This is a genomic window from Collinsella aerofaciens, from assembly GCF_964243765.1.
GTDB lineage: Bacteria > Actinomycetota > Coriobacteriia > Coriobacteriales > Coriobacteriaceae > Collinsella > Collinsella aerofaciens_BU.
The window spans coordinates 1-56,986 of record NZ_CAXTGI010000001.1 but is presented as its reverse complement, the minus strand read 5'-3'; the positions used below and the strand labels follow the sequence as shown (position 1 = coordinate 56,986).

Here is a 56,986-nt window from a genome sequence, read left to right as displayed (position 1 = left end):
CCACCGATGCGACAACGGCGTCCTTTCCAATCTCGAGTGTATCGAGCTTCACGCGCTCATCCTTTCGTTAGACGCGGTTAACCGTTTACCGGGGCTAACCAACTCGTAACGACAAATGATAGCGCTCTGAACTATTATATAAAGTCAAATACTGATGTTTACCTGTGCAAACTTTATGCGGTGCGCCCCGAAAGCTCTTTGCGCATACCGCTCAGCGAGATCGAAATGGAACCCGACCGCGCGGTAGCAGTGAGTCGATCACCCTCAACCGACCCCGTGCATGTAAAGGGCGCCTTGCCCATCAAGACGTGGGAGATAGTACCCGAGAGCTCAAAGAAATCGCACTCAGCGCGGGCACCCGAGAGAGCGATATTGAGACCCCTGACGTTTAGTACTGCCCTGAGCGCGCCGTTCACCCCATGTGAAAACGTCACCTCGCCGCGCTTGCTCCCCACCGGCGTCTGGGCCAAAACCACATACGTACCCTCAAGCATGGCTCCTCCTCTAAGCAGACTTTTTGAAACGGGCAAGTAGTCTACTTTTACATATGGCGCTCCAGGAAACGGAAGGCCAGGCGGATCCAAGGACGGACTGCCACCTGCTTGTCCTCGTTGTCGACCGCGGTGTTGGCGTTGCCGAGCGAAAGGCCGTGACCGCCCTGGTCAAAGACGTGCATCTCGCAAGCGACGCCCTCCTCGGCCATGCGCTGCGCAAACGGATAGACCTGTGCGATCGGCGCTGTCTTGTCGTCGGACACGCCCCACACAAAGGTCGGCGGCATCTGGCGCGAAACATGCGTGGTAGGGCAAATGTCGGTCAGGTGCTCATCGGTCGCCTCGCCGCCCGTCACCATCGACAGATAGTCGTTGAGCAAATCGCGCCCTGTCTTGCCACCCGTCTTGGGCACGCGCAGGTCGATGCGCGGGTCACGCGTCTGCATATCGCGCACATAGGCAAGGTCGAGCAACGGATAGCCCAGCACCACGGCGTCGGGACGAATGTCGTCCGGACGCGCCCCGGCAAGTGCCGCGAAGGGGCCGGTCTTCCACTGCGTTGCCAGCGAGGCGCAGATCATGCCGCCTGCCGAGAAGCCCACGACGCACACGCGCTTGGGATCGACATGCCACTCGTCGGCGTTGGCGCGAACCGTGGCGACCATCTTGGCAAGGTCTGCCTGCGGGTGAGGAAAGCTCACGTCGCCCATGCCACTTGTCACATAGTTGAGCACAAAGGCCTGGTAGCCGCGGTCCAAAAACGCAAACGCCACGGGATCCTGCTCATGCGGAGCGATATGCGTAAACGCACCTCCGCCGCAGATAATCACGGCAGGGCGGCGGCCATTCGGCTTATCGGGCAGCGGCTCGGCACCCAAATACGTAAACGTCGCCGGATACTCCTCGGTCGGCTCCTCGCCCCACAGCGCATGGTTCTCGACAATCATATGTGCTCCCTTCGCGCAGATTATGCGCCCTTGTTTTTCGCGTCTAAGCGTACCCCACTTGAGCCCGTGGCGAAGAAACACTCCAGCAATAAGTTTCCCTTCAACTGATATATCACATAATCCCAGTTCAGAGGTATCGTTGAGCAGCGTAAAATAGGGGCGTTGACCAAGCCGCGAAACACATATGAAACGTTTCCGGCAAACCAAGCGCGCGATATGCGCCTATTTAAGTTGGAGGCATCTATGGGTCTGCTCGATTCGCTCAAGTCCACGTTCACTTCGTCGGGCGAGGCGTCCGTTCCGCCCGCAGCAAGCTTCGCCACCCGCGAAGGCGTCATCTACGCTCCTGTCAACGGCGTGCTCGTCAATCTGAGTGAGGTTCCCGACGAGACCATCGCCTCGGGCATGCTCGGCCAGGGCTACGGCATCGAGCCCATTACCGGCACCATTTACGCCCCCGCTAACGGCCGTATCGGCGCCACCACCGTCACCAACCACTCCATCGGCATGATCACCGAGGACGGTCTTCGCGTGTTCATCCATGTTGGCCTGGGCACCGTGGAAATGAACGGCAAGGGTTTTGCCCGCTTTGTCGAGATGGGTGACACAGTCAAGGCCGGCCAGCCGCTCATCAGCTTCGATCGCGAGGCCATCAAGGCCGCCGGCCACGAGGACATCGTGACCGTCATCATCTCCGAGCTCGATCGTCTTAAGAGCATCGACCATGTCGGCGAGTCCGGAACGCTTATCGGCGGCAACCCGCTCGTCAAGCTGGGCGACCCGCTGCTGGTAGCCAAGACCAAGTAGCCAGGCCCCGCGCCATACAGCCAAAAGGCAACACGAAAAGCGCCCACGAGCATTTGCCGTGGGCGCTTTTCGTTTGAAAAACCATCCCGCCAATGCCTTATCTGTATAGCCCAAATGAGCCGAGCTGCTAGAATATCGAACTGTATGGATAGCTATCATTCAACCGTTATGGGAGGATACGTGAACCGCACCAAAATCGCGCAGCTTTACGCCGATGCCGAGTCGCTTGGCGGCCAGACCGTCACCGTCGCCGGCTGGGTCAAGTCCATCCGCGACATGAAGAACTTTGGCTTTGTTACGCTCAACGACGGCAGCTGCTTCCGCGACCTGCAGGTCGTCATGAACCGCGAGGCACTCGACAACTACGACGAGATCGCCCATCAAAACGTCTCGGCCGCACTCATTTGCACCGGCACCGTCAAGCTGACCCCCGATGCGCCCCAGCCTTTCGAGCTTTCTGCCACCTCCATTGAGGTCGAGGGCGTCAGCGCCCCGGATTACCCGCTGCAGAAGAAGCGCGCAACCGTCGAGTTCCTGCGCACCCAGCAGCACCTGCGCCCGCGCACCAACCTGTTCCGCGCCGTGTTCCGCATCCGTTCTGTCGCGGCTGCCGCCATCCACCGCTTCTTCCAGGAGCAGGGCTTTGTCTACGTCAACACCCCCATCATCACCACGAGTGACTGCGAGGGCGCCGGCGAGATGTTCCGCGTGACCACGCTCGACCCCAAAAATCCGCCCCTCACCGAGTCCGGCGAGGTCGACTGGAGCCAAGACTTCTTTGGCAAGCACGCGAGCCTCACCGTGTCCGGCCAGCTCAATGCCGAGAACTTTGCCATGGCCTTTGGCGACGTGTACACCTTTGGCCCCACCTTCCGCGCCGAAAACTCCAACACCACGCGCCACGCCGCCGAGTTTTGGATGATCGAGCCCGAGATGGCCTTTGCCGACCTTAACGACTACATGGATAACGCCGAGGCCATGCTCAAGTACGTCCTTAAGGACGTTATGGCCACCTGCCCCGACGAGCTCAATATGCTCAACAAGTTTGTGGACAAGGGTCTGCTCGAGCGTCTGGACCACGTGGCAAACTCCGACTTTGCCCGCGTCACCTATACCGAGGCCGTCGAAATCCTGGAGCAGGCCGTCGCCGCCGGTCACAAGTTTGACTATCCCGTGAGCTGGGGCATCGACCTGCAAACCGAGCACGAGCGTTTCCTGACCGAGGAGCACTTTAAGCGCCCGACCTTCGTAACCGACTACCCGGCCGAGATCAAGGCGTTCTACATGCGCATGAACGAGGACGGCAAGACCGTCGCCGCCGCCGACTGCCTGGTGCCGGGTATCGGCGAGATTATCGGCGGCTCCCAGCGCGAGGAGCGCCTGGATCTGCTCGAGGCCCGCATCAAGGACCTGGGCATGAATCCCGAGCAGTACAAGTACTACCTTGACCTGCGCCGCTACGGTTCCTGCAAGCACGCCGGCTACGGTCTGGGCTTCGAGCGCTTGGTCATGTATCTGACCGGCGTGGGCAACATCCGCGACGTCCTGCCGCACCCGCGCACCGTGGGCAACGCCGACTTCTAATCGCCACAGCGCCACCAAACGCGTTCCAGCGCATCACGCCAGCGCCTCTCGGCAAGCCGAGGGGCGCTTTTTTCAACAGTATCCGTCAAGCTTTTGGCAAGATTTTGGTCAGTTGAGCAGGGCTGTTGAAAACTCGACCCGCCGCTTGCCGACGACTACCGACCGCCCGGAGCGTCCTGCACCCCTGGGAAAGCCCCGCGCCCTAGGCTCCATACCGTCGCCACCCAAAACGGAAAGGACGTGGACGCCATGACCGAAACCGCTGTTGAAACTTACGAGACCACGACGAGGGGCGCCGCCTCGATGGCAGCCTATCGCGCCGTTCGCATCCTGCAACTATTAAGCGAAAACACCGGCGAGGACAAGGCCATGCTTTCCGATGAGTTGATCCGGCGTCTCGCCCATCCCGACGACCCCGCCCGCATGCCCATCTCGGCGGCGCGGCGCAGCATCTACACCGCCATCTCCGCACTTCGCCATGCCGGATACGAAATTGAGTACAAGCGCGGCGTTGGCTATCGACTCTTGACCCGTCCGCTCACCGACGAAGAGATCATCCGGCTCCACGGCATGGTCATGCGCAACCGCTCCACGCCCATCGCCATTCGAAAGAGCATAGCGCAGCACCTGGTCGCCATGGCGAGTGCCGACGTTCGCGGCTACCTCGATGCACCCGAGCCTGCTCCAAGCGCAGGCGACAAATCCACCAAGGCCACACGCACGCCCGTCAAGCGCATCGATGCCTGCGAGCTCATCGAGCAGGCCATCGACCACGGAACCACGGTGAGTTTTGATATTTCGAGTGTCACGGCACGCGGAGAGGTCGAAGTGGCGCGGATGACACTCCGGCCCTTTGCCATCAAGCAACGAGACGGCATCTCGTATTTGCTGGGAACGGTCTATGACGCGCGAGGCGCCGACGACACGCTGCGTACCGTTGAGATCGGCCGCATGAGAAACGTCACCACACGTCTCCTTGACGGCAAGAAGCTCTTCGCCGTCCTGGACGAGGACGATGCCTCCTCCGCCGCATAAGACCCTCCGCCGCCCATTCGACTACCCGTACCGCCCATCCGATTCTGTATTAAAAAACCCGCCAGGCTGTTGTAAAAATGGACATCAGCGCTACTATAGTTCCACTTGCACTTTGTCCCAGTGCAGTGTTTCCAGCCATTTTTATACTGGGGGTAATGATATGAAGGACATCACCATCAGCCGCAGGAGCCTTCTGGTCTCCGCCGGTCTGCTCGCGCTCGCCCCGCTCGCCGGATGCGGCGGCAACTCTGGTTCCGGCTCTGCTGCCGCCGGTTCCGACTACACCATCGGCGTTCTGCAACTCACCGAGCACTCCGCACTCGATGCCGCCAACGACGGCTTTGTCAAGGCCATCAAGGAGAGCGGCCTTAAGGTCAAGATCGACCAGAAGAACGCCCAGAACGACCAGTCCACGTGTAAGTCCATTGCCGACAAGTTTGTGGGCGACAACGTCAACCTGATTTATGCCATCGCCACGCCCGCCGCGCAGGCTGCCGCCGGTGCCACGGCCGATATCCCCATCGTGGGCTGCGCCATCACCGACTACGCCGCCTCCGGCCTGGTCCAGGACAACGACAAGCCCGGCACCAACGTCACGGGCGCCTCCGACCTCACCCCGGTCGCCGAGCAGCTCGAGATGATGCAGAAGGTCCTGCCCGACGTTAAGAAGGTCGGCTTGCTCTACTGCACCGCTGAGTCCAACTCCGACGTCCAGATCAAGGCCGCCAAGAAGGAACTCGACAAGCTGGGCCTCGAGTACACCGATTTCACCGTCTCGAGCTCCAACGAGATTCAGTCCGTCGTCGAGTCCGCCGTGGGCAAGGTCGACGCGCTGTACTCCCCCACCGACAACACGATTGCCGCGGGTGCCTCGCAGGTGGGCCAGATCTGCAAGGAGAATAAGCTCCCCTTCGTGACCGGCGAGGAGGGTATGTGCATGGCCGGCGGCCTGTTCACCCTCTCCATCAACTATAAGGACCTGGGCTACGCCGCGGGCGAGATGGCCGTTAAGATCCTGAAGGGCGAGGCCAAGCCCGAGGATATGCCGATCAAGCACCTCTCGAGCAAGGACCTGGTCGTCGTCAAGAACGACGAGACGGCCGAGGCCCTGGGCATCGACCTTTCCGCTCTGGACGAGTAGCGCCATGCGCGGTAACGCGTCTAGGGCCCGCACGCGCGCCACAGCCGCGTTATTCAATATCTGAGTCCTTGGGGCGAACGCTAAAGACCGGCGTTCGCCCTGCTTGTTTCGGATGAGACAAAACATCCGTCCGCAGCTCTTTTATGCATTGGTACCGCTATTATGGAAAATCACGTGTCCACCCTATCCTAGGAGGTATGAAGCATGCTCATTGCATTGCAGGGCGCCGTTTCGCAGGGCGTCCTCTGGGGCATTATGGTGCTTGGCGTGTTTATCACGTTCCGCCTGCTCGACATCCCCGATATGACCTGCGACGGCAGCTTTGCCCTCGGCGGCTGTGTCTGCGCCGTGCTCATCGTCAACAATAACGTCGACCCCTTGCTCGCCGTGCTGGCCGGCATGTGCGCCGGCGCCATCGCGGGCGCCGTCACGGGCATCTTGACCACCGTCTTTGAGATTCCCGCAATCCTCGCCGGAATCCTTACGCAGATCAGTCTGTGGTCCATCAACCTGCGCATCATGGGCAAGTCCAACACGCCCATCCTTGCCAAGGGCACTATCTTCTCATCCGTCAGCAACATGACGGGCCTGCCGCAGTCCACTGTTGCCATTATCCTAGGCATTGTGCTGGCCGTGGCCATCGTCGCCATCCTGTACTGGTTCTTTGGCACCGAGATCGGCTCGGCGCTGCGTGCCACCGGCAACAACGAGTACATGATCCGCGCCCTGGGCGTTAACACCAACACCACCAAAATGATCGCCCTCGTGCTCTCCAACGCCCTCATTGGCCTTTCGGGTGCGCTCATCTGCCAGAGCCAGAAGTATGCCGACATTGGCATGGGCACCGGCGCCATCGTTATCGGTCTTGCCGCCATCGTCATCGGCGAGGTGCTCGGTCGCCTGCTGCCCGGCGGTCTCACGCAGTTTAGCGTCCGTCTTGCCTCCGCCGTCTTTGGCTCCGTGGTGTACTTCCTTATCCGCGCCATCGTGCTGCAGCTGGGCATGGACGCCAACGACATGAAGCTACTCTCTGCCGTGATCGTCGCCGTGGCCCTGTGCGTGCCCGTGGTTTGGGAGCGCTATAAGCTCCGCAGCTCCTACACGAAGGGAGATGAGGCAGATGCTTAAGCTCTCGCACGTCAAGAAGACCTTTAACAAGGGCACCGTCACCGAGAAGCGCGCGCTCACCGGCGTCGACCTTACCCTCAACGACGGCGACTTTGTAACTGTGATCGGCGGCAACGGCGCCGGCAAATCCACGCTGCTCAACATGATTGCCGGCGTATATCCGCTCGATTCGGGCGTTATCGAGCTCGACGGCACCGACATCTCGCGCCTGAGCGAGTCGCAGCGCGCCAAGTACCTGGGCCGCGTGTTCCAGGATCCCATGCGCGGCACCGCAGCCGACATGCAGATTGCCGAGAACTTGGCCCTCGCCAAGCGTCGCGGCCAGCGTCGCGGCCTTTCGTGGGGCGTCACCAAGGCCGAGAAGGACGAGTACGTTGAGTTGCTCAAGCGCCTGGACCTTGGCCTGGACACGCGCCTCAACGCCAAGGTCGGCCTGCTTTCGGGTGGCCAGCGCCAGGCACTCACGCTGCTCATGGCCACGCTCACCAAGCCGCGCTTGCTGCTGCTCGACGAGCACACCGCGGCACTCGACCCCAAGACCGCCTCTAAGGTGCTCAATCTGACCGAGGAGATTGTCGACGAGAACCACCTGACCACGCTCATGGTCACGCACAACATGAATGACGCCATCCGTCTGGGCAATCGCCTGATCATGATGCACGAGGGCCACGTTATCTACGACGTGGCGGGCGACGAGAAGAAGTCGCTCACCGTCGCCGACCTGCTGCAGAAGTTCGAGGAGGTCTCGGGCGGCGAGCTCGCCAACGACCGCATGCTGCTGAGCTAAAACCTGCCAATAAGGGACAGGTTTATTTTGGCAGGTTTTATCTGCGCAAACGTCAAAACCGCCGCAAAGGAACAGATACCTTTGCGACGGTTTTCGCATATCATGTCGATAATCCAGCGTCAGCAGGAACCACTGGTTAAGAACTAAGGAAACTGCCATGAGAAGACTCCTTCCCCGTCTTGCTTGACCGCCGCACTCCTTGCCGGCGTGCTCGCCGGCGGCCCAGCTTACGCCACCGCGGCCACCCCATCTCAAGTTATCGGCCCGTCCGATGTGATCGGACGGGCTTTTTGGTGGGTATCATGGTTGAATGATCATTAGGAGGTTTTCCCTACATGGAATTGTTTGAACCGATTCTTCATTTCTTTGAGCAGCGCTGGGTCCACAACATCATCTGGGCCGTCATCTTGGTAATAGTCACCGCCATCGCCGCCAAGGTGGCATCCAAGACCCTGCGCCACCTACTCAACCGAGACGACAACCCGCTTCCCGCATCGAGCATCTTCATCAACATCGCGCGTGCCGTCATTTGGATGATCGGCGGCAGCTTTATCCTCGACAACTGCTTTGGCATTAACGCAAACGCGCTCGTCGCCGCTCTTGGCGTCGGCGGCATCGCCATCTCGCTCGGCTTTCAGGACACGCTATCAAACCTTATCGGCGGCATGCAAGTGACCTTTATGGGCATCATCAAGCCCGGCGACAATATCGAGGTCGGCGGCGTGTCGGGCGTGGTCCAGGACATCACTTGGCGCCACACGACCATCGAGGACGCCTGCGGACAGACCATCATCGTCCCCAACTCCAACATCTCCAAGAACACACTCGTGCACCTCATGCCCTTTGGACGCGTTGTCGTTCCCGTCGCGGTGAAGGACACGTCAAAGTGGGACTCGCTCGATGCGCTGGCAGACGAGCTCGCCTGTGCCACCAAGGTCGCCGTTTCACCCATCTCGGGCTTTGACAAGGAACCCTACGTGCTCTTTAGCGAGATCGGCGACTTTGGCATTAAGGGTACGATCATCTTTATCGTCAGTGACGACAGCACCACCTTTACGGCAGCCGACGCCTGCATCCGCGCCATCGCCCCCATCATCGCCTAAAACCACCGCAAAGGGGACAGGCACCTTTGTGGTGGTTTCGCATCGTGGTACCATGGTTCATATCGTTGTTTAAACGACTAAGGGAGTAGACACCATGGAAGAGGCCTATCGTCAAGCGCGCAAGCGCGGCGAACAGGGACGCCGTCGCGCCATCAGCCAAAGCGAGCATCCATATCTTACGGACCTCGACAGCTTGGTCGCCCAGCTTCCCTGCGGGCAGCGCGAGAACATCGGCCTGCGGGACATTCCGCTCGAAATGGTCGTCGGCACGGTTACCAAAGGTCGCCAGTCCGCCTTTTCGTGTAACTTTATGCCGCTGCTCCCCTGGAATACCGAATTCGCCCGCAAATGGTCCAACCTCTACGATATCCAAATCTCCGAGGGCTACCGCGACCCCATCATCGTCACCGAGTTCATGCACCGCTTTTACGTCCAAGAGGGCAACAAGCGTGTCAGCGTCCTCAAATTCCTTGACGCTCCGACGGTTTCGGCCAAGGTGACGCGTCTGTACCCCGGTAAGTGGGATTCCGTCGAGAGCCGCCTGTACGGTGAGTTTTGCGCCTTTTGGTACGTATGCCCCCTGTACGAGATTGAGTTTTCGCGCGAGGGCAGCTACGAGATGCTTGCCAAAATGCTCGGCCAAGATCTTGTCGAAAAATGGCCTCAAAAGAAGGTCGACTACCTACGTCACACCTTCCTGCTCTTTAAGCGCGCCTATCTTCGCGCGGGCGGCGACCACTTGGACATTACGCCTGCCGATGCCATGCTCGTCTACCTCAACGTCTACAACCAGGACCGTCTGCTGGATACGCCGACGGATATCGTCGTCAACCGTCTGTGCAAGATTTGGCGCGAGCTTGTCATTGCCGGCAAAAGCGACGAGGACAAAGTCGATCTTGTCGAAGCGCCGCAGCCCAACGAGAAAGAGGGCGCACCGACAAAAGCTACCTCGGGCGTGCTCAACTTCTTTATGAGCAAGACCGTCTACTCCACTGCCAATCCCATGCGAATCGCCTTTATCCACGAGTTTCCCTGTGCCACGTCGAGCTGGGACAGCCTACACGACCAGGGCCGCCGGTATCTTGATGAGCACTTTGGCGGCATCGTGCGCACCGAGGCGTTCGAGGACTGCCACGATTCGGACGTGTTCTACGCCGCCGTCGAGACAGCCGTAAAGCACGGGGCGAACGTCATCTTCTCGACCTCACACCGGCTCATGGAATACACGCTCAGGGCGTCAGTCGAGTATCCCCAGGTGCGGTTCCTTAACTGCTCAATCGGCCTTCCCCACCAAAGCGTCCGCTCGTACTTTGGAAAGATGTACGAGGCCAAGTTCCTACTGGGCGCCCTTGCCGCCAGCATGGCCGACAACCACCGTATTGGCTACCATGCGTCGGTCTTCGCCTCGGGCGCGCTGAGCGAAATCAACGCCTTCGCTATCGGTGCCTCGCTGCTCGACCCTCGTGCGCAGATTATCCTCACTTGGGGAGATGTTCCCGCCGGCGGTCTTGCCGAAGCCATGTGTCGCGAGGGCGTGAGCGTCATGACCGGCGCCGATATGTCCAAGTCTCTCGAGGACCCCACCGCCTACGGGCTTCACCGTCTGGTAAACGGCAAGGAAGTTACCGGTATTGCTATGCCGGTATGGAACTGGGGCCGTTACTACGAACTCATCGTACGCAGCCTACTGCACGGCACATGGGACGAGACCGCCGATGACCAGCAGGTGCGCGCCGTCAACTACTGGTACGGTATGAGCTCCGGCGTCATCGATATTCGCTACGCTCCGGGCCTACCCTATCAGACGCGTAAACTTGTGCAGCTGCTTCGCAACGGCATTGTCGAGGGCTCCATCAACCCATTTGGCGGCGAGCTCCACAGCCAGGACGGCGTGGTTCAGATTGAGGGCTTCCCTCCCCTGCCGAGTACGCAGATTGTCGAGATGAACTGGCTGGCTGACAACGTTATAGGCTCGATTCCGCAGCTCGATAACGAGCCGGAGGTCCGTGCCCTATGAATATCCTAGCCATTGCCGATGTAGAGGAGCGCTGCCTGTGGGAATGTTTTCGCAAGGAGCGCTTTGAGGACGTTGACCTGATTCTATCCGCAGGCGACCTGGATCCGGACTATCTTGAGTTTTTGGTCACTGTCATCAACAAACCGCTTGTGTACGTTCGTGGCAACCACGACGACCGCTACGCGCGCCATGCACCGGGCGGGTGCATTTGTGTTGAGGACAGCGTATATGTGTACCGAGGTATTCGCATTGCGGGTCTGGGCGGTTCCATGCGCTACCGCGACGGCGCGAACATGTATACCGAGCGCGAGATGACAAAACGCATGCGCAAGCTATCGCGAAAAATCGCACTGGTAGACGGATGCGATATTCTACTTACCCATGCACCCGTCGCAGGCATGGGCGACCTGGACGACCTGCCGCATCGAGGGTTTGAGTGCTTTAACACGGCGCTTGAGTCCTGGGGGGCCGACTACATGGTGCATGGGCATGTACATCGAAGCTACGGTAACGATTTTCAGCGCGAGCGGCAGCATGTGTGTGGAACGACGATCATCAACGCCTGCGGCTATACGCAGTTTGAGCTGGACGAAGCGCGCTACCCCATCCGTGGCTGGCAGGCAGCCTGGCTCAACTCGCAAACCATGCGCCGCGAGCTCAAACGCCACGAGGCCATCGAGTCCTCAACAGCCAGAACACCTTGGTAACCAACACGAAGGTGCCTGTCCCCTTTGAGGTGGTTTTGACGCGATAGCAAGAAACCCGGTCCTGCACGAGGCAGAACCGGGTTTCTTTAGCAATGCTTGCTTTGCTCAGGCAGTAACTAAAAGTTACTCAGCCAGGAAGTCGCGCTGGACAGCGGGATCGACCTTGACGCCAGGGCCCATGGTGGAAGACACGGAGATGGACTTGACGTACTTGCCCTTAGCAGAAGAGGGCTTGACGCGCAGGATCTCGGTGTACAGGGCAGCGTAGTTCTCAACAAGCTGCTGCTCAGAGAAGGACTTCTTGCCCAGGGGCACGTGGCAGATGCCGTAACGGTCGGCGCGGTACTCAACGCGGCCAGCCTTGAGCTCGGAGACCATCTTGGCGACGTCCATGGTCACGGTGCCGAGCTTGGGGTTCGGCATGAGGCCACGGGGACCGAGGATCTTACCAATGCGGCCAACCTTGGCCATCATGTTCGGCGTAGCGATAGCAGCGTCGAAGTTGATCTCGCCCTTCTGAATCTGGGCGACAAGCTCGTCGGAACCGATGATGTCGGCGCCGGCAGCCTCAGCCTCGCGGGCCTTCTCGCCCTCGGCGAAGACGGCAACACGAACGGTCTTGCCGGTGCCGTGGGGCAGGGAGATGGAACCACGGATGTTCTGGTCAGCCTTACGAGTATCGATGCCCAGACGGAAGTGGGCCTCGACGGTCTCGTCGAACTTGGCGGTGTCGAGCTCCTTAATGAGCTTAGCAGCCTGAAGGGGGGTGTAGAGCGTGGCGCGATCGATCTTCTCGGCAGCGGCGTTATAGCTCTTACCATGCTTAGCCATGTGCATTACCTCCTGTGGTTAAACGGGCGTGAGCCCTCCCACATCGTATCGTGTGCCCTATTGCACACATTTAACGGGCGCCCAGGTCGGAGCACCCGTCGTTACCATAAGAAATCGCTACTCAGCGATGGTGACGCCCATGGAACGGGCGGTACCGGCGATGATCTTCTTGGCGGCGTCAATGTCGTTGGCATTGAGGTCCGGCATCTTGATCTCGGCGATCTTGGTGAGCTGCTCCTGGGAGAGCTGACCAACCTTGTCGGCCTGGGGCTTAGCGGAACCAGACTTGAGGTTCAGCTCCTTCTTGATGAGGTGAGCCGCCGGCGGGGTCTTGGTGATGAAGGAGAAGGACTTATCCTCGTAGACAGAGATCTCAACGGGGATGACGTCGCCCTTCTTGTCCTGCGTCTCGGCGTTAAAGGCCTGGCAGAACTGCATGATGTTCACGCCAGCAGCGCCCAGAGCGGGGCCGACGGGAGGAGCGGGGTTAGCTGCACCAGCAGGAATCTGGAGCTTAATGACGTTGGCAACCTTCTTCTCAGCCATGGTCATTCCTTTCGAATCACGAGTGTGAAGTACTTGCTATATCGTAAGCACGCACGTGTTAGAAGCACTCCTGAGATGAGCAGTCACAGAAGAAGCACGCTCGCGCGAACGGACGAAAACTTAAGCGATGACAGCGACCTGGTTAAAGTCGAGCTCGACCGGCGTCTCGCGGCCAAAGATCATCAGCGTGACCTTGAGCTTGCCAGCCTCGGTGTTAACCTCGGAGACCTTGCCATCAAAGTCGGTAAGCGGGCCATCGGTGACGCGGACGGACGTGCCGACCTGAATATCAACCGAGGTGCGCTTGGGCGAATCGCCCTTACCGGGACGACGAGTCATCTTGTTGTACTCGTCGCGGGAAAGCGGAGCGGGCTTGCCGTTGCCGCCTAGGAAACCGGTGACGCCGGGCGTGTTGCGAACACACGTCCACGCATCGTCATCCATCTCCATGCGAACCAGGACATAACCCGGAAAGATCTTAGAATCCTTGGTCTCGCGCTTGCCACCCTCTTTGATCTCGGTGACGCGCTCCATAGGAATCTCGATATCAAAGATACGGTCCTGCATGCCCATGGTCTCGATACGATGCTCGAGATCGGACTTAACGCGGTTCTCGTATCCAGAGTAAGTGTGAACGACGTACCAACGCTTAGACATGGTTTAGCCCCTCAATCCAGAGAACAGAGCAAGAGCCTCGCCAAAGCCAGCATCGAGCAGAGCGATGACGACGCCGACGACGATCAGAGAAGCGCAAACGACGACCGAGTAGTTCACGAGCTCCTTCTTATCGGGCCACGTGACACGCTTCATCTCGGACTTCACCGAAGCGAAATACTTCTTGGTGCGGGCGAAGAAACCAGGCTTCTCGTTCTTCTTGGACTTCGCAGCCTTCTCGTTCTTCTTGGCAACGGCCTTCTTGGCCTCAACCTTGGAGTTGGCGGCAGCGTTATTGGCAGGTGCCGGCTGCTGAGCCTTCTTCTTGTTCTTCTTGTTGGCCATTTGGGTTACCTCCGCGCAATGCGCTTATACATGAGTAAACCGTAAGCCCCCAATTGGGAGCTTACGGAATAATGACTGGCACGCCAGGAAGGACTCGAACCCTCAACACTCGGTTTTGGAGACCGATGCTCTACCAATTGAACTACTGGCGTATATGACTAAAGACTAGCGAGTCTCTTTGTGCAGCGTGTGGTGACGGCACCAGGGGCAATACTTCTTGATCTCCATACGATCAGGCATGTTCGCCTTGTTCTTGGTGGTCGTATAGTTGCGGCGCTTGCACTCAGTGCACGCAAGAGTAACTAGAGTACGCATGTATCCTGAACCTTTCATATCCGCCCCGTACGGGCACGAGATGGTACTTTATCAGCTCTATGTAAGTGCTGTCAATGAAAACCTCGAATCAATTGGTTCTCGGTGGATCCATTCATATTTGGAACACATCAATGGGGCCAGCGAGATCTAATCGACGGTGCACCAGAACCATTATCGATCCTCTCGACACCAGCAACGGCACAATAACCATTGCAGAAAAGAACCCGGCACCCATATAAGTGCCGGGTTCTCTAAGTCAGCTATATCAGAGAGCTAATTTACTCAATGATCGTGGAGACGATGCCCGAACCGACGGTGTGGCCACCCTCGCGGATAGCGAAGCGCAGGCCCTCCTCCATGGCGATCGGGTGGATGAGGTCGCCCTCGATGGTGATGTGGTCACCAGGCATAGCCATCTCGGTGCCCTCGGGGAGCTTGACCGTACCGGTAACGTCGGTGGTACGGAAGTAGAACTGAGGACGATAACCATCGAAGAACGGGGTGTGACGGCCGCCCTCCTCCTTGGTCAGAACGTAGATCTCGCCGGTGAACTTGGTGTGCGGGGTAACCGAACCGGGCTTGCAGAGAACCTGGCCGCGCTCGATGTCCTCGCGCTTGATGCCGCGGAGCAGCAGACCGACGTTGTCGCCAGCCTCGCAGAAGTCCATGGACTTACGGAACATCTCGATACCGGTAACGACGGTGTTCTGGGTATCCTTGATGCCGACGATCTCGACGGGCTCGTTGAGCTTGAGCTCACCGCGCTCGACACGACCGGTAGCAACGGTACCACGGCCGGAGATGGTCATAACGTCCTCAACGGCCATCAGGAACGGGAGGTCGTTGTTACGAGCAGGCGTCGGGATGTACTCGTCGACGGCGTTCATGAGCTCGCGGATAGCGTCCATCCACTTGGCGTCGCCCTCGAGAGCGCCCAGAGCGGAACCACGGATGACGGGGATGTCGTCGCCGGGGAAATCGTACTCGGAGAGGAGCTCACGGGTCTCCATCTCGACGAGGTCGATGAGCTCGTCATCGTCGACCATGTCGCACTTGTTCAGGAAGACGACGATGTAGGGAACGCCGACCTGACGGGCGAGCAGAATGTGCTCGCGGGTCTGAGCCATGGGGCCGTCGGTGGCGGCGATGACCAGGATAGCGCCGTCCATCTGAGCAGCACCGGAGATCATGTTCTTGACGTAGTCAGCGTGGCCCGGGCAGTCAACGTGAGCGTAGTGACGGGCAGCAGTCTCGTACTCGACGTGGGAGACGGAGATCGTAATGCCGCGCTCGCGCTCCTCGGGAGCCTTGTCGATGTTCTCGAACGCAGTGAAGTCAGCCTTGCAGCCCTCGGTCTCGGAGAGAACCTTGGTGATGGCAGCGGTCAGCGTGGTCTTGCCGTGGTCGACGTGACCAATGGTGCCGATGTTAACATGCGGCTTAGTGCGCTCAAACTTCTCTTTGGCCATAAAGCCCTCCTCTAAACAGGTCGTCCCCGGACGGGACTTTGCCTTTATACCATAGTGGCCTCTCAACATACTATTGAGAAGCCACCGTGTTACCTATGGTAGCGGTGACTGGATTCGAACCAGTGACGCCACGGGTATGAACCGTGTGCTCTAACCAACTGAGCTACACCGCCGGATGGAGCCTGCAACCAGACTTGAACTGGTGACCTCTTCGTTACCAACGAAGTGCTCTACCGACTGAGCTATACAGGCACTTGACGGGTGGGAGCTATAGGATTCGAACCTATGTAGGCAGAGCCAACGGGTTTACAGCCCGTCCCCATTAACCACTCGGGCAAACTCCCAATCGTTCAAGTATCCGCAGGTTCTTTGGTCTTTTGGACCGCCGCCCCCGCGAACGAAAAAGATAATACGATGCAACCTTGGGGGCTGTCAACGAAAACCTCTAGATACACGGTTCCGGGCGTATCTATATAACCGTGACCTGCGGTTTTATTGAGTTTGGATATGAAGGACGGTGGTTTTGGATACAGAGGTGACGTTTCCCAAGGTAACACTTTGGTGTAGTGGAGTACACCTTCAGGATCGAACTTCGATAACGGCTTATTTGCACCTATATATAGGTCGAGATCGGAGCTTCCCCGGTGCAATCAAGTAGACCAGGGGCCTCACCGTTTTCATCTCAATCTGTAACAGTAAGAGGGTCATTCCTCTCCTATCTGTTACAGATCGAGATACTACGCGGCGACCCCGGCTTACGTCTCACTCTGTAACAGCTAGAACGGTTTTCAGCCTCTTCGTGTTACAGATCGAGACGTTATCGGCCGTCCTTTGGCATTGTCTCGATCTGTAACTATAAGGAGGGTTTTCAGCCCACCCGTGTTACAGATCGAGACAAACCTGAAGCTTGGTGGGAGTCAAACCCACTTACATGTCGACATAAATAGAAACGGGCCCTGTCCCACAAGGAACAGAGCCCGAAACTCTCATGGAGCCAGTGACAGGAATCGAACCTGCAACCCACTGATTACAAATCAGTTGCGCTACCGTTGCGCCACACTGGCACACTTGGCGCTTTCGCGCGAAGCCTGTTAAGAATAAAGGAATTACGGACGGGGCGCAACAGGCCACACGGCGTTATATAAATATGCAAAAACCAGCAACAACAGGTACCAGGCCCGTTCATTTCTGTCGGTTCGCCCTCAATCTCAAAACTATTCGTCAGAACGAATAGTTTTAATTACAATTGCTATATATAAAACTATTCGTTTTGACGAAGGGTTTCGTGATGCTTACTACCAAGGAAGCCGCCGAGCTGCTCGGCATCACTCCGCGCAGGGTGCAGGAGCTCATAAAAAACGGAGCACTTGATGCCCGCAAGGCTTCTGGTGTATGGCTCATCGACAAAGACAGCGTCGACACGCGACTCCGCTCCGTGACCAAAACGGGAGGACGTCCCCGCCGCGGCCACGGTAAGAGCGAGATCGCGTTCACCCTCATGAACCGCACGCACGAAGTCGCTCAGCTGGTCTACAACACATCGCGAAAAGACTTTACCCACATCGGCGCCGACATCGATTACGCCCACGCCCCTATTGGGGTATTTGGCCCCAATAGCTCCGTATCGCTCGACTCCTTCCGCATCTGGTGGCGCGGTCGCGGTATCCCGCTCGCACGCATTGGGCTAGCCTCCCTGCTTGCAGAAGCCGCAGTCGATGTTCCCGATGAACTCGTACAGCGAAATCTTGGCCTCTCCTTATCCGACCAGTATTGGATTAGACCCCAAGATTCCGGTCTCGTCTGGGAGGATATTAACTTCTTCAATAACGCCTTTGATGACGTCTCGCTGTCCATTGCGCCCTTTGCCCCAGAGGGAAAAGCGGCTGCCGCAAAGCCCGATAACACCTCGGACGGCAATCTTCAAAAGTACTGGACGTGCGAGGGCGGGCGTCGAATTCTGCATAAGGCAGGAGCGCACCTGAACCAGGAACCTTATAACGAGCTGGTGGCGACCGCGCTCCACCGTCGCATCCTAAACGCCTGCGATTATGTACCTTACTCGCTCGAAGGCACGGGCACTTCCGCCCTGAGCATATGCGATGTCTTCTTAACTGATGAAGAAGAGTATGTCCCTGCGTTCTATGTAAACCAGCACGCAAACGCAGATGAACGGCTAACTGACTACGAGCGATACGTAGCAAACTGCGAGGAACTCGGGGTGACAGGCGTCAAGGATGCCCTTGACCACATGATCGTGTGTGACGACATCATCGCCAACTACGATCGTCATTGGCGCAACTTCGGCCTCGTGCGAAACGTCAACTCACTAGTCTGCAGACCAGCCCCCATCTTCGATTCGGGCTCATCGCTCTGGTGCAACATATCTCTAGATGAGCTTAGGGCAGGAGAGCACAGTTTTGCCAGCGCGCAGTTCCATTCAAGTCCCGCGAAACAAATGTTGCTTGTTGAGGATATGAACTGGTTTGACGGGGACAAACTCGAAGGTTTTGTCGACGAGGCAATCGAGATTCTGTCTAAAAACGATGCCCTAGCAGCGAGACTGCCTTATCTAAAAGAGGCGCTAACGTGGCGCCTCGAAAGAATGATCGACATCGCTGAATGGAGTTAGCGAGGCAGCATTGCCCCGCCAACTCCCCTACCTCCCGCGCAGGGCCTTGAGCTTGGCCAGGGCATCGGGGCTCAGGCGGCTACCCAGGGTCATCTTGATCTGCGGAGCTTCCTCTGCCTCGTGAACGTCGTTATCGATCTGCTTGATCTCGTCCACCAGCATGCGGCTCGAGATGCGCGTGACGCCCTTGCCCATGACGACGGCCTGGATCGTGCCGTCGCTCGACACCACGGAGCACGCGCGGCCTTCCTCGCGCGCCTCGATGCAGAGCTTTTGCACCACGGTATCGGCAGAGACGCCCGTCGGCGAAAACTCGATGCGCACGCCGCGGGCCGGCAGGTTGGGGCGCTCGTTGGAGATATTGCCCGCGCCGTCGAACACGATCACGGCCTCGTAGCGGCCCTGGGCAAAGGCGGCGACGTCATTGATGAGGGCGGTGCGCGCCATATCGTGAACGTCGCTGGAATATGGATCGTCGGAATGGTCATACACGAGCTTTTCGTAGCGCGGCGTGCAGTGGATCACGTTGTAACCGTCAACCACAAGCAGCTCGGGCTTGTTGGAGTGCACCGTCGAGACTGGATCGGCGATAGCCTGTGCAAACGCATTGCCGCCCACGCCATAGGTTGCGGCCGATACGATCGGCTTGGCCGAGCCTTCGCCAAAGCGCTTAGCCTTGGACTTGGCGCGGTTCTTCTTGGACATGCGCTACTCCTCCCCCATGAGCTCGCCGGCATTGCGGCGCAGCCACTCAAAGCACAGCGCCGTGGTCGCCTGGGCAACATTGAGGCTCTCGGTCATGCCGCGCTGGGGAAGCTTGGTCAAAAAGTCGCATTTCTCGAGCACCAGACGCGAGATGCCGTCGCCCTCGGAGCCCATGACGAGCGCCACGCGGCCCTCGAAGGGAGCATCCCAGCAGCTGCCCTCGGCGTGCTCGGAAGCACCGCCCACCCAAAAGCCGGCGGCCTTGAGGTCGTCGAGCGCACGGGCGATGTTGGGAACCTGTGCGATGGGCAGATGCATAACGGCGCCGGCAGAGGTCTTGTAGCTGCCGACGGTCACACCGGCGGCGCGCTTGTTGGCAATGATGACGCCCGCCGCGCCCACGACCTCGGCGGAGCGCACGATGGCGCCAAAGTTACCGTCGTCGGTCACGTGGTCGAGCACGATGACGAGCGCAGGTCCGTCACCCGCGCGGTCGAGGATGTCGGCGACATCGGCGTAAGGGAAGTTGCCCACCTCGAGCGCAATGCCCTGGTGAGCGCCATGGCTCGACAGCGCATCGAGCTGTGCGCGCGGTACGTACTTAATGCGGACACCAGCGACGTTGAGGTCATCGACCAGACGAGACAGGGCGGCGTCACGGTCCCCGCCCTCGGCAATGAGCGCGCACTTGACGGGAAAGCCGGTACGTAGCGCCTCGGCGGCAGCACGACGACCTTCGATAAACTCGCCCTTGGGAGCCTGGACAGCGTCGCGGTTGCGGTCGCGCTGCGGACGCGCGGCCTGGGTGCGGTCGCGTTGCTGGTCGCGACCATCACGCTGCGGACGGCCGGTGCGCTGGTCGCGGCGACCGCCAGCCTTACCGGGGTTGTAGGGACGAGACCCCCCTCGTTTGCGGTTGTCAGCCATGTGGAAAACCTCGAGATATATAAACGGAAAACGGACGGGACGCCCTGGGACAGGTCCAAAAATAACACCTTCGGCATTATTTTCAGACCGGTCCCGAAGCGTCCCTACTCAAACGTGCGGCCTCTAGAGAGTCTTAATACGGGTGCCGGCGGCCGTGTCCTCAATGGTGAGGCCCAGGTCCTTGAGCTGGTCGCGGATGGCGTCGGCCAGATCCCAGTTCTTGGCGGCGCGGGCCTCGGCGCGAGCCTCGAGAATCTTGGCAGCAGCCTCGTCCACATCGTCACCAGTGTAGGCAACCAGACCGGCGGCAACGCCCAGCAGGCCCAGCGGCAACTCGACCTTGGGCTCGGGAAGCTCAACGCCAAACGTATCGAGCAACTCGGTCAGCGTATCGGCGGCAGCCAGGGCTGCGGCCTTGTCGGCAGCATCGCCCGCATGCTCCAAATACTGGTTGCACTCGGTCACAAAGCCAAAGACGGCACCCATGGCACCGGCGGTGTTAAAGTCGTCGTCCATGCACTCCTTAAAGGCGGCACGGGTCTCGGCGGCCTTGGCGGCAAACTCCTCGGCGGCAGCCTCATCGGCGTCGGCGGTCGCGTGGCTTGCAGCCCAGCGCAGGTTCTCGACCGTGCCGGCGATACGCGTGAGCGAGTTCTCGGCACCCTCCAAGCGCTCCCAAGAGAAGTCGAGCGGTGAGCGATAGCTCGTCTGCAGCATCAGTAAGCGCAGGGCCGCGGCAGAGTGCTGCTCGAGGACCTCGGCCAGTGTAAAGAAGTTACCGAGCGACTTGGACATCTTCTCGCCGTCGACCAGTAGCATGCCCGTGTGCATCCAGGTGTTGGAGAAGCCCTGGTGCCAGGCGCAGGTAGCCTGAGCGCACTCGTTCTCGTGATGCGGGAAGGCAAGGTCGGAGCCACCGCCGTGGATGTCGATCGGGGTGCCCAGGTAGCGGTGCACCATGGCGGCGCACTCGGTGTGCCAGCCGGGACGGCCCTCGCCCCAGGGGCTCGGCCAGCTGGGCTCGCCGGGCTTGGCGGCCTTCCACAGGGCAAAGTCGAGCGGGTCGTTCTTGTCCTCGTTCTCCTCGATGCGCGCACCCACCATAAGGTCATCGATGTTGCGGCCCGAGACCTGGCCGTAGTTGGGATCGCTGCGCACGGCAAAGTACACATCGCCGTTATCGGCTGCGTAAGCGTGGCCCTGCTCGATAAGCGTCTTGATCATGGCGATCATGGGGCCAATCTCCTTGGTGGCGCGGGGACGCACATCGGGATCGAGCACGTTGGCAGCGCGCATGACGCCGATGAACTTGTCGGAGAACTCCGTCGCGACCTCGGCAGCCGTACGGCCTTGCTCGTTGGCGCGCTTGATGATCTTGTCGTCGACATCGGTGAGGTTCTGGGCGAACGTGACCTCGTAGCCACTCGCGATGAGCCAGCGACGAATCACATCAAAGCTGATGAACGTGCGGGCATTGCCGATGTGGATGTTGTCATAGACCGTGGGGCCGCACACGTACATGCGGACCTTGCCGGACTCGATGGGCTGGAACTCTTCCTTTTTATGGGTAGCGCTGTTGTAGATACGCATTCGTTACTCCTTAACGGTTTTCTGTAGCAGGCAGACGGCCCAGGCGCCAATTCCCTCGCCTTGGCCTTCCCAACCGAGCTTTTCGGTCGTAGTGGCGGCGACGCCCACGTTTTCGACGTCAACGCCCAGAGCATGGGCCAGGTTGGCGCGCATGGCATCGCGGTGTGGGGTGATCTTGGGCTGCTGGCAGGCAATGGTGCAGTCGGCATCGACAAACTCAAAGCCCAGCTCGCGCGCATAGTCCATCACACGGGCAAGCAGCACCATCGAATCGGCGCCCTCGTAGGCGGGATCGGTGTCGGGGAACAGTTTGCCGATGTCTCCCCCGCGGCAGGCGCCCAGAATGGCGTCGGCCAACGCGTGCGCGAGCACATCGGCATCCGAGTGTCCCAGCAGACCGCGCTCGTAGGGAATGTCAACCCCGCCGATGATACATCGACGCCCCTCCACCAGGCGGTGAACGTCGTAGCCATGGCCAATGCGCAGGTTACTGAACATGGGGAAGGTCCTCTCCCTCGGCCATGCGGCCGAGCAGAATCGCGGTTACGGGACGCAGGTCCTCGGGCACCGTCACCTTAAGGTTGTCGCGTGGGCTCTGGACGCAGCGAACGCGTCCTCCCATGCGCTCAACCAGCGAAGAATCATCGGTGCCGATAAAGCCCTCGGCAATGGCTGCAGCGTGGGCGCGCTTCATAGCATCGACGCTAAAGATCTGCGGCGTCTGCGCAGCCCAATAAAGCTCACGCGGCGGCGTCTCGACGATGTTATCGCCGTCAACGATCTTGAGCGTGTCGATCGCGGGTTGACCGCACACGACACCGTCGAGCGAGCGGTCGCCCACAAGCACGTCGATCGCATGATCGATGGCCTCGGTCGTGATGAGCGGACGAGCGCCGTCGTGAATGGCGACGTATTCAAAGCCTGCCGGAACCGCATGCACGCCGGCACGGGTGGAATCCTGACGGGTATTGCCGGCATCGGCAAAGCTGATGGGCGTGTCATAGTCAAACGGGTCGATGGCCAGGCGGCGCATCTCGGCACGACGCTCGGCAGGACACACCACCACGATGTGGCCGACCTTATCGCTCCGATCAAACGCGCGGATGGACCAGCTCATAAGCGGACGGCCCGCAACGTTGACGAGCTGCTTGCCACCGGGGTTACCAAAGCGCTGGCCGCTGCCACCGGCAACGACCACGGCGCATACGGGCGCCATTATGCGTTCCCCTGTTTGGTGCCCTTCATGCGGTACAGGGAGTCCGCAAGAATGGCAGGGTTGTTAACGCCAAAGTCGCCCAGGCGCTCCGGATCTTCGCTGATGTCGTCCATGAGTTCCTGCAGCGAGCCGTACTCGTCGACAATCTTCTCGGCCACGCCGTCGCGCACGACGGAGACGCGCGAAAGCGTGCGCAGGCCCAGCGGCGTCATGACGGAGTCCTCGTCCAGGTCGTCGTAGCCCAGAACCGCCGCCACATGCTGTGGGTCGGACAAGTCCTTGGGCGTCATGCGGCTAAGCTCGGCGCGGATCTTCTCGGCGTTTGCCTCGGAGGAATCGCTCGCATAGTCGCGAATCATCAGGTCGTACTCGGTATCCATGCTGGAGCCGGCGAGCTGCTCGAGCTGCATCTGCACGAGCTTGCCCTGGTTGCCCAGCTTGACGATGCAATCCTTAAGCTCGGTCTTTGCCTGCTGCATGATCTCGAAGCTCGAGAAAATACCGGTAATGTCGGCGAGCGTAACGTAGTCGTCGAGCTCGAGGGCCGTCAGGCGCAGCAGGGAGCGATCGAGCGACTGACGGGTAGTCTGGAGCGTGGCGACGAGCTGGTTGACCGAGCTCATGATGGTGGTGACGGGCTGGATCTCGTAGCTCTTACCGTGAACGTACACGTTGACGACGGCACGACGGGCCGAGACCGAGATCACGATGGCATCGGTGAGCACCGACATGCGAGCGGCGGTGCGGTGACGCATGCCCGTCTCGCTCGTGGCAAGCGAGGGATCGGGATTGAGGTGGAAGTTGGCGCGCAGGATCTGGGTGAGGTCGCCGTCGATAACGATAGCGCCGTCCATCTTGGAGAGCTCGAACAGGCGGTTCGAGGTGAACGAAATGTTGAGCGGGAAGCCGTCGTTACCGGCAGCGAGCACGTTTTCGGTGTCGCCGACGCAGATAAGGGCGCCCAGGTGACCGGCGATGATCATGTCGAGGGCGCTGCGGATCGGCTGACCAGGTGCCGTCAGGCGGATGGCCTGTTCCATACGCTTTTGCAGCTCGTTCTTATCCAAGGCATCGCTCCCATCGTATACGCTCCATAAACGCTAAATAGTTTCTCACGGTTTGTCCCCGCAGCAGCCACGAAATCCGATGCTTACAGAATGAGCGAACACCGCTTAGGTAGCTCATTTGGGACGGGGCTCCTTTGACTGCTCATGTGGTAGCATCGGGTCTCATATAAATGAGGGAGTAGTCGCGTAATCGGGCTCGCCCGCAGAGAGGGAGCCAGACTATGGGACTCGCAGAGCTCGTGTTGCTCGCCGTTGGCCTTTCGATGGACGCTTTTGCTGTTTCCATCTGCAAGGGTCTCGGCATGAAGAAGATCAACCTTAAAGTCGCCGTGGTGCTCGGTCTGTTCTTTGGCGGCTTTCAGGCCGGCATGCCCGTAATCGGATGGGCGCTCGGCAGTCAATTCATGGACATCATCGGACCCATCGACCATTGGATCGCCTTTATCCTTTTGGCCTTTATCGGCGGCAAAATGCTGTGGGAAGCCTTTACCGAGGACGAGAATGAAGGCGACGGCAAGGATACCGAAAAGATTGACCTGGGCGAGTACCTGATCCTCGCCATCGCCACCTCAATCGACGCCCTAGCCGTAGGTATCTCGTTTGCGGCGCTCTCGGTTGACATCGTTCCCGCTGTATCGCTTATCGGCGTCACAACGTTTATCTTCTCCGTCGCCGGCGTAGCGATCGGCCATACCTTTGGCGCGCGTTACGAAAAACCCGCCACCATCGTGGGTGGCGTCGTACTCGTCCTCATCGGGCTTAAGATCTTACTTGAGCATCTGGGGATCCTCACGATATAAAAAACGCCTCTCATAAGCCAACGTCAATGTAGGGGTCTCATGCAGAGTTTTGCATAATGCCTATTCGTGCAGACTTTTGCATGTCATACTAATATGCAAAAGTCTGCACGTTAGGAGATCGCCGTGGATACCCTTCCCATCACCACACCGCGCCAAGCTGGCATCTACGTGCGCCAGGCACGCGAGGCACAGGGAATCACCCGTGCGGCGCTCGCTAAAAAAGCCGGTGTTTCGGAGCGCCTGCTCGCATCGCTCGAGCTAGGAGACGCCACGGGTATTCGGCTCGACAAGTTACTGACCGTCTTTAACGCACTCGACATAGGTCTCTTTGCGCAAAGCGATAACGACTCCATCGCATCGCCCTCCGAACATCCGACGACGATAGCGGACCTCCCTATCGCGAACTCGAATGCCCTGCCAAAGCCAAGCGTAGGCAGACGACCCGCCCGACAAGGAACGCCATCTTCCTATGGTGCCCTGCTGGCCCAAATCGCAGCCGAGCAAGGCCTTTCCGGCACTTCAGACCTCTCCTTTGGCTGTAAGGTTGTGAAATAAATGGCAGAGATGGAGCTTGCAACCCTCATTTGTGGCGAAATCGCAGGCACTCTCCGGCAAGACGAGCATGGACTCTGCAGCTTTGTATACGCCCCAACCTATCGCGGAGCACCGCTATCGCTAACAATGCCGCTTTCCAATCGCACGTATGGCCATAACATCGTCCGCCCGTTCCTATTTGGCCTTTTGCCCGACAGTCAAGAGCAGCGTCGCGCTATTGCCGCCGAGTATGACGTTGCATCCAACAACCCCGTCGCCCTCTTGTGCCATATCGGTCTTGACTGCGCAGGGGCCGTTCAGTTTTGTCGAACCGATCAATTAGGCGCCGCCCGCGGCAGGGTCTCGGCATACCGCCCGCTTACCAATTCTCAAATCGCTCACAAGCTCAAAGCAATTCGCGATGACGAAAGAGAGACATGGATGGGCTCCAACGAAAGCTGGTCCCTAGGCGGCAACCAAGGCAAATTTGCACTAGCTTGGCATGATGGCCAATGGTGCGAATGTCTAGGGTCATCCCCCACTACCCATATCTTCAAAAATGGTGTCGTTGGGTTCAAACATCAGGCCTTAAACGAATTCGTCTGCATGAAAACGGCTCGGCGTGTTGGCATTCCAACTGCCAACGTCTCCTATTGCACATTTGAAGACGAAGCCGCGCTCGTCGTTGAACGGTACGACAGAATGGTCAATAGCAGCGGAAATATCGAAAGGCTGCATCAGGAGGACTTTTGCCAGGCGCTCGGTGTATTGCCAAGCCAGAAATACACCGCCGACGGAGGACCAACCACACGAGACATCCAAGAACGACTGATTAACACAGCCCCCCACCACATGAATCTTGTGCTTTTTACCTATATGTTGTTCTATAACGCCATTATCGGAGCGCCTGACGCACACGCTAAAAACTACTCGCTCATCCTAGGCAAAGGCACAAACGCAGCGCTCGCACCCATGTACGATGTCGCATCGGGCTTGGCGTACGAGCGTATGCGCCGCCGGGCGCGCCTTGCCATGAGCGTTGGCGGCGAAAATCGAGTGGGGCGCATCGGTCCAGGCGCTATCCGCCGATACCACGGTATGGGCGACCCCGCGCTGGAGGCGGCGCTCACCGATGCCGGGCTATCCGAGAAGTTTTGCTTTGCGACCATGATGGACCTCGCCTACGAGGTGCCCATTTGCATGGAAGAGATCATGGACGAATACGCCGACCTGCCCGGCATGGCGGACCTGCGCGAGCACATGCTCGGCCCCGTCCGCGAAAACTGCCAGCGCACCCTCGACCTCATCAAGGCGGATATGGGCTAGGCGCCAATCAATCCACATTTCTTAAAAGAAGAGGGGGGGCACCCGTCGCAAAAGTTCGGATGCCCCCTCTCGTAATGTCATTTGCAATCCGCTAGCACGTGGCTCGAACTGCTGCTAGCGCGACCCTTACGCGGCAAGGCGCTTGAGGACGTCGATGAGCAGCTCGTAGAAGCGCTCGGCAGAAGCGAGCTCCATGCTCTCGTCCGGGGTGTGGACATCGGAGAGCGTCGGGCCCACGGCGATGGCGTCCAGGCCGTGCAGGGCCTCAGCAAACAGGCCGCACTCAAGGCCAGCGTGAATGGACTCGATGCGCAGCTCGGAGCCAAAGAGCTCGCGATAGCTCTCGACAAAAACGTCGCGGACCGGCGAATGCTCGGCATAGCTCCAGCCGGGATACTCGAACTCGAACTTGGCGTCGAAGCCCAAGACATCGGCCAGCGTCTGCAGGCGGTCCTTGAACTCGTTCTGCAGCGAGGTGATCGAGGAGCGCGGGGACAGCATGATCTTGACCTGGTCGTCGGAAGTGGCGACCACGCCGATGTTGGAGGAAACCTCGACGGAGCCGTCGGTGGCGACGTTGCGGCGAATCACGCCGTTAGGGGCAAGACGCAGGGCGCGGATGAGGGCAAGCGCGGACTTCTGATCCATGGCCTCGACCTCGGCGTCGTCGGCAATCTCGACGGTGCAGGTAAAGCCGGGGTCGAAGACCTCGAGCTCGGCAGTGACGTCGGCGATGATGCCCTTTGCGATCTGGGCCGCGGCCTCGGCGGCAGCGTGGTCGGCGTAGACCAGAACAGCCTTGCACTCGCGGTTGATGGCGTTGTCCTTGGTGCCGCCGTTAAAGCTGACGATGGCGGGCTCGCCGGCGACCATCAGGCGATCGATGATACGGGCCATGATGAGGTTGCCGTTGCCGCGCTCCAGGTTGATGTCGGAGCCGGAGTGACCGCCCAGCAGGCCGGAGATGTCGAGCGTGAGGGTGCTACCGGTCTTGTGCTTGCGCACGATGGGGCAGGTGTAGGTAACGACGACGCCGCCGGCGCAGCTGACGGTGGCCACGCCCTCTTCCTCGGAGTCGAGGTTGATCATGGTGCGGGCGCTAATCTGGGACTTGTCGAGCGTCTCGGCGCCGACCAGGCCAGTCTCCTCGTCGGTGGTGAATACGCACTCGAGGGCGGGGTGAACGATCGAATCGTCATCGAGAACAGTGAGCATCAGAGCGACGGCGATACCGTTGTCGGCGCCCAGGGTGGTGCCGTTAGCGGTGAGGACGCCGTCCTTGACGACCAGGTCGATACCGTCGGTCGTAAAGTCGTGCTCAACGGAGCCCAACTTGTCGCACACCATATCGATGTGGCCCTGCAGCATCACGGTCGGGGCATTCTCGGCGCCGGCAGAAGCGGGCTTGCGAATGATGACGTTGTAGACCTCGTCCTGGTACACATCGAGGCCGCGCTCCTTGGCAAACGCAACCAGGAAATCGCTGATGCCCTTCTCGTTGCCAGACCCACGGGGGATCGCGCTGACCTCCTCAAAGAAATGGAACAGCTGGGCGGGCTCGTAGCCGGTGATCTTGTAATCCATGGTGCCTCCTTGGCGCAACTGGTTAGACAGTAAGACATGCGCCTTGTATATTCCCAGACTTTGCGTGCATAAACCAGTCGAAAACGCCGAGCGCCCTTGCATCATCGGCTAACGGCGGGAAGACGCCACTTTATTAAGATAAAGCAGGTTAGACGGGCCGCGCCGAAGGGACGTTGGACCCTTCAACCAACCTCAACGCTTGATCAACGTTTATGCATACGCCATTGATATGTTTAATGAGCCCTACTTTGAACGAAGGGGGCTTTCCAACAGAAAAAGGGCGCTCCTTTGGAACGCCCTCGTGGACACAAGGTTTTGTTACGCCCTACAGCGCGCCGGAACCGGCTTGCATCATGCCGCCGGGGCCCGAGGTCACGCCGCCGCTCACGGGCGCGACGTTGCCGGTGTGCGGTGCCGCCGGGGTGGTATCGCCACCGAGCGTACCTGCCGGACGCGGTGCCGGGATCTCGCCCGTGCCGTGGCTAAAGACGAACTTGCCATCGGCCACGTCGCACAGGACGGTATCGCCCTCGCCCCACTCACCGGCCAGAAGCTCCTCGGACAGCGGGTCCTCGATGAGCTTTTGAATAGCACGGCGCAGCGGACGCGCACCGTTGGTGAGGTCGGTGCCCTCGGCCACGATCTTGTCATAGGCCGCATCGGTGAGCTTGATGTTCATGCCGTTGGCAATCAAACGCTGACGCAGGTCGTCCACCAGCAGGTGCGCGATCTTGGTGAGATTCTCGCCCGAGAGCTTCTGGAACACCACGATGTCATCGATGCGGTTGAGCAGCTCGGGGCGGAACAGGCGCTTGAGCTCGCCCATCGCGCGGCCGCGGATCTCACTCGAGGTGAGGCCCTGCTCGCCGGTGGTGCCAAAGCCAACGCTCGCATCCTGTGCGATCTCGCGGGCGCCCACGTTGGACGTCATGATGATCACGGTGTTGCGGAAGTCGACCGTCTTGCCCTGGCTATCGGTCAGGCGACCCTCCTCCAGCACCTGCAGCAGGATGTTGAAGATATCGGGGTGTGCCTTCTCGATCTCGTCGAACAGCACGACCGAGTACGGGTGGCGACGAACGGCCTTGGTGAGCTGGCCGCCCTCGTCGTGACCGACGTAACCCGGAGGGCTGCCGATGAGCTTGGAAACCTCGAACTCGCTACCGAACTCGGACATGTCGAAGCTGATGAGCGCGTCCTTGCTGCCAAAGAGGTACTCGGCGAGCGTCTTGGCGAGCTCGGTCTTGCCCGTGCCGGTGGGACCCAGGAAGATAAAGCTGCCGCCGGGGCGACGCGGGTCCTTGAGCGGCGAGCGGCTGCGGCGCACGGCCTTGGCAACGGCCTCGACAGCCTCATCCTGACCGATGATGCGCGTCTTGAGCACGCTTTCTGCCTGCAGCAGGCGACGGCTCTCGCTCTCGGTAAGCGAGGACACCGGCACGCCCGAAGTCACGGACACGATATCGGCGATCTGACTCACATCGATGGTGAGCGGGCTGGCGTCGAGCTCGGCGGTCCAGGCAGCCTTGGCCTCGGCGAGTTCGATCTCGGCAGCCTTCTGCTGCTCGGTGATCTCGGCGGCCTTATTCATATCGTCGCTCTCGGTAGCCTCCTGTGCGGCGGCCTTGAGCTCCTCTATACGATGCTCGGCCTCGCGCACCGGCTCGGGCGCGCGATTCGCGGCGATGCGAGCACGGGCACCGGCCTCGTCGATGAGGTCGATGGCCTTATCGGGCAGGAAGCGATCCTGGATGTAGCGGTTGGAAAGGTTCGCGGCGGCCTCGATGGCACCCTGCGTGTAACGCACGTGGTGGTGCTCCTCGTAGCGCGGCTTGAGCGCAGTTAGGATCTTGACCGTGTCCTCGACACTCGGCTCCTCGACATCGATGGTCTGGAAGCGACGCTCGAAGGCCGGGTCCTTGGTGAGGTACTTGCGGAACTCCTCGGCCGTGGTGGCACCGATAATCTGGAAAGCGCCGCGCGCGAGCACCGGCTTGAGCATGGAGCTCGCGTCGATGGAGCCCTCGGCGGAACCGGCACCGATGATGGTGTGCATCTCATCGATAAACAGGATGACGTTGTCGGCCTCGGTTGCCTCCTGGATCACGTTCTTGAGGCGCTCCTCGAACTCACCGCGATACTTGGCGCCCGCGACAAGACCCGGCAGGTCGAGCGTCCAGATGTTCTGGTTCATGAGGTTCTCGGGCACGTTGCCGGCGGCGATCTGCTGAGCCAGGCCCTCGACGATGGCCGTCTTACCCACGCCGGGATCGCCCAGGATAAGCGGATTGTTCTTGGTGCGGCGCGAAAGAATTTCCATCATACGCTGGACTTCCTTTTCGCGGCCGATCACCGGATCGAGTTCGCCGTCGCGCGCCTTCTGCGTAAGGTTGGTCGCGAACTGCTTAAGTGTATCGGTACCGCTCCCCTTTTGCTGAGAGGCATCCGAGCCGCTAAAGAACGGCAGGCCCGTACCGGGACGACCAGCACCGGCGCCAGCGAGCGGACGCTTCTTATCCTGGTCCTTGGCGGTGAGTTTCTCGATAGCCTTTTTGATGGAGGCGGACGACACACCCAGGCGCATGAGGATGTCCATGGCCATGCCGTTGCCCTCTTCGACGATGCCGATCAGCAAGTGCTCGGTCGACACGTAGGTCTGGTTGTTCTCACGCGCCACGCGGAATGAACGCTCCATCACGCTAATGACGAGCGGCGTAAAGGCGAGCTTGGCCGCCTCGGTCTCCTCACTGGGCTCGGGAACCGTGGTCTGGACCTCTTTAAGAGTATCCATGATGTCGTCGTAGGAGATATCGAGCGAACGCAGTGCCTCGGCGGCAATGCCCTCGTCCTCCTTGGCGAGTGCAAGCAGCAGGTGCTCGGTACCCACCTTATTTGAGTGAAGATCGAGCGCTTCTTGCTTGGCCATGGACATGACCTTACGCGCGCGATCGGTAAAACGGTCTAACATGCTAGTTCCTCTTAGACGAGCTAGTTTTTTCAAACGCAAAGCGCCGCCCCGCGGCAGCGCTTTGGTCTCTTTACCCATATGGAGTATATGTTAACCGTTGGGACCTTTCCCGCCCGTAGCCGCGCGACAACGTCTACAAAAAAGGAATTGCTCGGGTCCGTTTGGCGGTTTGGTTTTGAGCTGCTGCCTAGCAGGCGGGCTCGGCGTCCATGCTCTCGGCAACGTCATTGACGGCATCGGCAACGGGAGCGCCCGGCATGCGCACGAGCTCCATGTGCGGCTCGGCAAAGACCGTGCCCATGGGGAAGGCGCGGCGGAAGACAAAGCGAGCAACCGGACCGGCCACCAGCAGGTTCCAGGGCAGGGCCATGATAAAGTTGCGCAGAATGTTAACGAGCCACATCATCGGCAGCAGCTGCAGGTTGGCGAGCGGGCCGCCGGGCATGTGGAACAGGCCCTCGCACGCACCGTAGAGCGACATGATGATGACCATAGGAACGACCATGCAGGAGCTGACGGCGAGCGTCATGGCAATCGGCGAGCTCTTGCCCGGCGTGACCAGGAATTTAAAGGCGAAACCCTTGGCGAGCGGGCTGGCGACAAACCAGTCGCAGCACATGGCAAAAACGTAGGCAACGGGGAAGCCGAGCCACGCGGCCGCAACAACCTCGCCGTTGATGGCCCCATGCTGCAGGGCAACGTTGTAGATGCTCATCCAAAGCACCATACAAAAGCACATGATAAAGGTGAACAGCAGGCTCTCTCGTTTGTTGATAGGCATAAAGGGCAAAATCCTTTCTGTGTTACGCCACGGCACCACGCAACAAAAACGGGCGGGCAAGATGGAGCTGTTGGGACTTCATCTCGCCCGCCCGTGATACGTGCGTCTGCGACTACTTATGTGGTGGAACCAGCCTAGCACGAAAACCCCGCGCTTCGTAAGCGTTGAGTTTATGGAGATGCAGGGCACCAATAATCCCCCGACCCCATAAGTTGCGGTGGAATACGGACTGTTTTGACCCTTTAAGCAGCAATTCAGTCCCTATTTCACCGCAGCTCATTTGGTGCAAAGTAACCTGTCCCCCTTGCACCAATTAGCTGGTGTGGCGCCAGCGGGGGTCGGTGAGCGTACGCGCCACGCCCAGGCCAACAGGCAAAAACGCCACGATGAGCACTGCACGCACAAACCAGCCGAGCATATTGACCGTGTCGAAGGTGCACATGTAATACATCGAGCGATACAGATACAAGCCCGGCACCATAATGACAATCGATGGCACCGTGAGGGCGATACGTGGGTAGGTGAGCTTGATTTCGGCTAAGCTCGCGAGCAGGCCCGATACCAGCGCGCCGATAAACGCTGCCGCCTCGGGAGGCATTCCCGCGCTGAGGCCCAGGAAGGGAAGCATCGTCGGCGCATCGACGAGCGTAAGGCGCAAGGTATTGGACACGGCGCCGATCAGCCCAGCTGCCGCGGCCATCTTTACCGGGCTGTTGAACATCACCGAGAAGCCGAATACGCCAACGAAGCTCATCACCACGCGCAGGAGCGTAAGGGCAAGCGGCGAAAGGCCGAGCGGGGCAAAATCATCCGGTGCCAGCCCCACACACTCGGCAACCATCCAGCCCACAAGGGTCGCCATCACAATAATCGACACGGCATACGAAAGACGCTCAATGCCGCTTCGCATATCGAGCTTAGCGATGTCGAGGCCTGCCGTAATGAGGGGAAAGCCGGGAATCACAAAGAGCATGGCGCCGATATAGCCTTCTTGGTGCGACATTGCCCCCGGTACGACCTGGCCAAGGCCGAGCAATGCCAGCAGATACGAAACGCAAGCGAGCGCAACGCCAATCGTCAGCGCGCTAAACTGGCCAAGACCCTGCTTGAGAATATGAGAGCGAGCAAAGTTGCCAACACCAGCGCCTACGAATGCGCAGGCCATCTCGATAGGGCCGCCGCCGAGCAAAAAGACGAAGGCGCCGCAAGCACAAGCTGCCGCAAGGCCCTGTTGCCAGGGAGAGTAATCGGGTTTTGAACTCTCAACGGTCTTGAGCATCTCGTGGTATTCGTGCACGGTAAACCGGCGCCCATACGTCTCGATTTCCTTTAGGAAGCTCTCCATCATCCAAATGCGATGGGTATTGACTCCCGTTGTGGGCAGGCTGACAACCTCGTTAAAGCAGTGGCCATCTTCGATGCAGGTGCACTCAAACGACAGAAGACTTAAGTCAACGTGGACGGTGACACCGAGTACGGCGGCGACGCGATTCATGGTATCGCGTACACGCCAGGCACCCGTTCCGCTCGCGAGCATAAGCATACCGGTGCGGCAGATGATGGATGACTTATCGGTGAGCGGCGCATCGACGGCAAGCTCATCGCCTGCCGTCACGATCTGGTGCCAGTCAGTTTTCATATGGAGTGCGCCGGCACGAACACCGTGGTGCATGGGGGCTCTCGAAAGCAGCGAGTCAAGGCGCGAAGACTGTGGGGGCTCCGTTGATTCGTCCTCAACCTCATCAGTCTCTTCATCGACCAGATCAAATGAGTCAAGCGATGCCGGCTCGCGACGATCGATTAGCTCCTCATCCTCATCGTCAAAGTAATTGAACTGATCGAGCATGTCCTCTTCGATTGCACGCTCGCTCGCGTCGTCCATATAGACGCTCCCTTCCTACCGACTAACCCCCATCCTAGGCAGCAACGGCTAAAGGAAACATAAAAGAGACGGCTGCCATGCGAGCCATGTGCTCAATAGCCGTTGGGTAGTCGTTTAAGAACGTCCCCAATGACTATTGACGGCCAAGGCAACGCCGATATATTGGCAACGTCAGCGAGCGGGCCGCATTTGAGACAAGGTGACGTGAAACGAAAGGGCGCTGACCTTCTGGTCGCGCCCTTGAAGTTGAACGTCAGATTGTCCAAATGCGGCCCGCGCAGCGTCGAGCCGTTACGCGGTTCGTAGAACCGCGTAACCCCCTAGTACATCTTTGCGCCGGCGGGGATGGAGGCGTCGAGCTGGATCAGGTTGAGACGCTCCTCACCATCCTCCTCGTGGATAGCGCTGATGAGCATGCCGCAGCTGGGAATGCCCATCATCTTGCGCGGAGGCAGGTTGGTGATGGCGAGCAAGGTCTTGCCGACCAGGTCCTCGGGCTCATAATAACCGTGAATGCCGGAGAGGATGGTGCGGTCGGTGCCGGTGCCGTCGTCGAGCGTAAAGTTCAGCAGCTTCTTGGACTTCTTGACGGCCTCGCACGCCTTGACCTTCACAGCGCGGAAATCGCTCTTGGAGAAGGTATCAAAGTCGACGAACTCCTCAAACAGCGGCTCGACGGCGATCTTGGAGTAATCGAGCGTGGGCTTAAGCGACTTAACGAACGGGCTCGCGGCGTTGCCGGCCTCGGCAGCCTTGGCGGCAGCGGCACCGGACTGGAAACCCTTCTCGGGCTTCATGTGCGGGAACAGCAGCACGTCGCGGATGGAAGCCTGGTTGGTGAGCAGCATGACCACGCGGTCGATACCGATGCCGATGCCGCCCGCGGGAGGCATACCGTACTCGAGGGCGCGCACGTAGTCCTCGTCGTACTCCATGGCCTCATCGTCGCCACCAGCCTTCTCGGCCATCTGGGCGGCAAAGCGCTCGGCCTGGTCGACCGGGTCGTTGAGCTCGGAGAACGCATTGGCGTACTCGTGACCGGCGATAACCAACTCAAAGCGGTGCGTCAGGCGCGGGTCGTCCTCAAAGCGCTTGGCAAGCGGACTGACCTCGATGGGGTAATCGCACACGAACGTGGGGTTGACGATGGTGTCCTCGCCCAGCTCATCGTAGATCTCGGCGATAATCTTGCCGGCGGTCCACTCGGGCTTAATCTCCAGGCCCTTCTCGCGCGCGGCAGCAGCAAGCTCCTCGACCGGCGTATCGATGGTGACCTGTTTGCCGAGCACGTCGGAGACGATGTCGGTCATGGGACGGCTGGCCCACTCACCAGAAAGGTCGATGGTCTGGCCCTGGTACTCGATGACCTCGGGGTTGCCGATGGCCTTGTTAGCCGCCTTAATGACACCTTGGGCGAGCGCCTTCATGCCCTCGAGGTCGGAGAAGGCACGATAGGCCTCCATCGTGGTGAACTCGGGGTTGTGGGTAAGGTCCATGCCCTCGTTACGGAAGATACGGCCGATCTCGAACACGCGCTCAAAACCGCCGACGATGCAGCGCTTGAGGTGCAACTCGGTAGCAATGCGCAGGTAGCACTCCTGATCGAGCGCGTTGAAGTGCGTGATGAACGGCTTGGCAGTAGCGCCGCCCTGGATGGTCTGCAGGATGGGGGTCTCGACCTCCATGTAGCCGTCGGACTCCATAAAGCGACGGAAGGTGGAGAGAATCTGCGAACGCTTACGGAAGGTCTCGCGAACGTCGTCGTTGGCGATCAGGTCAACATAGCGCTGGCGATAGCGGGTCTCCTTGTCGGAAAGACCGTGGAACTTCTCGGGCAGCGGACGAACGGCCTTGGCAAGCAGGGTCGCGCTCTTAGGGGCAACGGAAAGCTGGCCGCGCTGGGTGCGCACAACCACGCCGGTCACGCCCAGGATGTCGCCCAGGTCGAGGGACTTGAGCGTATTCCAGGCGGCCTCGTCCATGTCGTTGATGCGGCAGAACAGCTGAATCTCAGCAGTCGCATCGCGTACGACGATGAACATGATCTTGCCCTGACCGCGCTTGGCGACCACACGGCCGGCGATCTTCACGACGTCCTCGGTGTCCTCGCCATCGGCAAGCTCGGCGTACTTAGCCTCGATATCGGCAACGTAGTCCTCAAGCTCAGAGTGCTCGGGATAGGGGTTCTGGCCCGCCTCGAACAGGGCGGCGCGCTTGGCCAGGCGGGTGGCGCGCTCGTCGTTGAGCGTCGATGCCTGATCTGCGGCGTTCTGGTTCTCTGCCATAAGTTAGCTCCTCAAACTAAAACGCTCCCCAGGATTCGGTCCCAGGGAGCGAAAACAAACCTTTACGCGGGACCGTGGTCTAGCGTGCAATCTTGGCGATGGTGTAGACGCGAGTCTTGCCGGAAGGCGTAACGACCTCGACGGAGTCGCCCTCGCCGTGACCGATGATGGCGTGACCGACCGGAGACTCGTTGGAAATCTTGTGCTCGAGCGAGTTGGTCTCGGTGGTACCGACGAGCGTGACTTCCATGACCTCGCCGTTGGGATCAATCAGCGAAACGGTGGAACCGATGGAGACGGTCAGATCACCTGTGGTGGCAGCAACCTGAGCGTTGGCGAGGATGGCCTGGATCTCGGCAATACGAGCGGCGTTCTGGGCCTGCTTGTCCTTGGCGGCGTCGTACTCGGAGTTCTCCGAAAGGTCGCCGAACGCGCGGGCTTCCTTGATGTCCTCGACGATCTCCTTGGCGTAATCGCCCTCACGCCAAGCGAGCTCCTCGACGAGCTTCTGGCGGCCCTCAGCGGTCAGTACGATCTGGCTTGCGTCCATACGGATATCTCCCCAACTCTGATCAAACAATCAACTGTCAACAAAACGAAAAAGACCGGCTAGCCTGCGGGCAAGCCGGTCAGGTGCTCACCCCAAAGGGATGGGACTACTCTGCGTCCGCGTCGCTGTCCTCTGCCTGCTTCTTCTTGGCAGCAGCGAGCTTGGCCTCGAGCTCAGCGATCTCCTTGTCCTCCTCGGACTGCTCGACCACGACCTCCTCGGCCTGCTTGGTCTCGGCCTTATCGTCGCCCTCCATACCCTCACGGATATTCTTGACGGTAGAGCCGAGGGACTTGCCGAGCTTCGGCAGGTTCTTGGGCCCGAAGATAATCAGGACAACGACGAGAATAATGATGAGCTCAGGAGCCCTCAGTCCAAACATTTAGACCTCCACAATACAGCGAGACAAGCTCGAATGAGTATACCGCGGGTATCGCGGTATCACAACAATAGCTAAAAAAAGGGACCGCAAGAAGCGGTCCCTCCTCATGCTCTGGTCGGGTTGACTGGATTTGAACCAGCGACCCCTGCGTCCCGAACGCAGTGCTCTACCAAACTGAGCCACAACCCGTTAGCTCGACTATAGTAACAAAGATTTTCGCCGCGTGCTAGAGAAAATTTTATTTCTTTGGCGCGTCGATTTGAACCGTGTTGGGAATGAGCTCCGTCGCGCAGGACCACCAGCCGTTTTGCTGGGCAGCGTCGGCAAGCCTTTCGGCCGTGGCGGCGGTGTCGCAAATGGCAAATGAGCAGGCACCCGATCCGCACACATCTACAGCAACGGTGCCGTCCTGTTTACGCAGCCAATCGAGAACCATTTGAATCTGCGGCTCCATCTGTGCGGAAATGACACCTAGGTTGTTATGGATGAGCGCATATGCCATCTCGGCATCACCAGCATGCAAGGCAGAAGCTATCGCGCCGGGCTTGTCTGCAGGCACCGGAGCCTCGTCAAAACGTCGATAGGCTTCAATTGTTGAAACGCTTGCCTCGCGCGGCTTGACCAACACGACGGGCGTTGCGGGCAGCGCGGGATACTCAGTTGCCAGCACGTCTCCCCCACCTACGTAGAACGCAAGGCTCGCGTGCAAAAAGAACGGGACGTCAGCACCAATACCCCGCGCAATGTCGTCGAGCGCGGGGTCGGTGCGATCAATTCCCCAGAGCTCCGCCAAGGCGACAATGACCGCGGCCGCATCCGTCGAGGGGCCGCCCAAGCCGGCGCACAATGGAATGCGCTTCTCAATCGTCACGCAGATGTTTGCCTCGCGACCATAATGCTCGGCCATAGCAACCGCAGCCCGATACGCCGTATTCTTTTGCATGGGAAAATCTGATGCCGGAACCGTCTGGACGGTCAGCGCCTGCGCCGGCGCGACCGTCACGGAATCGGAAAGACCGACGGCTGCCATCAGGGAATCGACCCTGTGGTAGCCGCGGTCATCGCGCTCGGTATGAACCCCCAGGTAGAGGTTAATCTTTGCCGGCGCGGAAAGAGTCAGGGACCGATCGGTCACCGTTAGTGCTCCTCGAGCTGATTGCCGAGCGGGGTAAAAAAGTGCTCACCGCTCTCGGGGTCGAACAGCTCGACCTGCCCGGTGAGGACATCGATATACTGGTAGGACTGACGCGACTTGCGGCCGCGACGTTCGTCAACCTCGACTATAAAGACGGCGGGGTGGACGCTCTTGATGGTGCCCATGCGCTCGACGACGCGGGTGCGGCCCATGTTGGCCTTCACCTTGACGCGATCGCCCACCATATCGGTCAGCTTCTCGTGGATGTCGTCGACGTGATTGACTTCCATCTCTTCCATGAACAGGGCCTCCAGAAGGTGCAATTCAAAAAGGGGATAATACCCCTAAGATAGACAAAACTATAATACTATAGCACCCTGTTGCGACCACGCGCAAGTAGCTAATTTGGCTACTTACAGATTGTCGGTATCGAGGACGATGGTGAATGGGCCGTCGTTGACGAGGTCGACTTTCATATCGGCGCCAAAGATGCCGTGCGCCACGTGTTCGACATCTTGACGAACGAGCGTCAGGAAGTACTCGTAGAGCTCGTTGGCGACATCGGGGGCGCCGGCATCCGTAAACGATGGGCGGCGGCCGTGACGGCAATCGGCGAACAGCGTGAACTGCGACACTACGAGAACCTCGCCGTCGACATCGGCAAGTGCCAGGTTGGTCTTGCCGTTCTCGTCCTCGTTAATGCGCAAGCCGCGGAGCTTGCCCCACAGCTTATCGGCCTCGGCGCGCGTGTCGCCGTGGCCCACGCCCAGCAGCACCAGATAGCCGCGCCCAATTTTGCCCACGCACTCGCCGTCGACCGTCACGCCGGCGTTGAGTACGCGCTGCACCACCGCACGCACGGCCTACTCCTCGCCCGTCAGTTTGGCGGACAGATGCTCGAGCGCGTGGAAACGATGGCTGATGGCGTTCTTCTCGTCCGCCGTCAGCTCGGCCATGGTCTTGCCCGGCGTGTCGACCGGCAGGAACAGCGGGTCATAGCCAAAGCCGTGATCGCCGCGGCCCTCGTGTGCGACAACGCCCTCGCAGGCGCCCTCGCCATAGGTGACCAGACCATCCGTGTCGATAAGCGCAACGACGCTCATAAAGCGCGCGGTGCGGTCCTCGTCCGCCACGCCTTCCAGGTTAACGAGAAGCTTGGCGTTGTTGGCGGCATCGTCTCCGTGCACGCCCGCATAGCGCGCGCTATACACGCCCGGCTCGCCGTCAAGCGCGTCGACGACCAAGCCCGAATCGTCGGCAATGGCCATGAGCCCCGTCTCTTCGACGGCAGCCTGCGCCTTGATGATGGCGTTCTCCAAAAACGTCGTGCCGTTTTCCTCGGGGTCCTCAAAATCGCCCAGCTGGCCGAGCGCCACAAAGCGAACCTCGGGCATGACCTTGCCTAAAATGGCCTCGATCTCGGTGAGCTTATGGGCGTTGCCCGTTGCCACGACAATGGTCGCCGCCGGGTCGAGGGTGTCGATGTCGATCTTCTCAAGTGCCATGAGTGGTCTCCTTGTCTCTATAGCAATGCCGCGCCGAGGGCGACGAGGGCCTCCGCCTCTCCCCTCTCAATCAACGGCAGTCTTATACTTCGACGTTTTCCCAGATAAAACCTACCAAAATAAACCTGTCCCTTTTTGCAGGTTAGGCGAGGGCCTGGCGCTGGAGCTCGATGAGCTCGGCGATGCCTTTGTCGCCCAGGTCGAGCAGGGCGTTGAGGCGCTTACGGTCAAAGGGCGCCTGCTCGCCGGTGCCCTGGAGCTCGATCATCTCACCGGTGTCGGTGGCGACGAGGTTCATGTCGACTTCGGCATGGCTGTCCTCGGAATAATCGAGGTCAAGCAGCGTATTGCCGTCGACAACGCCCATGGAGATGGCGGCCACCTGGCCGGTAAGCGGGATGCGCTCGATTTTGCCCGCCTCGACCCACATGGCGAGGGCGTCGTGCAACGCCACCCAGGCGCCGGTAATGCTCGCCGTACGCGTACCGCCATCGGCCTGAATCACATCGCAGTCGACGGTGACGGTGTACTCGCCGAGCGCCTTCATGTTGACGACGGTACGCAGGCTGCGGCCAATGAGGCGCTCGATCTCCATGGAGCGACCCTTGCGGTTGGCGTGCTCGCGTTTGCAGCGCTTGCCGGTCGACGCCGGCAGCATGGCGTATTCCGCGGTCACCCAGCCGGCCTTAGCTCCCTTTCGCCAGCCCGGCACGCCCTCCTCGATTGTGGCGGCGCACAGCACGCGCGTGTCACCGAACTCGGCAAAACACGAGCCGTGGGCGTGCTTCATGACGCCACGGGTGAGCTTAACGGGGCGCAACTCGTTGGCGGCGCGACCGTTGGCGCGGTTGACCTGCATGTACTCCATAGAAAAATCCTTTCGGCAAAAGGTGTGGCGAAGGCTCTGACGGCGGCCTTACATCTATTTCAGCTCATCGATATCGATATGCTCAATGCTCTTGAGCGGCTGACCAAAGATAAAGCTGCCCGCCACCGCAAACTCGGCAATGTTATCGGCCGTCGTGGCAAAACGATGCTGCGGCTCGGCGGCGACGCCCGCCAGCTGCTCGCGGCGCGTGAGGATATCGGTCAGCTCGCGCGTGGTCTCCTCGGCGGAACTCACGACGCGTACCCCAGGCCCCAGCGCATGGCGGATAGGTCCCACCAACAGCGGAAAATGCGTACAGCCGAGCACCACGGTATCGATACCGTGGTCGCGCAGTGGCTCAACCGTGGCACCCACCAGCGCACGCACGGCAGGCGTATCGAAGATGTCCTCGTTCTCAAGCCACTGCTCTTGCAGATGCGCACCCGAGGCGAGCTCGTGTTCGACAACCTCGACAAAGCTCGAGGCGGGGCAGCCGTATACGTCGACGCCGGCATCTAGATCCTGAATGGCGCGCGTGTAAGCGCCCGAGCGAATGGTGAGGTTGGTGGCGAGCACGCCTACGCGACGCGTGCGGGTGCTGTTGATTGCCGCACGGGCACCCGGCGCGATCACGCCGATCACGGGAACGTCGAGCACCTGCTGGGCCAGACGCAAGGCCGCAGCTGTCGCCGTGTTGCAGGCGATGACCATAATCTTGACGTCGTGCTTCGACAGCCAACGGCCCGCCTGCAACGCAAACGAGCGCACCTCATCCTCGGTGCGCGTGCCGTAGGGGCAGCGTTTGGTGTCGCCGAAGTAGTAGACGGACTCATGCGGCAGCGCCGTCGCGATGGCGCGCGCAACCGTCAGACCGCCCAAACCAGAATCGAACACGCCAATCGGGCGCGTGTCGCCTGCCGGATTCTCGATATCGGACATTACCTCACCAGTCTCTCTCGAAAAGACATGTCCAAGTGCGGCGACGCCGCGCTACGAACGCGCCGCGACCAGCAGCTCTGCCGTCGCCGCCCAACCGTCGACAATTTTGCCGCGCGTAACGAAAGCGTTCTCGCAAGCAGCCAGGAACTCGGGCGCGCCGGCGCTCGTCAGGCCATTCTCGACCAGGCAGAACGTGCCCACGTGATCGGCCATGTAGAAGTCGGACTCGGAGTCGCCGAGCGCGAGCGTCTCCTCGCGCTCGATCCCCAGGTGCTCGCAGAAGCGCGCAATGGCGACGCCTTTGTTGAGACCCGCGGGGTTGATGTTGAACGCGCGACCGTCCTCGACGCGATCGAGCTCGAGCGTCGTCGGCTTGGACAGATGCGTCAGGTGACCGTTACAGGCCCACACCAGGCCGCAGCCGGCCTCGTCGAGGATGGCCTGCGCCTCGTCATCGGGGATGTCGCCGCGCATGCCGACGGTGACCTCGCGGTACTTGTAGCCGGTCGACATGTCGTTGTGATACTCGATCTTGTGCGGCCAGCGGGCGAGGATCTTCTCGCACACGCCGGTCTGCTCGATCACCTGGTGCGGCGTGAGACCGCAAGAGGGGTCGTAGGGCATGTCGCCGGTCAGATACTCCCAATCGTTGGCTTTGAGGTCGTACATGACCAGGCCACCCATCTCACCAATGTAGGAGTTGAGGCCGAGCACGCGCGCGTCCTCGTGGATCATGGTACGGTTGCGGCCCGAGGTGGGAACCACCTGAATGCCAGCGCGGGCAAGTGCCACGACGGCCTCGACGAGTTTGGTCGAGGGGTTACCGTCGTTGTCGCGCAGCACGCACGAGCCGGGCGCGAGCATCGTGGCATCCAGGTCGGTAAAGACGTACTTGACCTTGGCCAAGCGCTCGCGCATCTCGCCCGAAAGCTCGGCAACGGTCGGCAGGGTGTTGTGGGACATGGTTACTCCGTTTACGTAGAAGGGTTTGGACTTGGACGGCATGTTTTGATTGAGGGAACACGCTTATGGCGACAGCGCACTCAGGGCGCCGCCGCCATCATGGTTCATTAGTCAAACTGGGTAACATCGATCAGGCGATTGGCCAGCGAAAGGTCGCTCTCGATGGGCACGAACTCGTCGCCCACGTGCATGAGCTCCTCGTCGCCCTTTGCCAACAGCAAGACGATGGTGGGCGCATCGGGGCTGACGTATTCCTCGCGCGCCGCCTTGAATGCCGCGTGCACAGCAGCCTCGCGATCGAGGACGATCTTGTTCGGGGTATCGTCGGGAACATGCTCGGCAAGCTCGCGACAGACCTTCATCGGGTCCTCGTGAGCCGGATCCTCGTTGGTAAAGATCAGCAAATCAGAATATGGTGCGGCCTCGCGCGGAAGCTGCTCGCGGCGCTCCTGCGCCTTGCCGCCGGCAGCGCCAAACACTGCAATGACTGGACTAGCGGGAAACGCGCGCTTGACCGACGAGAAAAGCGAACGGAACGAAAGCTGGTTGTGCGCATAGTCAACGACGCAGATCACGCGGCCGTCCTTCGACTCCACGACCTCCATACGGCCCGGTACACGCAGTTTGGAGAGGCCCTTCTTGATAGCCTCGATACCGATGCCGATCTCGCGCGCAGCGGCGATAGCGACCAGCGCGTTTTCCACGTTAAAGTCGCCCGCGATACCCAGCAGGACCTTCTCCCCCGCCTCGGACTCGTCGGCACACAGGCCATGCAGGTTAAACTCGATGTTAAAGCCGACCATGCGGACATCGCTTGCCCACAGGCTTGCCTCGGGATGCTCGACGCCAACGGTCACCAAGCGCTCGGCCGTCGACGCTGCCTCCAGCACACGGTCAACCTCTTCGGTGCCCAGGTTCACCACGGCGGTCTTTGCCTGGTCAAAGATCCTGAGTTTGCTCTCAAAATAATCCTCAAACGTGGGGTGTTCGATCGGCGAGATGTGGTCGCGGCCGATGTTGAGGAAGCACGCCACGTCAAACGGCAGATTCTCGACGCGTTGGTACTTGAGCGCCTGGCTCGAGACCTCCATGACCATGGACTGGCGACCGGACGTGCGGCAGTTGGCGATATGGCGCCAGACCTCGGGGGCCTCGGGCGTAGTATTGGTGCTCTCATAGCACTCGATGCCATCGTCGGTACTCACCGAGCCGATCATGCCGCAAGACTCGCCCGCTGCCTTGATAATCGACTGGAGCATAAAAGCGGCCGTGGTCTTTCCCTTGGTACCGGTGATGCCCACGATCTTGACGTCGTGGTCGGGACGGTCGTAGACCTCCGGCGGCAACAGGGCCATGGCCGTGCGAACGCTATCAACAACCAGCATCGCAGCACCGCTCTCCTGCGCCAGCGGTTCCAGAGACTCGACCAGCGACTCTTCGCACACAAATGCGACGGCGCCCGCATCGAGCGCCATGCTCAAAAACGCGGGCTTAAAGGCAGCGCCTTTGCAAAAGAACACGTCACCTGCCGAGACCGCGCGCGAATCAAACGAGCAGCCGGTCACGGCACGCTCGTCAACCTGCTCTGATGCGCGCAGCTCGCCGCACACATCGAGAAGCTTGGCAAGCGTATCGACCGTGGTCACGGTCGCGGAATCCGAATGGTGCATCTTTCGCCTTTCTCAGCCATTTGGCAGGGACGGTTTTTATAGTAACTGAAACGCACCCACGCAAAAACGGCTCCCGGAGGAGCCGTTACGAGCAGGCGTTCGTAAGCCGAGGCTAGGCAGCCTGAACAGCGGGCTGGTCCTCGTCGATAAAGAAGCGCTTGTACCACACCAGGAACACGAGCGGCGTATAGATCTTGCGCTGGAAATCGCCCTTGCCCGCAAAGTGTAGATCGAGCAGGTGCATGAGCTCGTCGGTATCGAAGAACTCGCTTGCCCACGGCGCGGTGAAGTACTCCTTGACATAGTCGTACCACTTTTGCTCGCGCAGCCAGTAGACAATCGGCACCGGGAAGCCCACCTTGGGACGGGTGGCCCACTCATCGGGCAGCGACTTGTTGGCAGCGTGGCGGAGTACCTGTTTGTTGCCGTTCTCGTTGATGCGGTAGCGGTCGGGAATGTGCTCGGCGAACTCCATGACTTTGCGGTCCAGGAAGGGCACGCGCAGCTCCAGCGAGTGCGCCATGCACATCTTGTCGGCCTTGAGCAGAATGTCGCCCGGGAGCCACATGTTCATGTCCAGGTACTGCTTCTTGACCAGCTCGGGCTGACCTTTCACGCGCGCATAGATGGGAGCGGCAAGCTCGAAGGCGCCGTCGCCGGTGTTGTACTCGGGCTTGAGCACGCCGTCGACCTCGCGCTCCGGCCATACCAGAGCCTGTCCCAGGAACGACTTCTCGGGGATCTCGGCACCCTTGACCAGGAAGTTATGTCCCTTGAAGTACGGCATATGCAGCGCCAGGTTACCGAGCGCGCGACGAATGGGCAGCGGCACCATCTTTTTGTATTTGCGGACCGGGACCGTGTCCTCGTAGTAGGCGTAGCCGCCAAAGAGCTCGTCGGCGCCTTCGCCCGAAAGCACGACGGTGACGTCCTTGCGGGCCATCTCGGCCAAGAACCACAGCGGCACGGAAGACAGGTTGGACTGCGGCTCGTCCATGTGATACTGGATGTCCTCGAGCGCACCGAAGAACTCGTCGGCGGTGATCATCTTGCGAACATTCTCGACGCCGAGCTTGTCGGATAGTTCCTTGGCGTAGTTGGTCTCGTTGAAATTCTTGTAATCGAAGCCCACCGAGAAGGTCTTGTCGGGCATGAGGCAAGCGGCGATGTAGCTGGAGTCGACGCCACCGGAGAGGAACGACGCGACCTTGACGTCGGCGATGCGATGGGCCTCGACGCTCTCGTGCACGACCTCGTCCAGCTCGTCGACGTACTCCTCGAACGGCTTCTCGACGGCAGAGTAATCGCAATCCCAGTAGCGCTCGATGTTCATCTTGCCGGTCGGGATGTCTACGGTAAAGTAATGCGCCGGCGGCAGCTTGTAGACACCCTCGAAGAAGGTCTCCTCAGTTGCCGAATACTGCAGCGTCATGTACGGACGCAGGGCCTTTTTGTTGACCGCCTTGTGGAAGTGCGGGTAGTCCAGGAAGCTCTTGATCTCGGAACCAAAGAGCACGCCCGGAGCGCCGTCGCCCGCATCGGCCATGGGATAGTAGTAGAGCGGCTTGATGCCAAAGATATCGCGGGCGCCAAAAAGCTTGTTCTTCTTCTTGTCCCAGATGACGAAGGCGTACATACCGCGCAAGCGATCGAGTACTGCCTCGCCCCACTCCTCATAGCCGTGCAGGAGACTCTCGGTGTCGGCGCCGCAGTGGAACTGGTAGCCCTTGGCCTCGAGCTCGGAACGGAGTTCTTGGAAGTTGTAGATCTCGCCGTTGAAGACAATGACGACGCTACCGTCCTCATTGGCCATGGGCTGAGCGCCGGCCTCGGTCAGGTCGAGGATCGACAAGCGGCGGAAGCCGAGGGCAACGCGGCCGTCGATAAACTGGCCGCCCATGTCGGGACCACGATGGACGATGCGGTCCATCATCTTGGTGAGCACCTCGGATTGGTTATCCGTCCCACCGACAAAACCGACAAAACCGCACATATACTATCCCCTCTGCTGTTGCTGGGCATCAAATCGAATCAGTAGCTTTTGAGTATACCCGAGGGCGTAAAGAGGGGCGGAATGTTCAGGCAATCTCAACTGAATCAGCTCCGCTGTGACACGCGACGGTTACCTTTAATGGATATGAGATGAATGAGGCGATTGTTTTGCTATACTCTCTCCGCACGGGCGATTGGCGCAACGGTTAGCGCAGGTGCTTTACACGCACAAGGCTGGGGGTTCGAATCCCTCATCGCCCACCACTGATTTGGAAACGGTCCTCGAAAGGGGACCGTTTTTGTTTGCGCCCGGTGCATGGGATTCGAACCCGACAGGGTGCGAAGCTGAGGAAACGCGAAGCGTTTTCCAGCGCAGCACGCGAGGGCCGCAGGCCCGAAGCGAGAGCGGGCGGCGTCAGCCGCACGCGACATCCCTCATCGCCCACCACTGATTTGATAGGCTCCCAGCTATGGGAGCCTTTCTTTTTTGGGCCCAGCGCAGAGGGATTCGAACCCGCCAGCACGTCCGTCACAAAGGCCGTGGCCAAAAAATGGCAAAAATGAGTACTGTTACTAATTTTGTAGCAGCGATTTTTGGGTTTCGCTGGGTAAATCTAGCCCTGAATCAGCGATTTGAAGCCTTTGCTAGCTGTTTCCCCATTAACATAACTGAACATGTGTGGTCTAACTAATCCTAGATAGTCGGTTTCATATGAGATTCAGCTGGTAACAGTACTCATATTTGATGTTTTTTGACCAGCAGGTCTCCCCGCCTTAGCAAATCTAAGGCAAAACGGGCTCCAGACCGCTGAATCATGCCACATAGGGCACGTCCGCAGTCCGGAACCCGGTCAAAGTTAAGTTATTTCGCTGTGTTAGGCCAAAACGTCCGACAGGATCTCGATCAGACTGTCCACGTCGGATTCCTCGCAGACGAGCGGCGGCAGGAAACGCAGCGTATGGGCACCCGTAGCGTTAATCACGGCACCAGCCCCCAATGCACGGGCCACAACGTCGTGTGCATCACCCACAGTATCGTCCAGATCGCAGCCGAGCATCAAGCCGCGGCCACGCACCTCGGTCACGTTCGGCAGCTTGGCGAGCTTTGCCTCCATATAGGCGCCTACCTTGGCAGCATGGTCGGCATAATCGCCGCGCACGAGCGCGGAGAGCGTCGCGGCGCACGCCGCGACAGCCAAGCAGCTACCGCCAAAGGTCGAGCCGTGGTCGCCCGGCTTAAACACGTCGGCAATCTCCTTCTTTGCTACGACGGCACCCATGGGCACGCCATCGGCAATGCCCTTGGCAAGGCTCATGATGTCGGGTTCCACGCCATAGGTTTGGAATGCAAACGGCTTGCCGGAGCGGAAGATGCCGCACTGGACCTCGTCGGCTATAAGCACGGCGCCCACTTCGTGTGCCAGGTCGCGCGCTGCCGCCATAAACTCCTCGGTCATGGGGTGCACGCCACTCTCACCCTGGATCGGCTCGAGCATCACGGCACAAATTTCGCTCCCCAGCTGCTTAAAGATCGCACGCAGTTCATTGATATCGTTGGGCGTACAGGCCACAAAGCCACCCGGCAGCGGGCGGAAACTATCCTGCAGCCAATCCTGCATGGTGGCGGCAATGGTCTCGAGCGTACGGCCGTGGAAGCCGCCGCGCATGCACACGATAGTGTTGCCGCCGTTACCGGCACGCTTGGCGTACAGGCGCGCAAGCTTCATCGAGCCCTCATTGGCCTCGGCGCCGGAGTTGGCAAAGAAGGTCTCCCAAACCTGCTCATCCGCAGCCGGGGCACCAAGAGCAGCTGCCGTGGTCTCATCGCCGGCGGCAATGGCATCGGCAAGCACGCGTGCACCATCTAAGTCGTCGTTGGCAAGCTTGGACAGCAGCGCCGCGACCTGTCCACGCTGCTCGATGTAGAAGTAATTGGAGACATGCATGAGCTTTTTGGTCTGTGCCTCGAGCGCCGAGAGCACAGCCGGGTCGCCATGACCTAGGCTGCACACGCCGATGCCGGCAAGAAAGTCGAGGTACTCACGACCATCGTCGCCGGTGAGCTTCATGCCGTGACCCTCGACAAACTCGACCGGAGAGCGGCCAAAGGTATGCATAACGTAATGGGATTCAAGCGATTGCTGAGCTGCAAGTGACATGGGATGCCTTTCGTTGAGCGCCGGACGGCGCAGGCCTATGGGTGCAGAAATGGGGCGGCTGCGGGTCAGTTAGACTGTCTGAAGCTTCTCGACCTCGTCGAGGTTCTCGGTCAGACGCGCAGCAAACGTCGAAAGCGGATGCGGATGCGTATCGAACTCGTAAGCCGTCTCGGTGGAATGGATCACGGTGCCGACGCCGGCATCGGTCAGCAGCTCCAGCAGCAGCGAATGCGGCGTGGTGCCGTTGATGATGTGAGCGCGAAATACGCCGCCGGCAAGCGCATCGACGGCCGCACGCAGCTTGGGAATCATGCCCTTATCGACCTCGCCGCCGTAGAGCATTTCGTTAACCTCGTCGAGCGTTAGGTTGGAGATGAGTGAGTCTTTATCGCTAAAGTCCTTGTACAGGCCGTCGACGTCGGTCAAAAAGATCGCCTTATGCGCATGCAGCGCCGCCGCAACGGCACCGGCGGCGGTATCGGCGTTGATGTTGAAGAAACCGCCGTCCTCCCCCGCCGCGACGGTAGCGATGACGGGGATGTACTCGCTATCGAGCAGGCGCTCGATATAGTCGGTGTTGACGTGCGTGACCTTGCCTACGCGGCCGAGTTCGGGGTCGAGCGGCTCGGCGATGAGCGTACCGGCATCGCTGCCCGAAACGCCCACGGCCAGGTTGCCGTGATGGTTGAGCGCCGCGACCAGCTCCTGGTTGACCTTGCCGCCCAGCACCTCGCGCACGATATCCATGGTCGCCGGCGTGGTCACGCGCTGGCCGTTCATAAACTCGACGGGGATGTCGTAGTGGCTAAGCGCCTCGTTGATGGCCTTGCCGCCACCGTGCACGATAACAGGGCGCATGCCGATGATCTTGAGCAGGACGATGTCGCTCATCACGTCGCGGCGCAGCTGCTCATCAACCATGGCGGCTCCGCCATATTTGATAACAACCGTCTTGCCGGTCAGGTTCTTAATCCACGGCAGCGCTTCGAACAGCAGCTGCGCGGTTGCTTCGTTGGATTCACTCGAACGACAATCGCGTGCGAATTTCATAATCTGCCTCGTCTTTCGTATCGTTATCGCGCCGTGCTCCGCTGTCCGCAATCGCGGCAAGATGCGCAGCGTGCCTGGAATCTAGGAACGGTAGTCGCCGTTGATGGAGATGTACTCATGCGTGAGGTCGCAGGTCCACACGGTCGTTGCCGCGTCGCCTGCGCCCAGGTCGGCCGAGATCACGATCTCGGGCGCCTCAAAACGTCGTAGAGCCTCGTCCTCGTCAAAGGGAACAGTCAGACCGTCGCGACAGACAGGCATGCCCATCATGTCGATGGAAACGTCTTCCTGATTAAACTTCACGCCGCACTTGCCAAGCGCCATAGCAACGCGGCCCCAGTTGCAGTCGTGGCCGGCGATGCAGGTCTTAACGAGCGGCGAGTTGGCAACGGCACGGGCGGCGATATCGGCCTCCTCGTCGTTAGCGGCGCCGGTAACGTTGACCGTAACAAGCTTGGATGCGCCCTCACCATCGGCGGCGATATTGCGCGCCAGGCTCTCGCACACCTCGTGCACGGCAAATGCCAACTCGTCAAAGGCATTGGAGCCCTCGACGATCGGCTCGGCATCTGCGGCAGCGGCGCCGGAGGCAAGCATGATGCAGGTGTCGTTGGTCGAGGTGTCGGAATCGACCGTTACCTTGTTAAAGGTCTGCTTGACGGTCGAGAGCAGCAGGGCATGAAGTGCCGCAGGCTCGACGGGAGCATCGGTGGTGATAACTGCGATCATGGTGGCCATGTTGGGCATGATCATACCCGAGCCCTTGCACATTCCGCCTACCGTATAGACATTGCCCGCATGACCCGCAGCCTCACTGACGTAGGACACGGCGTACTCCTTGGAGTGCGTGTCGGTCGTCATGATGGCGCGAGCGGCATCGGCGCCACCGTGGGCGGAGAGCGCCTCGTAGGCAGCAGGAATGGCGGTCTCAAACGTGTCGATCGGCAGAATCTGGCCAATTACACCCGTGGAGGCAACCAGAATCTGCTGAGGCTCGCAGCCGATGACCTGCGATGCGATGCTGCACGTCTCGCGCGCGCATGCAAGGCCGGTCTCACCCGTGGCGGCGTTGGCATTGCCAGAGTTGACCGAAATGCCGGCGATGATACCGTACCCCTTGTCGGTACCGCCCAGGTTGGCACGGCTCACCTGCACGGGCGCCGCGCAAAAGCGATTGGTGGTAAACACGCCAGCACCGGGACAGGGTTTATCGGGCACGACGAGCGCGTAATCCAGACGCTCGGGGTTCTTGCGGAACCCAGCGTGGATGCCTGCAGCCTTAAAACCAGCCGCAGCCGTAACGCCACCCTCGACGGCGCGAATCTTGATATCAAACAGCTCGGTATTCATCGTCTTTATGACTCCTTATGTCAAACAAAAAACGGACATCGGTTGGTGCGCCATGCCAGTCGTGATCATGAGACCAGCTTAAGAGTGGCGCCCCACTCGATGCCCGACTACCAAATCGTTAACAATCGAATGTGCTACACCGGGCACGCCACTGTGGGCAAGCCTCGTCGCTCGTCAAAGCCAAAGACGATATTGGCGCACTGGACTGCTTGGCCCGCAGCGCCCTTGCACAGATTGTCGATGGCGCCCGTCGCCACCAGCACGCCCGCGCGCTTGTTGAGCGCGAGGCCGATCTGGGCGGCGTTGGTGCCGACGACCGAAGCCGTCTTGGGCTGCTGACCGGCATCGAGTACGCGTACGAAGGTGCGACCGGCGTAGAACTGCTTGTAATGGTCGACAACGTCCTCAAGGGTCAAGGTATCGATAGCCTGCGGCGTAAGCGGCAGCGTCACCGTGGAGAGCAGACCACGCTTGAGCGGTGCCAGGTGCGGGGTAAAGACGACGCGATCGGTCAGGCCAAGGATTTGCTCAATCTCGGGCGTGTGGCGATGCTTGCCCACGCCGTAGGCCTCCAAGTTCTCGTCGGCGCTGCAAAAATGGGTGCGGGCGTTGCAGGACTTACCGGCGCCCGTCACGCCGCTAATGGCATCGACAATCACGGGACCGTTCTCGGCCACCCAGCCGACGCGCACGGCGGGCGCGGCGGCAAGGCTCGTTGCGGTGGGATAGCAACCGGCGCAGGCGACCAGCACGGGTTTGCCGTCGGCATGGTCGGATGCGGCGGTCTCCAAGTCTTGGCAGAACAGCTCGGGCAGACCGAAGGCACGGGTCTTGAGCAGCTCGGGGCTCGTATGCTCGGCGGCATACCATGTCTCAAAGACGGACGCGTCGTTCAGACGGTAGTCGGCCGAAAGATCAAAGCAGGAGACGCCCGATGCAAGCAGCGCGGGCACCTGTGCCATGGCAGCCGTGTGCGGCACGGCAAGAAAAACCGCATCGCAGCTCTTGAGCTCGGGGGCGTCATGCGTGGTGAAAACCAGATCGCTCACACCAGCAAAGCTCGGATACACCGCGGACAGCGGCTGGCCGGCATCGGCGTTGGACGTAATGGCAACAAGTTCAAACTCGGGATGACCGAGGACGAGGCGAATGAGCTCGGCTCCGGCATATCCAGCCGCGCCGACGATTCCAACCTTCAAAGACATATCAGACTCCTTGTCTGCGATTTATGCACCGATGCGCATTTCGCAGCGGTCATTATGAAGTGGGTTGAAACTTTAGCACCAAAAGATGCATGATTACGTAAATGGCTTGCATATTCATGCATTGAAACATTCCCGACACATTCGCTTGAAGGAATTGACAAATGGAGCGGGCCCCGTATTGACCGGCGCTCCTAACGGCGCCGGGCAATACGGGGCCCGCCCATGCGAAAACCAAGTTGTTAGGATGAGCCAGCTGGCTAGAGCTCGACCGGCACCCATTCGTCGTGATTGCAGATAAAAGCCTCGGGATCCTCGACGCTAAAGAAGACGAGCGTGGGGTCGTTAGGCCCCTCATAGTGCTCGCCCAGGTGCTCTAGATGCTTCCACCCGGCTTCGCGCATTTCGCCTAAAGCCCGGTCATCCAAGCCGGCACGCCCGCGCAAGATAAGCCAGCCATGGCCCGGCCACCAACTCGTGGCCTCAAAGCGCTGGTTTTGCAGCAGCTCTTGCCACACATCTTTGGTGCGCGCTGTTACAAACCACAGCTTGCCATCCTGGATCTGCGCAAACGAAAACGGACGCACATGAGGCTGTCCGTCAACGCTCGTCGCCAAATACCATGCCGGCACCGACGTCAGATACTCCAACACCGTATTCAATCCGTCCACGGTTCCTCCTGCCGCTAGCTCATTTGACTGGTTGGTAAACGTTAGAGCTCCAGGCGCTCCTCGCTGCCGTCAATATCACAGAAGCGCGCGGCAATGTTGCGGACCGAAAAGAAAGCAAGGCGGCCGTCGTTGGCACTCTCGTGTTCCTCGCCGATGCCCACCATGTGCTTAAAACCCGCTTGACGCACCTTGTCGCTCACAACCGCGTCGTCCTCAAGTGCGGCCTCGCCGGTCAACACGATCCAACATTCCCCCGGCTTCCAGCCCGAGAGCTCAAACTTGGGATCCGCACTCAGCTCCGCCCACACATCCTTGTCGCGCGACGTGCAAAACCACAGCTTACCGTCATCGACCATGGCAAACGAAAACGGCCTCACGCGAGGCTGATGCCCGTCGGTCACATCGGTCGTGGCCAGATACCACGCCGGAATGCGCCTGAGATACGAACAGGCGCGCTCAAGCTGAGCCGTGCGGTCGTTGTCGGTCATAGGGGCCCCTTTCTTGCGCTCGAATCGCGCCTAAACAAGTTGAAGGTTGACGACGATGACACACGCAAGCAGCAGCATCGTCACAACCGCAGCCAGCGCATCCCCGCGGCGAAATGCAAGTGCATGCAGACGCGTGCGGCCCTGCTCGCCGTGATAGCAGCGTGCATCCATGGCGGCAGACAACGTCTCGGCATGACGGAACACGCCCGTGAACAGTGGAATCGCCACACTGCCGAGCATACGCACGCCGCCGAGCGGGCCACCCGTTACGCGTGCGCCGCGGCTTGCCTGCGCGTCCGCCGTCTGCTTCATCTCGGTGGCAAACTGCGGCATAAAGCGCAACGCGATGCCCATGATCATGCCGAGCTCATGCGCAGGGAGCCCCACGCGCGCAAACGGTGCGAGCAGGCGCTCAAAGCCCGCGGTGAGGTCGAGCGTAGGCGTGGTGAGCGTAATGGCGCTCATGCCGGCCATCATCAAGGTCAGGCGGCACGCCATAAAGACGGCGGAATGCAGCGAGCCCTCGCTTATCTGCAAAAAGCCGAGCTGCCACAGGATGCGCCCACTCTGATCGGTAAACAAGTTGAGCACCGCGACCACGACGACGATTGCCAGCAGCGGCGCCATCGACGACAGAACGCGACGAGCCGGCACCCGGGACACGGCATAGATCAGCACGACGAAAATTGCGACAGGAGCCAGTCCGCGGAAGCCGCCGACGGTCAGCGTCGTGATTAAAAACACAAAGCCCAGGAGCAGCTTGGTGCGCGGATCCAGGCGATGGATCGCACTATCGCTCGGATAGTAGCTGCCAAACGAAAACGCCTCCATTAGCAGCCCTCCTCTCGCGCGACCGTCTTGGATTTAGCAATGTCCGCGACGTTAGAAGGACCGTCCGAGCGACCGATTAGCAGGTCCACCAACTCGTCTGCCAGCGACTCAACCGTATAGAGCCCGCCGCAACGCAGCGGCACGCCCGCCTCCGCGAGCGCCAACGCCATGCGCTGGGCAGCAGGTACGCCCAAGCCGATCGACTTGAGCTCATCGGCATGTGCAAACACCTGCGCGGGGGTTCCCTCTGCAAACACCGCACCTTCGTTCATCACGACGATGCGGTCGCAGCAATTGGCCAGGTCATCCATACTATGCGAAACCATGACAACGGTCAGGCCATCGCGGTGAAGTCGATCGATAAGCTCAAGGAAATCCCTGTGCGCAGCCGGATCGAGCCCCGCCATGGGTTCATCGAGCACCAGGACTTCGGGCTCCATGGCGAGCACACCGGCGAATGCCACACGCCGTTGCTGACCGCCCGAAAGCTCAAAGGGACTCTTGTCGCCGACCGTAGAAAGGTCGAGGCCCACGCGCGAGAGCGACGACTCGACGCGACGGTCGACTTCATCTTGCGGCAAGCCAAGGTTGTGCGGGCCAAACGCCACGTCCTGCGTCACGGTTTCGGCAAACAGCTGACGCTCGGGATATTGAAACACCACGCCGACCTTGGCCTTAACCGCGGCGGCATCTTTCTTGCTTGATAAGTCGAGCCCCAGCGCGCAAACGCTTCCCTCCTGCGGACGAATCAGCCCGTTGAGATGCTGGACCAGCGTCGACTTACCCGAACCGGTATGACCTGCTAAGCCCAGGAACTCGCCGCGACGCACCGTCAGCGATACATCGCGCAGCGCCCACGGGCTGCTGGGGTCGTTTCCCCAGAGAGCCTGTTTGCTCGATTTGCCCGCAACGGCCGAGCGCTTATGCCAGCGGCGACGCTCGCGGGCGCTCAGCGAGTAACTATGCGAGAGGTGCGAAATCTCGATGACGGGCTCCGACGCGGCTGTCCCGTCGGTTGCAGAGGAGGCGTTGTCGAGCACACGAGAATCGGATGCAGAAGGCCGCCCTGCGGTGTCTTCCCCACTCCGGTCGGCATATACCTGCGCAATCTCGGCGACCATATCCGCCTCGCGCACCCGCGCATGAACGGGCACGCCCTTCGCACGAAGCGCCATGCCCAAGCAGCACGACGCCGGCATATCCAGGTTGAGCTCCACGAGCCCATCTGCCCGCGTCAGAATCTCCTCGGGCGTACCGAGCATGGCAACGCGCCCCGCCCGAAACACCGCGACACGATCGGCCTCGGCGGCCTCTTCCATAAAGTGCGTAATCATCACGATGGTCATGCCGCGTTCGTGCAGCACGTGACAGGCCTTCATAAGGCCCTTGCGCCCGCGCGGATCGAGCATCGAGGACGCCTCGTCCAAAATGAGCACGCGCGGTTCCATGGCGAGCACACCGGCAAGCGCCACACGCTGCTTTTGACCGCCCGAAAGCGCATGGGTCTCGTGGCGCTCAAAGCCCACCAGGCCCACGCCCTTCAGCGCCTCGCGTACGCGCTGCGCAATTTGCGCCGATGGCACGCCAAGGTTTTCGGGACCGAACGCAACGTCATCTTCGACAAGCGTTGCCACCAGCTGGTCGTCGGGATTCTGGAACACCATGCCTGCGGTCGAACGAATGTCGTAGACCAGCTCGGGATCGGACGCATCCATACCGTTGATACGTACCGTGCCCGCATCGGGCTGCAGCAGCGCATTCAGATGCTTGGCAAACGTCGACTTGCCCGACCCATTGCCACCGAGGATGCAGAAAAACTCCCCGTCCTCGATGTTCAGATCGACGCCGTCGAGTGCCGGTACGGCACCGTCATAGCTAAAGGAAACGCCCCGACACTCAATCATGCGCGGCCTTTGACCTGGTCCTTTTTAGGCGTGATGAGGTTGGAGACTGCTTTATACACCGCTAGCGTCAACACCGAGTTAAGCACGGTCTTGATAAGGTTGAACGGCAGCACGGCAGGAATCATAAGCGGGGCGATCACATCGACCGAGCCATACCAGAACCATACGCCAATGGTAAGGTTTGCGACCATAGACAACGCCGTAGCGGCAATGACGCCGAGCACCAGGCCAATCACGGCACCCTTATAGGTATGCATCTTCTGGTAGACGATAGCCGCGGGCAGAATGTAGCCCAGCGTGGCAACCAGGTTCATAAGCGCGCCGACCCAGTCACCCGTGGTGAGCGCATGGATAACGATCGCCATGGCGGCAACAGCAGTGCCGGCACCAGGACCATACGCAAACCCGCACACCATCGCCGGCACCAGCGACGGGTCATACGTCAAAAACGGCGCCGAGGGAAGAATGGGCAGCTGCACATACATAAACAGGGCGCCCAAGGCGCACATCAGCGCCATGGTAACGAGCTGTTTGGTGCTCCACCTATTCGTGTTCTCAAAATGGATATGCTGCGACTGTTCAGACATTAAGATCACCTGCCTCTTTCATCCGGACTCTAACCGTTGGTACTGGGATCTCACCAGTTCAGCCGGCATGCGAACCAACGCACACACGGGTCGCGGACTCATCGGCTCGGTCGCAAACGCCTCGTCTGCGCCACGGCACCCCTTTGGCACCGCCCGATTTACCGCCAGTGGGGAATTCCACCCCGCCCTGAAACAGCAATTGCAAGTGTAGCACGAGCAATCGTTCGCGCAAGTATGCCAAGGGTAATTTGTGGTGGGGAAACGCTCCAGAAATGCGGTAGGGACAAGTTAGCGCAACAACCACGTCCTCCATCCGCCCCAAAGTAGCGCGCCTTTCGCGGCAGAGCCGCGAAACAGCGACCGGGACACGCATCCCCCACAACCACGTCCTCCTCCGCCCGCCGACCTCAAGGCCGTAAACGCAGGGAATCCGGGGGCGTGACGGGGGCTTCCCTCCGGAACATTCCGCACTGATATTTTCTGTGTTGAAGACGTTGATGATGCACCCGTATACCATTGACGTCGACACCATCAGA

The 56,986-nt window shown here is 59.9% G+C and carries 53 protein-coding genes, 7 tRNA genes and 1 riboswitch (1 of these 61 cut by a window edge); of the genes, 14 read left to right on the top strand and 46 right to left on the bottom strand.

Translation table 11 applies throughout. The features are described 5' to 3' along the window. The 3 genes from feoB to ACESSC_RS00290 all read right to left on the bottom strand — a co-directional run. Positions 1–52: the start of a ferrous iron transport protein B gene (gene feoB / locus ACESSC_RS00300; protein ID WP_373160774.1), read on the bottom strand. 2,309 nt of this gene lie to the left of the window's left edge; 52 of the gene's 2,361 nt are visible here — the first part of the coding sequence; it begins with the start codon at positions 50–52; the stop codon falls past the left edge of the window. 121 nt (positions 53–173) lie between these two features. Beyond that, positions 174–494 (bottom strand): hypothetical protein, encoded by a 321-nt coding sequence (locus ACESSC_RS00295; protein ID WP_117786142.1) that lies wholly within the window; start codon positions 492–494, stop codon positions 174–176. A 47-nt stretch (positions 495–541) separates the two neighbouring features. Then, a complete protein-coding gene (locus ACESSC_RS00290; RefSeq protein WP_373160773.1) occupies positions 542–1,441 on the bottom strand; it encodes an alpha/beta hydrolase in 900 nt (299 codons plus the stop codon). A 243-nt stretch (positions 1,442–1,684) separates the two neighbouring features. On the opposite strand from ACESSC_RS00290, the gene ACESSC_RS00285 reads away from it, so the two are divergent. The 9 genes from ACESSC_RS00285 to ACESSC_RS00245 all read left to right on the top strand — a co-directional run bounded on the left by ACESSC_RS00285 (position 1,685) and on the right by ACESSC_RS00245 (position 11,750). Continuing rightward, entirely contained in the window at positions 1,685–2,248 is a 564-nt protein-coding gene (locus ACESSC_RS00285; protein ID WP_089572509.1) for a PTS sugar transporter subunit IIA, read from the top strand. Positions 2,249–2,428: 180 nt separating this feature from the next. Continuing rightward, entirely contained in the window at positions 2,429–3,832 is a 1,404-nt protein-coding gene (gene asnS / locus ACESSC_RS00280) for an asparagine--tRNA ligase (protein ID WP_089572552.1), read from the top strand. Between the two features lie 249 nt (positions 3,833–4,081). Continuing rightward, on the top strand, positions 4,082–4,867 hold the full coding sequence (locus tag ACESSC_RS00275; protein ID WP_089572510.1) for a hypothetical protein: 786 nt from the start codon (positions 4,082–4,084) through the stop codon (positions 4,865–4,867). Positions 4,868–5,027: 160 nt separating this feature from the next. After that, the gene (locus tag ACESSC_RS00270; RefSeq protein ID WP_117563784.1) at positions 5,028–6,008 is read left to right on the top strand and encodes an ABC transporter substrate-binding protein; all 981 of its coding nucleotides are present in this window, start codon (positions 5,028–5,030) and stop codon (positions 6,006–6,008) included. 204 nt (positions 6,009–6,212) lie between these two features. Next, positions 6,213–7,136 carry an ABC transporter permease gene (locus tag ACESSC_RS00265; RefSeq protein ID WP_099432089.1) on the top strand — a complete coding sequence of 308 codons (924 nt, stop codon included), beginning with the start codon at positions 6,213–6,215 and terminating at the stop codon, positions 7,134–7,136. Continuing rightward, on the top strand, positions 7,129–7,923 hold the full coding sequence (locus ACESSC_RS00260) for an ABC transporter ATP-binding protein (RefSeq protein ID WP_022093887.1): 795 nt from the start codon (positions 7,129–7,131) through the stop codon (positions 7,921–7,923). The genes ACESSC_RS00265 and ACESSC_RS00260 overlap by 8 nt, the downstream gene beginning before the upstream one ends. A 335-nt stretch (positions 7,924–8,258) precedes the next feature. Continuing rightward, positions 8,259–9,026 (top strand): mechanosensitive ion channel family protein, encoded by a 768-nt coding sequence (locus ACESSC_RS00255; protein WP_373160772.1) that lies wholly within the window; start codon positions 8,259–8,261, stop codon positions 9,024–9,026. A gap of 94 nt (positions 9,027–9,120) precedes the next feature. After that, positions 9,121–11,043, top strand: a complete 1,923-nt coding sequence (locus ACESSC_RS00250) for a BMP family ABC transporter substrate-binding protein (RefSeq protein WP_118377409.1) — start codon at positions 9,121–9,123, stop codon at positions 11,041–11,043. After that, positions 11,040–11,750 (top strand): metallophosphoesterase family protein, encoded by a 711-nt coding sequence (locus tag ACESSC_RS00245; protein WP_373160770.1) that lies wholly within the window; start codon positions 11,040–11,042, stop codon positions 11,748–11,750. Before ACESSC_RS00250 ends, ACESSC_RS00245 begins: the two co-directional genes overlap by 4 nt. Before the next feature lie 123 nt (positions 11,751–11,873). Here the strand turns inward: ACESSC_RS00245 and rplA are convergent, their stop codons facing one another. From rplA to ACESSC_RS00190, 11 genes are all read right to left on the bottom strand, one after another. Further along, complete coding sequence (rplA, locus tag ACESSC_RS00240) at positions 11,874–12,581, bottom strand: 50S ribosomal protein L1 (protein WP_022093892.1); 708 nt, start codon at positions 12,579–12,581, stop codon at positions 11,874–11,876. 117 nt (positions 12,582–12,698) lie between these two features. Next, a complete protein-coding gene (gene rplK / locus ACESSC_RS00235) occupies positions 12,699–13,127 on the bottom strand; it encodes a 50S ribosomal protein L11 (RefSeq protein WP_373160768.1) in 429 nt (142 codons plus the stop codon). A gap of 120 nt (positions 13,128–13,247) precedes the next feature. After that, the gene (gene nusG / locus ACESSC_RS00230) at positions 13,248–13,784 is read right to left on the bottom strand and encodes a transcription termination/antitermination protein NusG (RefSeq protein ID WP_006234984.1); all 537 of its coding nucleotides are present in this window, start codon (positions 13,782–13,784) and stop codon (positions 13,248–13,250) included. Positions 13,785–13,787: 3 nt separating this feature from the next. Continuing rightward, entirely contained in the window at positions 13,788–14,126 is a 339-nt protein-coding gene (gene secE / locus ACESSC_RS00225) for a preprotein translocase subunit SecE (protein WP_117583102.1), read from the bottom strand. 76 nt (positions 14,127–14,202) lie between these two features. Then, a tRNA-Trp gene (locus ACESSC_RS00220) sits at positions 14,203–14,278 on the bottom strand. A gap of 13 nt (positions 14,279–14,291) precedes the next feature. Then, the gene (gene rpmG / locus ACESSC_RS00215; RefSeq protein WP_102372646.1) at positions 14,292–14,441 is read right to left on the bottom strand and encodes a 50S ribosomal protein L33; all 150 of its coding nucleotides are present in this window, start codon (positions 14,439–14,441) and stop codon (positions 14,292–14,294) included. A 278-nt stretch (positions 14,442–14,719) separates the two neighbouring features. After that, positions 14,720–15,910 carry an elongation factor Tu gene (tuf, locus tag ACESSC_RS00210; protein WP_117563790.1) on the bottom strand — a complete coding sequence of 397 codons (1,191 nt, stop codon included), beginning with the start codon at positions 15,908–15,910 and terminating at the stop codon, positions 14,720–14,722. Positions 15,911–16,006: 96 nt separating this feature from the next. After that, positions 16,007–16,083 (bottom strand) — tRNA-Met (locus ACESSC_RS00205). Positions 16,084–16,086: 3 nt separating this feature from the next. Beyond that, a tRNA-Thr gene (locus tag ACESSC_RS00200) sits at positions 16,087–16,162 on the bottom strand. Positions 16,163–16,172: 10 nt separating this feature from the next. Continuing rightward, a tRNA-Tyr gene (locus ACESSC_RS00195) sits at positions 16,173–16,254 on the bottom strand. Between the two features lie 645 nt (positions 16,255–16,899). Further along, positions 16,900–16,974 (bottom strand) — tRNA-Thr (locus tag ACESSC_RS00190). A gap of 224 nt (positions 16,975–17,198) precedes the next feature. Here ACESSC_RS00190 and ACESSC_RS00185 point away from each other — a divergent pair. After that, positions 17,199–18,539, top strand: a complete 1,341-nt coding sequence (locus ACESSC_RS00185; RefSeq protein WP_195362186.1) for a DNA-binding protein — start codon at positions 17,199–17,201, stop codon at positions 18,537–18,539. Between the two features lie 27 nt (positions 18,540–18,566). On the opposite strand, the gene ACESSC_RS00180 is transcribed toward ACESSC_RS00185, so the two are convergent. From ACESSC_RS00180 to disA, 6 genes are all read right to left on the bottom strand, one after another. Next, positions 18,567–19,244 carry an NYN domain-containing protein gene (locus tag ACESSC_RS00180; protein WP_055309418.1) on the bottom strand — a complete coding sequence of 226 codons (678 nt, stop codon included), beginning with the start codon at positions 19,242–19,244 and terminating at the stop codon, positions 18,567–18,569. 3 nt (positions 19,245–19,247) lie between these two features. Further along, the gene (gene rlmB / locus ACESSC_RS00175) at positions 19,248–20,171 is read right to left on the bottom strand and encodes a 23S rRNA (guanosine(2251)-2'-O)-methyltransferase RlmB (RefSeq protein ID WP_373160767.1); all 924 of its coding nucleotides are present in this window, start codon (positions 20,169–20,171) and stop codon (positions 19,248–19,250) included. Positions 20,172–20,294: 123 nt separating this feature from the next. Continuing rightward, on the bottom strand, positions 20,295–21,761 hold the full coding sequence (gene cysS, locus ACESSC_RS00170) for a cysteine--tRNA ligase (RefSeq protein WP_373160766.1): 1,467 nt from the start codon (positions 21,759–21,761) through the stop codon (positions 20,295–20,297). A gap of 3 nt (positions 21,762–21,764) precedes the next feature. Beyond that, entirely contained in the window at positions 21,765–22,259 is a 495-nt protein-coding gene (gene ispF / locus ACESSC_RS00165) for a 2-C-methyl-D-erythritol 2,4-cyclodiphosphate synthase (protein WP_006234975.1), read from the bottom strand. Next, entirely contained in the window at positions 22,249–22,977 is a 729-nt protein-coding gene (gene ispD, locus ACESSC_RS00160) for a 2-C-methyl-D-erythritol 4-phosphate cytidylyltransferase (protein WP_373160765.1), read from the bottom strand. The genes ispF and ispD overlap by 11 nt, the downstream gene beginning before the upstream one ends. Further along, on the bottom strand, positions 22,977–24,017 hold the full coding sequence (gene disA, locus ACESSC_RS00155) for a DNA integrity scanning diadenylate cyclase DisA (RefSeq protein WP_373160952.1): 1,041 nt from the start codon (positions 24,015–24,017) through the stop codon (positions 22,977–22,979). Before disA ends, ispD begins: the two co-directional genes overlap by 1 nt. 248 nt (positions 24,018–24,265) lie before the next feature. Between disA and ACESSC_RS00150 the strand changes: the two genes are divergently transcribed. The 3 genes from ACESSC_RS00150 (at position 24,266) to ACESSC_RS00140 (ending at position 26,704) form a co-directional block, all read left to right on the top strand. Further along, on the top strand, positions 24,266–24,844 hold the full coding sequence (locus ACESSC_RS00150; RefSeq protein WP_373160764.1) for a manganese efflux pump MntP: 579 nt from the start codon (positions 24,266–24,268) through the stop codon (positions 24,842–24,844). Between the two features lie 123 nt (positions 24,845–24,967). After that, positions 24,968–25,399 (top strand): helix-turn-helix domain-containing protein, encoded by a 432-nt coding sequence (locus ACESSC_RS00145; protein WP_373160763.1) that lies wholly within the window; start codon positions 24,968–24,970, stop codon positions 25,397–25,399. Next, the gene (locus ACESSC_RS00140; protein ID WP_373160761.1) at positions 25,400–26,704 is read left to right on the top strand and encodes a type II toxin-antitoxin system HipA family toxin; all 1,305 of its coding nucleotides are present in this window, start codon (positions 25,400–25,402) and stop codon (positions 26,702–26,704) included. 126 nt (positions 26,705–26,830) lie between these two features. On the opposite strand, the gene ACESSC_RS00135 is transcribed toward ACESSC_RS00140, so the two are convergent. The 17 genes from ACESSC_RS00135 to asnB form a co-directional block, all read right to left on the bottom strand. Then, the gene (locus ACESSC_RS00135; RefSeq protein ID WP_373160759.1) at positions 26,831–28,288 is read right to left on the bottom strand and encodes an aminoacyl-histidine dipeptidase; all 1,458 of its coding nucleotides are present in this window, start codon (positions 28,286–28,288) and stop codon (positions 26,831–26,833) included. 325 nt (positions 28,289–28,613) lie between these two features. After that, on the bottom strand, positions 28,614–31,256 hold the full coding sequence (locus tag ACESSC_RS00130; RefSeq protein WP_373160757.1) for an ATP-dependent Clp protease ATP-binding subunit: 2,643 nt from the start codon (positions 31,254–31,256) through the stop codon (positions 28,614–28,616). 187 nt (positions 31,257–31,443) lie between these two features. Continuing rightward, a complete protein-coding gene (locus tag ACESSC_RS00125) occupies positions 31,444–32,037 on the bottom strand; it encodes a DUF2798 domain-containing protein (RefSeq protein WP_373160755.1) in 594 nt (197 codons plus the stop codon). A 313-nt stretch (positions 32,038–32,350) separates the two neighbouring features. Continuing rightward, entirely contained in the window at positions 32,351–33,919 is a 1,569-nt protein-coding gene (locus tag ACESSC_RS00120; RefSeq protein ID WP_373160753.1) for a threonine/serine exporter family protein, read from the bottom strand. Positions 33,920–34,239: 320 nt separating this feature from the next. After that, a complete protein-coding gene (gene lysS / locus ACESSC_RS00115; RefSeq protein ID WP_117563801.1) occupies positions 34,240–36,204 on the bottom strand; it encodes a lysine--tRNA ligase in 1,965 nt (654 codons plus the stop codon). A 79-nt stretch (positions 36,205–36,283) separates the two neighbouring features. Further along, positions 36,284–36,754 (bottom strand): transcription elongation factor GreA, encoded by a 471-nt coding sequence (gene greA, locus ACESSC_RS00110; RefSeq protein WP_006234960.1) that lies wholly within the window; start codon positions 36,752–36,754, stop codon positions 36,284–36,286. Between the two features lie 106 nt (positions 36,755–36,860). Continuing rightward, entirely contained in the window at positions 36,861–37,136 is a 276-nt protein-coding gene (tatA, locus tag ACESSC_RS00105; protein WP_022094895.1) for a twin-arginine translocase TatA/TatE family subunit, read from the bottom strand. Between the two features lie 112 nt (positions 37,137–37,248). Beyond that, positions 37,249–37,325 (bottom strand) — tRNA-Pro (locus tag ACESSC_RS00100). Positions 37,326–37,374: 49 nt separating this feature from the next. Then, complete coding sequence (ispE, locus tag ACESSC_RS00095) at positions 37,375–38,271, bottom strand: 4-(cytidine 5'-diphospho)-2-C-methyl-D-erythritol kinase (RefSeq protein ID WP_373160751.1); 897 nt, start codon at positions 38,269–38,271, stop codon at positions 37,375–37,377. Positions 38,272–38,273: 2 nt separating this feature from the next. After that, the gene (locus ACESSC_RS00090; protein WP_373160749.1) at positions 38,274–38,570 is read right to left on the bottom strand and encodes a Veg family protein; all 297 of its coding nucleotides are present in this window, start codon (positions 38,568–38,570) and stop codon (positions 38,274–38,276) included. 114 nt (positions 38,571–38,684) lie between these two features. Beyond that, a complete protein-coding gene (gene dtd / locus ACESSC_RS00085; protein WP_089572532.1) occupies positions 38,685–39,131 on the bottom strand; it encodes a D-aminoacyl-tRNA deacylase in 447 nt (148 codons plus the stop codon). Positions 39,132–39,134: 3 nt separating this feature from the next. Beyond that, positions 39,135–39,776: an RdgB/HAM1 family non-canonical purine NTP pyrophosphatase gene (gene rdgB, locus ACESSC_RS00080; RefSeq protein ID WP_373160747.1), complete on the bottom strand. Its 642-nt coding sequence runs from the start codon at positions 39,774–39,776 to the stop codon at positions 39,135–39,137. A gap of 142 nt (positions 39,777–39,918) precedes the next feature. After that, entirely contained in the window at positions 39,919–40,644 is a 726-nt protein-coding gene (gene rph, locus ACESSC_RS00075) for a ribonuclease PH (RefSeq protein ID WP_117758663.1), read from the bottom strand. 54 nt (positions 40,645–40,698) lie between these two features. Beyond that, entirely contained in the window at positions 40,699–41,583 is an 885-nt protein-coding gene (gene murI / locus ACESSC_RS00070; protein ID WP_117806091.1) for a glutamate racemase, read from the bottom strand. Between the two features lie 51 nt (positions 41,584–41,634). After that, complete coding sequence (locus tag ACESSC_RS00065) at positions 41,635–42,546, bottom strand: HAD family hydrolase (RefSeq protein ID WP_099432110.1); 912 nt, start codon at positions 42,544–42,546, stop codon at positions 41,635–41,637. Positions 42,547–42,653: 107 nt separating this feature from the next. Then, a complete protein-coding gene (locus tag ACESSC_RS00060) occupies positions 42,654–44,216 on the bottom strand; it encodes a Mur ligase family protein (protein ID WP_373160745.1) in 1,563 nt (520 codons plus the stop codon). A 112-nt stretch (positions 44,217–44,328) separates the two neighbouring features. Beyond that, positions 44,329–46,209, bottom strand: a complete 1,881-nt coding sequence (gene asnB, locus ACESSC_RS00055) for an asparagine synthase (glutamine-hydrolyzing) (RefSeq protein ID WP_099432112.1) — start codon at positions 46,207–46,209, stop codon at positions 44,329–44,331. A gap of 187 nt (positions 46,210–46,396) precedes the next feature. On the opposite strand from asnB, the gene ACESSC_RS00050 reads away from it, so the two are divergent. Then, positions 46,397–46,472, top strand: a tRNA-Val gene (locus ACESSC_RS00050). A gap of 611 nt (positions 46,473–47,083) precedes the next feature. On the opposite strand, the gene ACESSC_RS00045 is transcribed toward ACESSC_RS00050, so the two are convergent. From ACESSC_RS00045 to ACESSC_RS00005, 9 genes are all read right to left on the bottom strand, one after another. Then, complete coding sequence (locus tag ACESSC_RS00045; protein WP_373160743.1) at positions 47,084–48,367, bottom strand: aminotransferase class III-fold pyridoxal phosphate-dependent enzyme; 1,284 nt, start codon at positions 48,365–48,367, stop codon at positions 47,084–47,086. Between the two features lie 69 nt (positions 48,368–48,436). Then, positions 48,437–49,417: an acetylglutamate kinase gene (gene argB, locus ACESSC_RS00040; protein ID WP_089572540.1), complete on the bottom strand. Its 981-nt coding sequence runs from the start codon at positions 49,415–49,417 to the stop codon at positions 48,437–48,439. Positions 49,418–49,498: 81 nt separating this feature from the next. Beyond that, complete coding sequence (argJ, locus tag ACESSC_RS00035) at positions 49,499–50,767, bottom strand: bifunctional glutamate N-acetyltransferase/amino-acid acetyltransferase ArgJ (protein WP_199572774.1); 1,269 nt, start codon at positions 50,765–50,767, stop codon at positions 49,499–49,501. 134 nt (positions 50,768–50,901) lie between these two features. Beyond that, positions 50,902–51,972 carry an N-acetyl-gamma-glutamyl-phosphate reductase gene (gene argC / locus ACESSC_RS00030; RefSeq protein ID WP_118065862.1) on the bottom strand — a complete coding sequence of 357 codons (1,071 nt, stop codon included), beginning with the start codon at positions 51,970–51,972 and terminating at the stop codon, positions 50,902–50,904. A 257-nt stretch (positions 51,973–52,229) separates the two neighbouring features. Next, positions 52,230–52,640 (bottom strand): pyridoxamine 5'-phosphate oxidase family protein, encoded by a 411-nt coding sequence (locus ACESSC_RS00025; RefSeq protein ID WP_055252303.1) that lies wholly within the window; start codon positions 52,638–52,640, stop codon positions 52,230–52,232. Positions 52,641–52,681: 41 nt separating this feature from the next. After that, positions 52,682–53,128, bottom strand: a complete 447-nt coding sequence (locus ACESSC_RS00020; protein WP_373160741.1) for a pyridoxamine 5'-phosphate oxidase family protein — start codon at positions 53,126–53,128, stop codon at positions 52,682–52,684. Between the two features lie 30 nt (positions 53,129–53,158). After that, positions 53,159–53,959 (bottom strand): energy-coupling factor transporter transmembrane component T family protein, encoded by an 801-nt coding sequence (locus ACESSC_RS00015; RefSeq protein WP_118065866.1) that lies wholly within the window; start codon positions 53,957–53,959, stop codon positions 53,159–53,161. Then, complete coding sequence (locus ACESSC_RS00010) at positions 53,959–55,863, bottom strand: energy-coupling factor transporter ATPase (protein WP_373160739.1); 1,905 nt, start codon at positions 55,861–55,863, stop codon at positions 53,959–53,961. Before ACESSC_RS00010 ends, ACESSC_RS00015 begins: the two co-directional genes overlap by 1 nt. Then, a complete protein-coding gene (locus tag ACESSC_RS00005; RefSeq protein WP_055252299.1) occupies positions 55,860–56,450 on the bottom strand; it encodes an ECF transporter S component in 591 nt (196 codons plus the stop codon). Before ACESSC_RS00005 ends, ACESSC_RS00010 begins: the two co-directional genes overlap by 4 nt. A 6-nt stretch (positions 56,451–56,456) precedes the next feature. Beyond that, a riboswitch (FMN riboswitch) is annotated at positions 56,457–56,649 on the bottom strand. Positions 56,650–56,986: the final 337 nt, after the last annotated feature.

Excerpts from the sequence above, each read along its gene's own strand:
- rlmB (WP_373160767.1), bottom strand. The coding sequence starts at position 20,171 with ATGGCTGACAACCGCAAACGAGGGGGGTCTCGTCCCTACAACCCCGGT.
- rpmG (WP_102372646.1), bottom strand. The coding sequence starts at position 14,441 with ATGCGTACTCTAGTTACTCTTGCGTGCACTGAGTGCAAGCGCCGCAAC.
- tuf (WP_117563790.1), bottom strand. The coding sequence starts at position 15,910 with ATGGCCAAAGAGAAGTTTGAGCGCACTAAGCCGCATGTTAACATCGGC.
- ACESSC_RS00090 (WP_373160749.1), bottom strand. The coding sequence starts at position 38,570 with ATGGAAGAGATGGAAGTCAATCACGTCGACGACATCCACGAGAAGCTG.
- ACESSC_RS00060 (WP_373160745.1), bottom strand. The coding sequence starts at position 44,216 with ATGCACCATTCGGATTCCGCGACCGTGACCACGGTCGATACGCTTGCC.
- ispF (WP_006234975.1), bottom strand. The coding sequence starts at position 22,259 with ATGTTCAGTAACCTGCGCATTGGCCATGGCTACGACGTTCACCGCCTG.
- secE (WP_117583102.1), bottom strand. The coding sequence starts at position 14,126 with ATGGCCAACAAGAAGAACAAGAAGAAGGCTCAGCAGCCGGCACCTGCC.
- ACESSC_RS00180 (WP_055309418.1), bottom strand. The coding sequence starts at position 19,244 with ATGTCCAAGAAGAACCGCGCCAAGTCCAAGGCTAAGCGCTTTGGCGAA.
- ACESSC_RS00290 (WP_373160773.1), bottom strand. The coding sequence starts at position 1,441 with ATGATTGTCGAGAACCATGCGCTGTGGGGCGAGGAGCCGACCGAGGAG.
- murI (WP_117806091.1), bottom strand. The coding sequence starts at position 41,583 with ATGTCCGATATCGAGAATCCGGCAGGCGACACGCGCCCGATTGGCGTG.
- ACESSC_RS00270 (WP_117563784.1), top strand. The coding sequence starts at position 5,028 with ATGAAGGACATCACCATCAGCCGCAGGAGCCTTCTGGTCTCCGCCGGT.
- ACESSC_RS00250 (WP_118377409.1), top strand. The coding sequence starts at position 9,121 with ATGGAAGAGGCCTATCGTCAAGCGCGCAAGCGCGGCGAACAGGGACGC.
- ispD (WP_373160765.1), bottom strand. The coding sequence starts at position 22,977 with ATGGCGCCCGTATGCGCCGTGGTCGTTGCCGGTGGCAGCGGCCAGCGC.
- argC (WP_118065862.1), bottom strand. The coding sequence starts at position 51,972 with ATGTCTTTGAAGGTTGGAATCGTCGGCGCGGCTGGATATGCCGGAGCC.
- ACESSC_RS00135 (WP_373160759.1), bottom strand. The coding sequence starts at position 28,288 with ATGGATTACAAGATCACCGGCTACGAGCCCGCCCAGCTGTTCCATTTC.
- ACESSC_RS00005 (WP_055252299.1), bottom strand. The coding sequence starts at position 56,450 with ATGTCTGAACAGTCGCAGCATATCCATTTTGAGAACACGAATAGGTGG.
- ACESSC_RS00245 (WP_373160770.1), top strand. The coding sequence starts at position 11,040 with ATGAATATCCTAGCCATTGCCGATGTAGAGGAGCGCTGCCTGTGGGAA.
- ACESSC_RS00130 (WP_373160757.1), bottom strand. The coding sequence starts at position 31,256 with ATGTTAGACCGTTTTACCGATCGCGCGCGTAAGGTCATGTCCATGGCC.
- ACESSC_RS00120 (WP_373160753.1), bottom strand. The coding sequence starts at position 33,919 with ATGGACGACGCGAGCGAGCGTGCAATCGAAGAGGACATGCTCGATCAG.
- ACESSC_RS00295 (WP_117786142.1), bottom strand. The coding sequence starts at position 494 with ATGCTTGAGGGTACGTATGTGGTTTTGGCCCAGACGCCGGTGGGGAGC.
- ACESSC_RS00150 (WP_373160764.1), top strand. The coding sequence starts at position 24,266 with ATGGGACTCGCAGAGCTCGTGTTGCTCGCCGTTGGCCTTTCGATGGAC.
- ACESSC_RS00020 (WP_373160741.1), bottom strand. The coding sequence starts at position 53,128 with ATGACCGACAACGACCGCACGGCTCAGCTTGAGCGCGCCTGTTCGTAT.
- ACESSC_RS00045 (WP_373160743.1), bottom strand. The coding sequence starts at position 48,367 with ATGTCACTTGCAGCTCAGCAATCGCTTGAATCCCATTACGTTATGCAT.
- ACESSC_RS00285 (WP_089572509.1), top strand. The coding sequence starts at position 1,685 with ATGGGTCTGCTCGATTCGCTCAAGTCCACGTTCACTTCGTCGGGCGAG.
- ACESSC_RS00265 (WP_099432089.1), top strand. The coding sequence starts at position 6,213 with ATGCTCATTGCATTGCAGGGCGCCGTTTCGCAGGGCGTCCTCTGGGGC.
- rplK (WP_373160768.1), bottom strand. The coding sequence starts at position 13,127 with ATGGCTGAGAAGAAGGTTGCCAACGTCATTAAGCTCCAGATTCCTGCT.
- asnB (WP_099432112.1), bottom strand. The coding sequence starts at position 46,209 with ATGTGCGGTTTTGTCGGTTTTGTCGGTGGGACGGATAACCAATCCGAG.
- rdgB (WP_373160747.1), bottom strand. The coding sequence starts at position 39,776 with ATGGCACTTGAGAAGATCGACATCGACACCCTCGACCCGGCGGCGACC.
- argJ (WP_199572774.1), bottom strand. The coding sequence starts at position 50,767 with ATGAATACCGAGCTGTTTGATATCAAGATTCGCGCCGTCGAGGGTGGC.
- tatA (WP_022094895.1), bottom strand. The coding sequence starts at position 37,136 with ATGTTTGGACTGAGGGCTCCTGAGCTCATCATTATTCTCGTCGTTGTC.
- ACESSC_RS00125 (WP_373160755.1), bottom strand. The coding sequence starts at position 32,037 with ATGCCTATCAACAAACGAGAGAGCCTGCTGTTCACCTTTATCATGTGC.
- ACESSC_RS00140 (WP_373160761.1), top strand. The coding sequence starts at position 25,400 with ATGGCAGAGATGGAGCTTGCAACCCTCATTTGTGGCGAAATCGCAGGC.
- rplA (WP_022093892.1), bottom strand. The coding sequence starts at position 12,581 with ATGGCTAAGCATGGTAAGAGCTATAACGCCGCTGCCGAGAAGATCGAT.
- greA (WP_006234960.1), bottom strand. The coding sequence starts at position 36,754 with ATGGACGCAAGCCAGATCGTACTGACCGCTGAGGGCCGCCAGAAGCTC.
- argB (WP_089572540.1), bottom strand. The coding sequence starts at position 49,417 with ATGAAATTCGCACGCGATTGTCGTTCGAGTGAATCCAACGAAGCAACC.
- cysS (WP_373160766.1), bottom strand. The coding sequence starts at position 21,761 with ATGCGTATCTACAACAGCGCTACCCATAAAAAGGAAGAGTTCCAGCCC.
- lysS (WP_117563801.1), bottom strand. The coding sequence starts at position 36,204 with ATGGCAGAGAACCAGAACGCCGCAGATCAGGCATCGACGCTCAACGAC.
- ACESSC_RS00255 (WP_373160772.1), top strand. The coding sequence starts at position 8,259 with ATGGAATTGTTTGAACCGATTCTTCATTTCTTTGAGCAGCGCTGGGTC.
- ACESSC_RS00260 (WP_022093887.1), top strand. The coding sequence starts at position 7,129 with ATGCTTAAGCTCTCGCACGTCAAGAAGACCTTTAACAAGGGCACCGTC.
- ACESSC_RS00015 (WP_118065866.1), bottom strand. The coding sequence starts at position 53,959 with ATGGAGGCGTTTTCGTTTGGCAGCTACTATCCGAGCGATAGTGCGATC.
- ACESSC_RS00275 (WP_089572510.1), top strand. The coding sequence starts at position 4,082 with ATGACCGAAACCGCTGTTGAAACTTACGAGACCACGACGAGGGGCGCC.
- rph (WP_117758663.1), bottom strand. The coding sequence starts at position 40,644 with ATGGAGTACATGCAGGTCAACCGCGCCAACGGTCGCGCCGCCAACGAG.
- ACESSC_RS00010 (WP_373160739.1), bottom strand. The coding sequence starts at position 55,863 with ATGATTGAGTGTCGGGGCGTTTCCTTTAGCTATGACGGTGCCGTACCG.
- ACESSC_RS00065 (WP_099432110.1), bottom strand. The coding sequence starts at position 42,546 with ATGTCCCACAACACCCTGCCGACCGTTGCCGAGCTTTCGGGCGAGATG.
- disA (WP_373160952.1), bottom strand. The coding sequence starts at position 24,017 with ATGGAACAGGCCATCCGCCTGACGGCACCTGGTCAGCCGATCCGCAGC.
- ACESSC_RS00185 (WP_195362186.1), top strand. The coding sequence starts at position 17,199 with ATGCTTACTACCAAGGAAGCCGCCGAGCTGCTCGGCATCACTCCGCGC.
- nusG (WP_006234984.1), bottom strand. The coding sequence starts at position 13,784 with ATGTCTAAGCGTTGGTACGTCGTTCACACTTACTCTGGATACGAGAAC.